The sequence below is a fragment of the Kineosporia babensis genome, from assembly GCF_021129305.1.
GTDB lineage: Bacteria > Actinomycetota > Actinomycetes > Actinomycetales > Kineosporiaceae > Kineosporia > Kineosporia babensis.
In genome coordinates, this window is sequence record NZ_JAJOMB010000021.1 from 1 (window position 1) to 56,903 (window position 56,903).

At 69.0% G+C, this 56,903-nt stretch carries 53 protein-coding genes (1 of these 53 running past the window's edge); 21 read left to right on the forward strand and 32 right to left on the reverse strand.

What is annotated here, in order from left to right:
- Positions 1–1,020 precede the first annotated feature (1,020 nt).
- On the forward strand, positions 1,021–3,372 hold the full coding sequence (locus tag LR394_RS30485) for a VanW family protein (RefSeq protein ID WP_231448044.1): 2,352 nt from the start codon (positions 1,021–1,023) through the stop codon (positions 3,370–3,372).
- Positions 3,373–3,438: 66 nt separating this feature from the next.
- Here the strand turns inward: LR394_RS30485 and LR394_RS30490 are convergent, their stop codons facing one another.
- From LR394_RS30490 to LR394_RS30520, 7 genes are all read right to left on the reverse strand, one after another.
- On the reverse strand, positions 3,439–4,494 hold the full coding sequence (locus tag LR394_RS30490; RefSeq protein WP_269330040.1) for an ABC transporter ATP-binding protein: 1,056 nt from the start codon (positions 4,492–4,494) through the stop codon (positions 3,439–3,441).
- Positions 4,481–5,530: an ABC transporter ATP-binding protein gene (locus LR394_RS30495; protein WP_231448045.1), complete on the reverse strand. Its 1,050-nt coding sequence runs from the start codon at positions 5,528–5,530 to the stop codon at positions 4,481–4,483. The genes LR394_RS30490 and LR394_RS30495 overlap by 14 nt, the downstream gene beginning before the upstream one ends.
- A 2-nt stretch (positions 5,531–5,532) precedes the next feature.
- A complete protein-coding gene (locus LR394_RS30500) occupies positions 5,533–6,480 on the reverse strand; it encodes an ABC transporter permease (protein ID WP_231448046.1) in 948 nt (315 codons plus the stop codon).
- On the reverse strand, positions 6,473–7,399 hold the full coding sequence (locus LR394_RS30505) for an ABC transporter permease (protein ID WP_269330041.1): 927 nt from the start codon (positions 7,397–7,399) through the stop codon (positions 6,473–6,475). Before LR394_RS30505 ends, LR394_RS30500 begins: the two co-directional genes overlap by 8 nt.
- 179 nt (positions 7,400–7,578) lie before the next feature.
- Entirely contained in the window at positions 7,579–9,228 is a 1,650-nt protein-coding gene (locus tag LR394_RS30510) for a peptide ABC transporter substrate-binding protein (RefSeq protein WP_231448047.1), read from the reverse strand.
- Between the two features lie 579 nt (positions 9,229–9,807).
- Positions 9,808–11,697, reverse strand: coding sequence for a translational GTPase TypA (typA, locus tag LR394_RS30515; RefSeq protein WP_231448048.1), 1,890 nt, complete (start codon positions 11,695–11,697; stop codon positions 9,808–9,810).
- Between the two features lie 84 nt (positions 11,698–11,781).
- The gene (locus LR394_RS30520) at positions 11,782–12,222 is read right to left on the reverse strand and encodes a (deoxy)nucleoside triphosphate pyrophosphohydrolase (protein ID WP_231448049.1); all 441 of its coding nucleotides are present in this window, start codon (positions 12,220–12,222) and stop codon (positions 11,782–11,784) included.
- Positions 12,223–12,321: 99 nt separating this feature from the next.
- On the opposite strand from LR394_RS30520, the gene LR394_RS30525 reads away from it, so the two are divergent.
- Positions 12,322–12,972 (forward strand): 4a-hydroxytetrahydrobiopterin dehydratase, encoded by a 651-nt coding sequence (locus tag LR394_RS30525; RefSeq protein ID WP_231448050.1) that lies wholly within the window; start codon positions 12,322–12,324, stop codon positions 12,970–12,972.
- A 152-nt stretch (positions 12,973–13,124) separates the two neighbouring features.
- On the opposite strand, the gene LR394_RS30530 is transcribed toward LR394_RS30525, so the two are convergent.
- A complete protein-coding gene (locus LR394_RS30530; RefSeq protein ID WP_231448051.1) occupies positions 13,125–14,897 on the reverse strand; it encodes an ABC transporter family substrate-binding protein in 1,773 nt (590 codons plus the stop codon).
- Positions 14,898–15,154: 257 nt separating this feature from the next.
- Here LR394_RS30530 and LR394_RS30535 point away from each other — a divergent pair, with 257 nt between their 5' ends.
- The gene (locus LR394_RS30535; protein ID WP_231448052.1) at positions 15,155–15,385 is read left to right on the forward strand and encodes a hypothetical protein; all 231 of its coding nucleotides are present in this window, start codon (positions 15,155–15,157) and stop codon (positions 15,383–15,385) included.
- Positions 15,386–15,392: 7 nt separating this feature from the next.
- On the forward strand, positions 15,393–16,598 hold the full coding sequence (locus LR394_RS30540; protein ID WP_231448053.1) for a cysteine desulfurase-like protein: 1,206 nt from the start codon (positions 15,393–15,395) through the stop codon (positions 16,596–16,598).
- A gap of 27 nt (positions 16,599–16,625) precedes the next feature.
- On the opposite strand, the gene LR394_RS30545 is transcribed toward LR394_RS30540, so the two are convergent.
- Positions 16,626–16,985, reverse strand: a complete 360-nt coding sequence (locus LR394_RS30545) for a hypothetical protein (protein ID WP_231448054.1) — start codon at positions 16,983–16,985, stop codon at positions 16,626–16,628.
- Positions 16,986–17,183: 198 nt separating this feature from the next.
- Positions 17,184–17,852, reverse strand: a complete 669-nt coding sequence (locus tag LR394_RS30550; RefSeq protein WP_231448055.1) for a TetR/AcrR family transcriptional regulator — start codon at positions 17,850–17,852, stop codon at positions 17,184–17,186.
- Between the two features lie 199 nt (positions 17,853–18,051).
- Here LR394_RS30550 and LR394_RS30555 point away from each other — a divergent pair, with 199 nt between their 5' ends.
- Positions 18,052–19,560 (forward strand): MFS transporter, encoded by a 1,509-nt coding sequence (locus LR394_RS30555; RefSeq protein WP_231448056.1) that lies wholly within the window; start codon positions 18,052–18,054, stop codon positions 19,558–19,560.
- A gap of 206 nt (positions 19,561–19,766) precedes the next feature.
- Here LR394_RS30555 and LR394_RS30560 read toward each other — a convergent pair whose 3' ends face one another.
- Positions 19,767–20,624 carry an alpha/beta fold hydrolase gene (locus LR394_RS30560; protein ID WP_231448057.1) on the reverse strand — a complete coding sequence of 286 codons (858 nt, stop codon included), beginning with the start codon at positions 20,622–20,624 and terminating at the stop codon, positions 19,767–19,769.
- A gap of 96 nt (positions 20,625–20,720) precedes the next feature.
- Between LR394_RS30560 and LR394_RS30565 the strand changes: the two genes are divergently transcribed.
- Positions 20,721–21,305 (forward strand): DinB family protein, encoded by a 585-nt coding sequence (locus tag LR394_RS30565; RefSeq protein ID WP_231448058.1) that lies wholly within the window; start codon positions 20,721–20,723, stop codon positions 21,303–21,305.
- 88 nt (positions 21,306–21,393) lie between these two features.
- Here LR394_RS30565 and LR394_RS30570 read toward each other — a convergent pair whose 3' ends face one another.
- Positions 21,394–21,987, reverse strand: coding sequence for a TetR/AcrR family transcriptional regulator (locus tag LR394_RS30570; RefSeq protein ID WP_231448059.1), 594 nt, complete (start codon positions 21,985–21,987; stop codon positions 21,394–21,396).
- A gap of 127 nt (positions 21,988–22,114) precedes the next feature.
- Here LR394_RS30570 and LR394_RS30575 point away from each other — a divergent pair, with 127 nt between their 5' ends.
- Together LR394_RS30575 and LR394_RS30580 are read left to right on the forward strand one after the other, a co-directional pair.
- The gene (locus LR394_RS30575; RefSeq protein ID WP_231448060.1) at positions 22,115–22,870 is read left to right on the forward strand and encodes an SDR family NAD(P)-dependent oxidoreductase; all 756 of its coding nucleotides are present in this window, start codon (positions 22,115–22,117) and stop codon (positions 22,868–22,870) included.
- Positions 22,871–23,037: 167 nt separating this feature from the next.
- A complete protein-coding gene (locus LR394_RS30580) occupies positions 23,038–24,138 on the forward strand; it encodes a glycoside hydrolase family protein (protein ID WP_231448061.1) in 1,101 nt (366 codons plus the stop codon).
- 70 nt (positions 24,139–24,208) lie between these two features.
- On the opposite strand, the gene LR394_RS30585 is transcribed toward LR394_RS30580, so the two are convergent.
- The 3 genes from LR394_RS30585 to LR394_RS30595 all read right to left on the reverse strand — a co-directional run bounded on the left by LR394_RS30585 (position 24,209) and on the right by LR394_RS30595 (position 26,128).
- Positions 24,209–24,835, reverse strand: a complete 627-nt coding sequence (locus LR394_RS30585; protein ID WP_231448062.1) for a histidine phosphatase family protein — start codon at positions 24,833–24,835, stop codon at positions 24,209–24,211.
- Between the two features lie 30 nt (positions 24,836–24,865).
- Entirely contained in the window at positions 24,866–25,615 is a 750-nt protein-coding gene (locus tag LR394_RS30590; RefSeq protein WP_231448063.1) for a nucleotidyltransferase domain-containing protein, read from the reverse strand.
- A 99-nt stretch (positions 25,616–25,714) separates the two neighbouring features.
- The gene (locus LR394_RS30595; RefSeq protein ID WP_231448064.1) at positions 25,715–26,128 is read right to left on the reverse strand and encodes a VOC family protein; all 414 of its coding nucleotides are present in this window, start codon (positions 26,126–26,128) and stop codon (positions 25,715–25,717) included.
- 202 nt (positions 26,129–26,330) lie between these two features.
- Here LR394_RS30595 and LR394_RS30600 point away from each other — a divergent pair, with 202 nt between their 5' ends.
- Together LR394_RS30600 and LR394_RS30605 are read left to right on the forward strand one after the other, a co-directional pair.
- On the forward strand, positions 26,331–26,600 hold the full coding sequence (locus tag LR394_RS30600) for a type II toxin-antitoxin system Phd/YefM family antitoxin (protein WP_231448065.1): 270 nt from the start codon (positions 26,331–26,333) through the stop codon (positions 26,598–26,600).
- Positions 26,590–26,868: a type II toxin-antitoxin system RelE family toxin gene (locus tag LR394_RS30605; protein WP_231448066.1), complete on the forward strand. Its 279-nt coding sequence runs from the start codon at positions 26,590–26,592 to the stop codon at positions 26,866–26,868. The genes LR394_RS30600 and LR394_RS30605 overlap by 11 nt, the downstream gene beginning before the upstream one ends.
- 35 nt (positions 26,869–26,903) lie before the next feature.
- Here the strand turns inward: LR394_RS30605 and LR394_RS30610 are convergent, their stop codons facing one another.
- The 3 genes from LR394_RS30610 to ychF form a co-directional block, all read right to left on the reverse strand.
- Complete coding sequence (locus tag LR394_RS30610; RefSeq protein WP_231448067.1) at positions 26,904–27,353, reverse strand: hypothetical protein; 450 nt, start codon at positions 27,351–27,353, stop codon at positions 26,904–26,906.
- A 398-nt stretch (positions 27,354–27,751) separates the two neighbouring features.
- Entirely contained in the window at positions 27,752–27,934 is a 183-nt protein-coding gene (locus LR394_RS30615; RefSeq protein WP_231448068.1) for a hypothetical protein, read from the reverse strand.
- Positions 27,935–28,261: 327 nt separating this feature from the next.
- Positions 28,262–29,347 carry a redox-regulated ATPase YchF gene (gene ychF / locus LR394_RS30620; RefSeq protein WP_231448069.1) on the reverse strand — a complete coding sequence of 362 codons (1,086 nt, stop codon included), beginning with the start codon at positions 29,345–29,347 and terminating at the stop codon, positions 28,262–28,264.
- Between the two features lie 209 nt (positions 29,348–29,556).
- On the opposite strand from ychF, the gene LR394_RS30625 reads away from it, so the two are divergent.
- Complete coding sequence (locus LR394_RS30625; protein WP_231448070.1) at positions 29,557–30,843, forward strand: DNA recombination protein RmuC; 1,287 nt, start codon at positions 29,557–29,559, stop codon at positions 30,841–30,843.
- A 427-nt stretch (positions 30,844–31,270) separates the two neighbouring features.
- A complete protein-coding gene (locus LR394_RS30630; protein WP_231448071.1) occupies positions 31,271–31,732 on the forward strand; it encodes an SRPBCC family protein in 462 nt (153 codons plus the stop codon).
- A 185-nt stretch (positions 31,733–31,917) separates the two neighbouring features.
- Here LR394_RS30630 and fdhA read toward each other — a convergent pair whose 3' ends face one another.
- Entirely contained in the window at positions 31,918–33,135 is a 1,218-nt protein-coding gene (fdhA, locus tag LR394_RS30635) for a formaldehyde dehydrogenase, glutathione-independent (RefSeq protein WP_231448072.1), read from the reverse strand.
- 130 nt (positions 33,136–33,265) lie between these two features.
- Positions 33,266–34,315 carry a 4-hydroxy-3-methylbut-2-enyl diphosphate reductase gene (locus tag LR394_RS30640; protein WP_269330043.1) on the reverse strand — a complete coding sequence of 350 codons (1,050 nt, stop codon included), beginning with the start codon at positions 34,313–34,315 and terminating at the stop codon, positions 33,266–33,268.
- A gap of 33 nt (positions 34,316–34,348) precedes the next feature.
- Here LR394_RS30640 and xseA point away from each other — a divergent pair, with 33 nt between their 5' ends.
- Positions 34,349–35,599, forward strand: coding sequence for an exodeoxyribonuclease VII large subunit (xseA, locus tag LR394_RS30645; protein WP_231448074.1), 1,251 nt, complete (start codon positions 34,349–34,351; stop codon positions 35,597–35,599).
- Between the two features lie 128 nt (positions 35,600–35,727).
- Positions 35,728–35,934 (forward strand): exodeoxyribonuclease VII small subunit, encoded by a 207-nt coding sequence (locus LR394_RS30650; RefSeq protein WP_407937158.1) that lies wholly within the window; start codon positions 35,728–35,730, stop codon positions 35,932–35,934.
- Positions 35,935–35,940: 6 nt separating this feature from the next.
- Here the strand turns inward: LR394_RS30650 and LR394_RS30655 are convergent, their stop codons facing one another.
- A complete protein-coding gene (locus LR394_RS30655) occupies positions 35,941–36,861 on the reverse strand; it encodes a carbohydrate kinase family protein (protein WP_231448076.1) in 921 nt (306 codons plus the stop codon).
- Positions 36,862–36,977: 116 nt separating this feature from the next.
- Here LR394_RS30655 and LR394_RS30660 point away from each other — a divergent pair, with 116 nt between their 5' ends.
- The 3 genes from LR394_RS30660 (at position 36,978) to LR394_RS30670 (ending at position 38,916) form a co-directional block, all read left to right on the forward strand.
- Entirely contained in the window at positions 36,978–37,586 is a 609-nt protein-coding gene (locus LR394_RS30660) for a DUF4245 domain-containing protein (RefSeq protein WP_231448077.1), read from the forward strand.
- A 95-nt stretch (positions 37,587–37,681) separates the two neighbouring features.
- Positions 37,682–38,335, forward strand: a complete 654-nt coding sequence (locus LR394_RS30665; RefSeq protein ID WP_231448078.1) for a lysophospholipid acyltransferase family protein — start codon at positions 37,682–37,684, stop codon at positions 38,333–38,335.
- A complete protein-coding gene (locus LR394_RS30670; RefSeq protein WP_231448079.1) occupies positions 38,332–38,916 on the forward strand; it encodes a TetR/AcrR family transcriptional regulator in 585 nt (194 codons plus the stop codon). The genes LR394_RS30665 and LR394_RS30670 overlap by 4 nt, the downstream gene beginning before the upstream one ends.
- On the opposite strand, the gene LR394_RS30675 is transcribed toward LR394_RS30670, so the two are convergent.
- Both LR394_RS30675 and LR394_RS30680 read right to left on the reverse strand, forming a co-directional pair.
- Entirely contained in the window at positions 38,889–40,583 is a 1,695-nt protein-coding gene (locus LR394_RS30675; protein ID WP_231448080.1) for a fumarate hydratase, read from the reverse strand. The two genes, LR394_RS30670 and LR394_RS30675, sit on opposite strands and share 28 nt — an antisense overlap.
- Positions 40,584–40,685: 102 nt before the next feature.
- Entirely contained in the window at positions 40,686–41,792 is a 1,107-nt protein-coding gene (locus LR394_RS30680; protein ID WP_231448081.1) for a hypothetical protein, read from the reverse strand.
- Between the two features lie 450 nt (positions 41,793–42,242).
- Here LR394_RS30680 and LR394_RS30685 point away from each other — a divergent pair, with 450 nt between their 5' ends.
- Both LR394_RS30685 and LR394_RS30690 read left to right on the forward strand, forming a co-directional pair.
- Positions 42,243–42,890, forward strand: coding sequence for a carbonic anhydrase (locus LR394_RS30685; RefSeq protein WP_231448082.1), 648 nt, complete (start codon positions 42,243–42,245; stop codon positions 42,888–42,890).
- A 74-nt stretch (positions 42,891–42,964) separates the two neighbouring features.
- The gene (locus LR394_RS30690) at positions 42,965–44,347 is read left to right on the forward strand and encodes a class II fumarate hydratase (protein WP_231448083.1); all 1,383 of its coding nucleotides are present in this window, start codon (positions 42,965–42,967) and stop codon (positions 44,345–44,347) included.
- Between the two features lie 51 nt (positions 44,348–44,398).
- Here LR394_RS30690 and LR394_RS30695 read toward each other — a convergent pair whose 3' ends face one another.
- The 4 genes from LR394_RS30695 to LR394_RS30710 all read right to left on the reverse strand — a co-directional run bounded on the left by LR394_RS30695 (position 44,399) and on the right by LR394_RS30710 (position 49,815).
- Positions 44,399–45,661 carry an aggregation-promoting factor C-terminal-like domain-containing protein gene (locus LR394_RS30695; RefSeq protein ID WP_231448084.1) on the reverse strand — a complete coding sequence of 421 codons (1,263 nt, stop codon included), beginning with the start codon at positions 45,659–45,661 and terminating at the stop codon, positions 44,399–44,401.
- A gap of 248 nt (positions 45,662–45,909) precedes the next feature.
- Complete coding sequence (locus LR394_RS30700; protein ID WP_231448085.1) at positions 45,910–46,731, reverse strand: aggregation-promoting factor C-terminal-like domain-containing protein; 822 nt, start codon at positions 46,729–46,731, stop codon at positions 45,910–45,912.
- 490 nt (positions 46,732–47,221) lie between these two features.
- Positions 47,222–48,565: a PhoH family protein gene (locus LR394_RS30705; protein ID WP_231448086.1), complete on the reverse strand. Its 1,344-nt coding sequence runs from the start codon at positions 48,563–48,565 to the stop codon at positions 47,222–47,224.
- A gap of 482 nt (positions 48,566–49,047) precedes the next feature.
- The gene (locus LR394_RS30710) at positions 49,048–49,815 is read right to left on the reverse strand and encodes an isoprenyl transferase (RefSeq protein ID WP_231448087.1); all 768 of its coding nucleotides are present in this window, start codon (positions 49,813–49,815) and stop codon (positions 49,048–49,050) included.
- 200 nt (positions 49,816–50,015) lie between these two features.
- Here LR394_RS30710 and trhA point away from each other — a divergent pair, with 200 nt between their 5' ends.
- Positions 50,016–50,792: a PAQR family membrane homeostasis protein TrhA gene (trhA, locus tag LR394_RS30715; protein ID WP_231448088.1), complete on the forward strand. Its 777-nt coding sequence runs from the start codon at positions 50,016–50,018 to the stop codon at positions 50,790–50,792.
- A 3-nt stretch (positions 50,793–50,795) separates the two neighbouring features.
- On the opposite strand, the gene LR394_RS30720 is transcribed toward trhA, so the two are convergent.
- Positions 50,796–51,341 (reverse strand): hypothetical protein, encoded by a 546-nt coding sequence (locus LR394_RS30720; protein WP_231448089.1) that lies wholly within the window; start codon positions 51,339–51,341, stop codon positions 50,796–50,798.
- 157 nt (positions 51,342–51,498) lie between these two features.
- On the opposite strand from LR394_RS30720, the gene LR394_RS30725 reads away from it, so the two are divergent.
- Positions 51,499–51,744, forward strand: a complete 246-nt coding sequence (locus LR394_RS30725) for a DUF397 domain-containing protein (RefSeq protein ID WP_231448090.1) — start codon at positions 51,499–51,501, stop codon at positions 51,742–51,744.
- Here the strand turns inward: LR394_RS30725 and LR394_RS30730 are convergent, their stop codons facing one another.
- From LR394_RS30730 to LR394_RS30745, 4 genes are all read right to left on the reverse strand, one after another.
- Positions 51,745–53,841, reverse strand: a complete 2,097-nt coding sequence (locus LR394_RS30730; protein ID WP_231448091.1) for a thioredoxin domain-containing protein — start codon at positions 53,839–53,841, stop codon at positions 51,745–51,747.
- A gap of 447 nt (positions 53,842–54,288) precedes the next feature.
- A complete protein-coding gene (locus LR394_RS30735; protein WP_231448092.1) occupies positions 54,289–55,191 on the reverse strand; it encodes a glycosyltransferase family 2 protein in 903 nt (300 codons plus the stop codon).
- A gap of 5 nt (positions 55,192–55,196) precedes the next feature.
- Positions 55,197–56,048 (reverse strand): CDP-alcohol phosphatidyltransferase family protein, encoded by an 852-nt coding sequence (locus tag LR394_RS30740; protein ID WP_231448093.1) that lies wholly within the window; start codon positions 56,046–56,048, stop codon positions 55,197–55,199.
- Positions 56,027–56,903: the 3' portion of a CDP-alcohol phosphatidyltransferase family protein gene (locus tag LR394_RS30745; RefSeq protein ID WP_231448094.1), read on the reverse strand. 932 nt of this gene lie beyond the right edge of the window; 877 of the gene's 1,809 nt are visible here — the last part of the coding sequence; its start codon lies off the right edge, out of view — the gene reads right to left on this strand; its stop codon occupies positions 56,027–56,029. Before LR394_RS30745 ends, LR394_RS30740 begins: the two co-directional genes overlap by 22 nt.

The following is a 56,903-nucleotide window of genomic DNA, read 5'->3' on the forward strand; positions in this document are numbered from 1 at the left end:
GGCGAGCAGGCCCGTGGCGAGCAGGCCCGTGGCGAGCAGGCCCGTGGCGAGCAGAGCCGGGGTGAGCAGAGCCGGGGTGAGCGTTCCAGCGGCGAGCGCGCCGGGGGCCAGCCGACCGTCCGGCCCGCGGAGATGCCGGCCCCCATGCCCTCCCCCACCTTCTCGGCGCGACAGGGCGCGGGCGCCAACTACGGCCCGCCCGGTGGTCCCGAACTGCCCCCGCGCCGGGGTACAGACGGCTCCAGTTCCGAACGCGGGGCTGGCGGTGAGGGTGGTCGTTCGGGCCAGGACGGCAACGCTGACGGCTACCGCGGCAATGGCGGTCCGGGCAGCCTCGGGCCGAACAACTTTGACTTGAGGCCGGCTGCGCTCGGTAGCCGGGCCGACGATGGCGCTGAACAGCGTCCGGGCGGGTTGGTCCGGCAGGAGTTCGCGCCGCAGGCCGGACAGAATCCGGGAGCGTCCGGTCTTCGGCCGGCTGGTTTCGGTGGCCGCGGCGGCAACGGACCGGGATCACCGGACAGCGATTCCCGCAGCCCCGAAGCACGCGGCCCCGAAGCACGCGGCTCAGAAGCACGCGGTGCAGGCCCCCACGGCGCCGACTCACGCGACTCAAGCTCGCGTGGTGTAGAGCCCCGCGGCGAGGGTTCACGATGGTCAACCCTTCAAAGCGGCTCCCCCCGCAGCGCAGACTCCCGGGGCGCCGGCCCCCGCGACGCAAACTCTCGCGGCGCTGGCCCACACAGCCCCAACCCACGTGAAGCTGACTCGGGCGGCACCCACCCGCGCGGTGCTGACCCCCGCAGCCCCCAACCACGCGAGGCTGGCCAACGGGACGCCCACCCGCGTAGCGCTGACCCCCGAAACCCCAACCCACGCGAGGCTGACCCCCGCGACGTCAACTCACAGGAAGCTGGCTCTCGCGGCGCTGGACCACGCGGTATTGACCCTCGCGGGGTTGATCCCCGCAGCGCCAATGCGCGCGGCCCGCTGCCGTTCGGTCCTCAGCCGCGGGGCGCGTTGCCTCGTGCGGCCGGGACGGCTGGGTCGGCCGGAGCCGGGCCCCGGGAGAACGGCGATTCGCCGGCGCAGGGCTTTGCGCCGCGGCCGGGGCAGAACCGTGCCCTGCCCAGCGGTAGGTCCGAAGGCGAGGTCGGCCCGGGCCGCAACAACCCGGACCACGGCAACAGCGGAGAACGCGGCAGCGACTCGGACCGGGGTAGGGACAATGGCAACGCTGCGGCTTTGGGCGCGGCGGGGTTTGCGCCGGCCCCCGGAGGCAACCAGAGGTCTGGTGCCGGGGACCGCGGTGGTGACCAGGCACGTCCCCAGTTCGATCAGCGGGCCGACAACAACGGCGACGGTTCCGGCCCGGAAGAACTGAGCTGGGACAACCCCGACCGCAACAACTCAAACCGCAATGGCTCCGACTACGACCCCTCGGACTACGACGACCCGGAGCAGGATCGCTCCAGGGGAGCCGCGGCACCCGACTCGGATTCCCGCGGCTTCGCGGACACCGACTGGGAAGCCACCGAAGTCCGCCCGCTCAGCAGCCCCAACAGCCGCGTCTCCCATTCGGGCTCGGACCCCTACGGCAGCAACGACAGCGGGGGCAACGACCGAAGCGGCGGCTCCGGGGGCACCGTCGTCCCGGCAAGCCGCATCCCCGGTGGCCGTAAGAGCCTCATCATCGGCGCGGCGGTGGCGGGCAGCGCGCTGGCCGCCTACCTGGGCTTCGCCTGGCTGGAGTCGGACCGGGTCGCCGAAGGCACCAGCGTGGCCGGCGTGGACATCGGCGGGCTGAACAAGAGCGAAGCGGTCAACACGCTGAACCAGGCGTTCGCGGACCTGGACGGCAAGATCGTGCTCACCGCCTCCGAGGGCAAGGACGAAAAGGCCACCCCGATCGAAGATCTGGGCCTGACCCTGAACTCCGAAGCGGTGGCCGACCGGCTCACCGGCTTCACCGTCAACCCGGTCGCGCTCTGGAAGAAGATGGCCGGCGGGGGCGCCGAAGAGGCCGACCCGTCGCTCTCCGACGAGAGCATCGAAAAGGGCCTGGACGCATTCCGCAAGAACTCCGGCGAGGAGCCGAAGAACGCGAAGGTTTCGTTCGACGGCACCACCCCCAAGGTCGAGAGCTCCACCGACGGCTACGAGATCGCCAGCGGCGCAGCCGGTGTGGTGCGCTCGGGCTGGCTCACCGGCGAGGTGGACGTGCCGGTTCAGCCGAAGACCCCCGAGATCAGCACCGCCGACGCCGAGAAGGTGGTCAGCGAGCAGGCCGAGCCCGCGGTCTCCGCGCCGCTGACCGTCAAGGTCGGCAAGACCGAGGTCGAACTCAGCCCCGAGCAGATCGTGCCGGCCCTCTCGTTCAAGGCCAAGGACGGCGAGCTGGCGCTGAACGTCAACGGCAAGAAGCTGCGCGAGACGGTGCTCGCCGAGGGCAAGGGCATCTCCAAGAAGCCGGTCGACGCCCAGATCGTGGTGGAGAACGGCAAGCCCAAGGTGATCCCGGGCAAGGACGGCGTCACCGTGGCCGCGGCCGCGCTGGCCGAGCAGGTGCGCGGACCGCTGGTGGCCACGGCCGCCGACCAGCGGGTGGCCGAGGTACCGACCTCCGCGCAGAAGCCGAAGCTGACCACCGAAAAGGCCGAGGGCCTGGGCGTGAAGGAGCGGATCTCGACCTTCTCCACCAACCTCACCGCCGACGCCGGCCGCACCGAGAACCTGCGGATCGCGGCCCGCGAGGTGGACGGCACCCTGGTGCTGCCGGGCGAGACCTTCAGCCTGAACGAGGTTCTCGGCGAGCGCACCGCGGCCAAGGGCTACAACCCGGCCCCGGCCATCCAGAACGGCCGTCTGGTGCAGGATTACGGCGGCGGCGTCTCGCAGATGGCCACCACGATCTTCAACAACGTCTTCTTCGCCGGCCTGGAAGACGTCTACCACAAGCCGCATTCGTTCTACATCTCGCGCTACCCGGAAGGCCGCGAGGCCACGGTGAACTGGCCCACGGTCGACCTGAAGTGGAAGAACGACACCGACACGGCCGTCCTGATCAAGGCCTCGGCCAGCTCGCAGGTGACGGTGAGCTTCTACGGCACGAAGTACTGGGACATCACCGCGGGCAAGAGCGAGCGCAGCAACCTGCGCACCCCCGAGACGCACTACGACGACTCGGACGGCTGCGTGGCGCAGAGCGCGAACAGCGGTTTCGACGTCTCGATCTCCCGGACGTTCCGCAAGCCGGGTTCGGACAAGGTGGAGAAGACCGAGACCTTCCACGCCGTGTACAACGCCGAGGACACGGTGATCTGCGGTCCGGAGCCGGGTAGCGGCGGGAAAAAGAAGAAGAACGACGACTGAACCACAAACCAAAGGACGCCGGCGAGACCTGGTCTCGCCGGCGTCCTTTGGTTTGTACGGGACTTTCTAGGCCGCAACCTCCGGCTGCGAAGGCGTGTCACCCGGGAAGTGGCACGCGGCGCGCGCCCCGGACGAGGTCAGCTCCAGGCCCGGGTCGACCTCGGCGCACTTGGCCTGGGCCTTCCAGCAACGGGTCCGGAACCGGCAGCCCGAGGGCGGGTTCGCCGGGCTCGGCGGGTCACCCTCCAGCACGATCTGGTTGCCCTTGCCGCGCATCGCCGGGTCGGGGTTGGGCACCGCCGACAGCAGCGCCTTGGTGTAGGGGTGCTGCGGGTTGTTGTAAACCTGCTCCTTGTCGCCCAGTTCGACGATCCGGCCCAGGTACATCACCGCCACCCGGTGCGAGATGTGCCGGACCACGGACAGGTCGTGGGCGATGAAGATCAGCGAGATGCCCAGCCGGTTCTGCAGGTCCTGCAGCAGGTTGATCACCTGGGCCTGCACCGAGACGTCGAGCGCGGAGACCGGCTCGTCGCAGATCAGCAGCTTCGGGTTCAGGGCCAGGCCCCGGGCGATCCCGATCCGCTGGCGCTGCCCGCCGGAGAACTGGTGGGCGTAGCGGTCGATGTGCTCGGGCGAGAGACCGACCAGCGACATCAGTTCCCGCACCCGCTCGGTGCGCTGGGCCTTGGGCACCGCGTCCGGGTGGATCTCCAGCGGCTCGGCGATGATGTCGCCGACCGTCATCCTCGGGTTCAGCGAGGTGTACGGGTCCTGGAAGATCATCTGGACGTCGCGGCGCATCGCCTTGAGCTTGCCGCCCGAGGCCCCGACCATCTCCCGGCCGGTCAGCGAGATCGAGCCCGCGGTCGGGGTCTCCAGACCGATCAGCAGCTTGGCCAGGGTGGACTTGCCGCAGCCGGACTCGCCGACCACGCCGATCGTCTCCCCGGGCCGGACCTGCAGGTCGACCCCGTCGACCGCCTGTACGGCGCCGACCTGGCGCTTGATCACGACGCCGCTGCGCAGCGGGAAGTGCTTGACCAGGCCCTTGACGTTCATGATCGGATCCGCCGCAGCGGTGTCCGGGGCCGGTGCGGCCGGAGTCTCAGCGGACGCCATGAGCGACGACCTCCTCGGCGAAGTGACATGCGGAGAAACGGGTTCCGTCGATCTCGACGGCCGGCGGCGGGGGGTCCTGCCGGCAGATGTCCTCGGCCCGCGGGCAGCGGGCCGCGAACGGGCAGCCGGACGGCAGGTTGAGCAGGCTCGGCGGCAGGCCGGGGATGGCGTAGAGCCGGTCCCCCGCCCCGGTCAGGCGCGGCATCGACTCCAGCAGGCCCAGCGTGTACGGGTGGGCCGGGTTGGCGAAGACCTTGGTGGCCGGGCCGTGCTCGACCGTCCGGCCGGCGTACATCACGCTGATCATGTCCGCGGTCTCGGCCACCACGCCGAGGTCGTGGGTGATCAGGATCAGGCCGCTGCCGGTCTCCCGGCGCATCTCGGCGAGCAGTTCCATCACCTGGGCCTGGACCGTGACGTCCAGGGCGGTGGTGGGCTCGTCGGCGATGATGATGTCCGGGTCCAGCGCGATCGCCATCGCGATCATGATGCGCTGGCGCATACCGCCGGAGAACTGGTGCGGGTAGTCGGTCACCCGGGCGGCCGCGCCCGGGATCCGCACCTTGTCCATCAGCTCGATGGACTTCTTCTTCGCGTCCTTGCGGGACATCCCGCGGTGCACGGTGAAGAGCTCACCGATCTGCTCACCGACCGTGTAGACCGGGTTCAGCGCCGACAGCGCGTCCTGGAAGACCATCGAGATGCGCTGGCCGCGGTACAGCCGGCGCTCCTTCTCGGGCATGGTCAGCAGGTCCTTGCCGCGGAACTTGATGGTCCCGGAGGTGATCTCGGCCGGCGGCATGTCGAGGATGCCCATGATCGCCTGCGCGGTCACCGACTTGCCCGAGCCGGACTCACCCAGGATGGCCAGGGTCTGGCCGCGGGCCAGGTCGAGGTCGACCTTGTTGACCGCCTGGGCCGAGCCCTCGCGGGTGCGGAACACCACGCTCAGGTCGCGCACCTGCAGCAGCGGCTGGTTCTCGTCGACCTCGGGCTTGCCCTCTTCGACGGGCGAGGTGGTCTTCTGACTGAACATGGTCACATCGCCTTCGGGTCGAGCGCCTCGCGGACGACGTCGCCGAGCGCGATGAAGGCCAGCACGGTCAGGGACAGGAAGATCGCCGGGAAGAACAGCATGTGCGGGGTGTTGCGGATGTAGGCCGCGGCGTCGTTGATCGCGATACCCCAGGACACCACCGGCGGCTGCAGGCCGATACCCAGGAACGACAGGGTCGCCTCGGCGCCGATGTACCCACCCAGGCTGATCGTGGTGATGACGATCACCGGGGCGGCCGCGTTCGGCAGGATGTGCTTGCGGATCATCCAGCCGCGGCTGGCACCCAGCGCCCGCGAGGCGGCCACGAAGTCGGCCTGCTTCACCTGGATCACCGCCGAGCGGGCGACCCGCGCGGTGGAGGGCCAGGCCAGCACGGCGATCGCCAGCGAGACCTTCAGGACGTTGAGGAAGTCGCTGTCCGGCGGGGTCGGGATCGAGCTCAGGATGATGATGCTGCCGAGCAGGATCGGGATACCGATGAAGATGTCGGTGACCCGGGACAGCAGGATGTCGATCCAGCCGCCGTAGAAGCCGGCGTAGATGCCCATCCCGGCGCCCAGGAGGAGCGCCATCAAGGTGGACAGGCCGCCGACCATCATCGAGGCGCGGGCGCCGTACATGGTGCGGGCGTAGACGTCGCAGCCCTGCACGTCGTAGCCGAACCAGGCGGCGCCGCTGGGCTCCTGCCGGGACCGGGCCGCGTCGCAGGCCCGCGGGTCGACGCTGGTGAACAGGCCCGGCCAGATCGCCATCACGACCAGGACGCCGATCAGGATCAGCGAACCCCAGAACACCCAGGACCCGCGCAGGGTCTCCCAGGCGTCACCGCCGAGGGTGCGGGACCGGCCGACCTCGGGCACCGCCGAGCTCGGGGTGCCCGGCGCCCCTTCGACCTTCTCAAGCGCAGCGACGTTGTCGGGTTCACTCATAACGGATCCTCGGGTCGAGCCTGGCGTACAGCAGGTCCACGAGCAGGTTCACCAGCAGGATGACCAGCACCACCAGAGTGGTCACACTGACCACGGTGGCGTTCTCGCGGATGCTCAGGGCGTGGAAGAGCATTCCGCCGATGCCCTGGATGTTGAACACGCCCTCGGTGACGATCGCACCGCCGAGCAGGATGCCGACGTCGGCACCGATGTAGGTGATCACCGGGATCAGCGAGTTACGCACCACGTGCTTGCGCAGCACCATGCCGCGGGGCAGGCCCTTGGCGATCGCGGTACGCACGTGGTCGGCCTTCAGCGTCTCCAGCAGGGTGGCCCGGGTCAGCCGGAGCACGTAGGCCAGCGACAGCGAGGCCAGCACGAAGCCCGGGAGTATCAGGTCCTCCCAGGGTGCCCCGCGCCCCACCGTCACGCTGAACAGCCCGAGCTTCACGCCCAGGAAGTACTGCAGCACGTAGCCGATGACGAAGGCCGGAAAAGAAATAGCCACGAGGCTGACGAACAGGAAGAATCCGTCCAGATAGCCACCTCGCCGCAGAGCCGCGGCGATACCGACGCCGATGCCCAGGACGATCTCGAAGGCGATGGCCACGACGGTCAGCTTGACGGTGACCGGGAAGGCCCGGGAGGCCGCCTCGAGCACGGACTCGCCGTTCGAGGTCTGGCCGAAGTCGCCCTGCGCCATGTTCAGCATGAAGTAGCCGTACTGAATCGGCAGCGGGTCGTCCAGGTGCAGACGCTCGGTCTCGGCCTGGACGAAGCTCTCCGGGCACGGACGCTGACCGCAGCGGCTGGCGAACGGGTCACCGGGCAGGGCCCAGGCCATCGAATAGATCAGGAACGTGGTTCCGATCAGCACCGGAATCATCAGAAGCAGGCGTCTGACTACGTAACGCCCCATGGCTTTCGCCTACCCTTCATGGGTTTTGCCCGCCGATCGGCCGGTCCCGCGCGGTGCTGGTGCGGGACCGGCCGTCGAAAGTGTCGCGGTATTGCTTTGTCCTGCGACCGGCGCCTCATCTGTGCTGGATGAGACGCCGGCCGGGTGGTGCTGCCGGCCGGTGAGGGCCGACGCTGCGATCAGTCCGTGGCGGTCACGCTGGAGAGGTCCAGCGTGCTGCGCGGGGTGACCTTGACGTTGCTCAGACGCTCGGACCAGACCGACTGCTGAGCCTGGTACCACAGCGGGATGACCGTCATGTTCTCGGCGAGAACGGCTTCGGCCTCCTGGTAGAGGGTCAGCGCCTCGTCGCCCTCGGCGGCGTTGGCTTCCTTGATCAGCGCGTCGAACTTCGGGCTGCTGAACTCGCCGTCGTTCGAGCCGGCGCCGGTCAGGTACAGCGGCTCCAGGAAGTTCTGGATGTGCGGGTAGTCCATCTGCCAGCCGCTGCGGTGCATGTTGTCCATCTTGCGGCCCACGACGTCGGCGCGCAGGGTGGCGAAGTCGACGTACGGCTTGGCGTTGCACTCCACGCCCAGGGCGTTCTTGATGCTGTTGCAGACCGCCTCGGCCGTCTCCTTGTTACCCGGCGAGTCGCCGTTGTAGGAGAACGAGAACGGGCCCTTGAAGTCCTGCTTGTCGAAGTACTCCTTCGCCTTGGCGGCGTCGAAGGTGCAGAACTCGCCGCAGGCGCCGGCCTTGTAGCCGTCGACGATCGGGGAGACCCAGCCGGTGGCCGGCGTACGGGCGCTGTTGAACACGTTCTTGGTGATCGTGTCCCGGTCGATCGCCAGCGACAGGGCCTTACCCAGGTCCGGGTTGTCCTTGAAGCCGTCGGCGTACTGCGGCAGGGTCACCGTCTGGATGATCCCGACGGCCTTGTCCACGAAGTGGCCGTCGCTCTCCTCCTGGTACTGGTTGTCCACCAGCGCCGACGGCGGGACCTGCTCCAGGAAGTCGAGGTTGCCGGCCAGCACGTCGGAGTAGGCGGCGGAGTCCGAGGTGTAGGTCTTGAAGATCGCCTGGGCGATCTTCGGCTTGTCCTCACCCTTGTAACCGGACCAGACGTCCAGGGTGAAGCCGGTGTCGCCGTTGCCCTCGGTGACCTGGAACGGGCCGTTGCCGATCGGCTTCTTGCCGAACGCCTCCGGGTCGTCGAAGAAGGCCTGCGGCAGCGGGTAGAACGCCGTGTAGCCGACCATGGTCGGGAAGAACGACTGGGCGCTGGCCAGCTTGACCGTGAACTCGGTGTCGCTGACCTTCTTCAGGCCGGACAGCGTCTCGGTCTTGGGCTTGGGCGCTTCCTTCGGGCCGTCCTCGTCCGGGTCGGCCGGGTTGAGCGCCTCGAAGCCGTCGAACGACGAGAAGAAGTAGCTGTTCAGCGCCGCGTTCGGACCGTAGGCGGTCCAGTTCCAGGCGTTGATGAAGCTGTCGGCGTCGACCGGGGTGCCGTCCTGGAAGGTCTGGCCTTCCTTCAGCTTGACGGTCCAGGTGATGTTGTCGTCCGACTCGATGGACTCGGCCATCGACATCTCCGGGGCGGCGTTGTCCGGGTTGTAGTCGACCAGCCCACGGAAGGTGTTGTCGAGGATGACACCGCCCGCCACCTCGTTGGTGTTACCGGGAACCAGGGGGTTCTGCGGCTTCACGTTGTAGATGGTGATCGAGGCATCGGGGTTCGTGGCCCCGCCGCCGTCGCCTTCGTCGTCACTGCCGCCACCGCACGCGGTCAGGGCAAGGGCCCCCGCCGCGAACAGAGCGCTGGCAGCAAGAAGCCTGCGCTGCTTCACTTGTCGTTCTCCTTAGGTTTCCGACATCTCGGCCAGTGCCGGGCGCTGGTCACACCCGACCCACGCTGTCCGTCTCGTGGACAGGTCACGGCGCCTGCACTCTTGGTACCGGATTCGGGACACGATAGGCGTTCGCAGCTGATTACGATCCGGACAAGGATGCTCCGCTAACAGCTGCTGAACACGATGAAACCACGTTCGAAAACCCTTCCCGACCGGAGGATCTTCGGCGACGGTCGCACTCGGTCACTCGGCCGACTACCCACCGGCACGAACGGACAAGGGTCGGCCACGGGTCGATCTCGAAACCGACACGATTTCCGGACATTCGTCCGAATCGCCGAACGGACCCGCTGCCCCATTCGCTCGGAAAGGCGCGAAACGGACACCGAAATTTTATAACGTGAGCTTGGCCACATCGAAACATGCAGGCGCTGATAATTTACCTGCCGGACACAAATCTTGCGAACTGAGAAGCCCCGCCCTCCCAGATCTGCTGGGAGAGACGGGGCTTCGCAGGAAAATCTGTCACCGGGTGCCGAAGGTCCCGGGACCGGCCGGGCGATGTACCCGAACGGGTCAGCCCTTCTTGGCCCGCGCGGTGCTACGAGCCCGCTCGGTGGCGTCCAGGACGACCTTGCGGATCCGCACCGCCTCGGGGGTGACCTCGACGCACTCGTCGTCGCGGCAGAACTCCAGGCTCTGCTCCAGGGAGAGCTTGCGCGGCGGCACCAGGCGCTCGAAGTTGTCCGCGGTGGACGAGCGCATGTTGGTGAGCTTCTTCTCCTTGGTGATGTTCACGTCCATGTCGTCGGCGCGGGAGTTCTCGCCGACGATCATGCCCTCGTACACCGCCGTGGTCGGCTCGACGAACAGCGTGCCGCGCTCCTGCAGGTTGGTGATCGCGAAGGCGGTCACCGCGCCGGCCCGGTCGGCCACCAGCGAGCCGGAGGGACGGGTGCGCAGCTCGCCGACCCAGGGCTCGTAGCCCTCGAAGGTGGCGTGCGCGATGCCGGTGCCCCGGGTGTCGGTCAGGAACTCGGTCCGGAAGCCGATCAGGCCGCGCGAGGGGACCAGCCACTCCATCCGGATCCAGCCGGTGCCGTGGTTGGACATCTGCTCCATCCGGCCCGCGCGCACCGCCAGGAGCTGGGTGATCGCGCCCATGTACTCCTCGGGGGAGTCGATGGTCAGGCGCTCGAACGGCTCGTGCACCTTGCCGTCGACCACCTTGGTGACCACCTGCGGCTTGCCCACGGTGAGCTCGAACATCTCCCGGCGCATGGTCTCGACCAGGATGGCCAGCGCCAGCTCACCGCGGCCCTGCACCTCCCAGGTGTCGGGCCGCTCGGTGTTCAGCACCCGCATCGAGACGTTACCGACCAGCTCCCGGTCCAGCCGGTCCTTGATCAGCCGGGCGGTGACCTTGGTGCCCTTGACCGTGCGGCCGGCCAGCGGCGAGGAGTTGGCGCCGATGGTCATCGAGATGGCCGGCTCGTCCACCGAGATCAGCGGCAGCGGCTGCGGGTCCTCCGGGTCGGCCAGGGTCTCGCCGATGGTGATCTCCGGGATACCGGCGATGGCGACGATGTCGCCCGGGCCGGCCTCCTCGGCGGGCTCGCGGGTGAGCGCCTTGGTGATCATCAGCTCGGTGATCTTCACCCGGCTGACCGTGCCGTCCTGCTTGCACCAGGCCACCTGCTGGCCCTTGCGCATGGTGCCGTTGTGGATCCGGCACAGCGCCAGACGGCCCAGGAACGGCGAGGCGTCCAGGTTGGTGACGTGCGCCTGCAGCGGCATCTTGTCGTCGTAGGACGGCGCCGGGACGGCGTCCAGCAGCACCTGGAACAGCGGCTCCAGGTTCTCGGAGTCCGGCAGCTGGCCGTTCTCCGGGCGGGTCAGCGAGGCCCGGCCGGCCCGGCCCGAGGCGTAGACGATCGGGAAGTCCAGGGCCACGTCCGGGTCCAGGCCGGTGCCGTCGAGCAGGTCCATGAACAGCTCGTAGGTCTCGTCCACGACCTCGGAGATCCGGGCGTCGGGACGGTCGGTCTTGTTCACCACGAGGATCACCGGCATGTGCGCCGCGAGCGCCTTGCGCAGCACGAACCGGGTCTGCGGGAGCGGGCCCTCGGAGGCGTCGACCAGCAGGGCGATCGCGTCCACCATGCTCAGCCCGCGCTCGACCTCGCCGCCGAAGTCGGCGTGGCCGGGGGTGTCGATGATGTTGAAGGTGACCCCACCCTCGGGTGCACCCGGACCGGAGTACCGCACGGCGGTGTTCTTGGCGAGAATGGTGATGCCCTTCTCGCGCTCCAGGTCGTTGGAGTCCATCGCCCGGTCGTCCACGTGCGCGTGGTCACCGAAGGAGCCGGTCTGCCAGAGCATGGCATCGACGAGCGTGGTCTTTCCGTGGTCGACGTGGGCGACAATGGCGACATTGCGCAGGTCGTCACGGGTCTGCGTAGGCATGCTGATAAGGCCGATCCGGTCGTTGGGTGGGCCCCCAGGTGGGCGAGGGCTTCAGAAATAGGTCCTGCTCATGTTACCCGCGGCTCAGCGGGCCTGACGTTCCTCCGCCAGAGCGGTCAGGGCGGTGACGATCGGGACATCTGCGGGCAGCCAGCCCACCTCGGCCCAGCGCCCCAGCGGCAGGTGCTGCAGCGCGTCGTGCACCTCGATCGGCGCCGGTTCCCCCTCGATCACCCGGACCAGCCAGACCCGCATCCGGTGCGCGGGCGGAAGGTCCCAGCCCAGGCCGTTGGGGGCGAGGAGTTCGTCGCCCACCTCGACCTTCACCCCGAGCTCCTCGAACAGCTCGCGGTGCAGCGCCTGCAGTGGCTCCTCCCCCGGGTCCACCTTCCCGCCGGGCAGCTCCCACCCACCGGCCAGGTGCGGCGGCTCGGTGCGGCGCGCGGCCAGCAGCACGGTGGGGCGGTCCAGGTCGTCGACCACGGCGCCGCCGACGACGAGGGTGGGGACGATTGCGTCAGTCACGTCCGCAGCATCCCAACTCTGCGTGACCGGCGCACGAAGGATGCCCGAGCGGGTCATGAATCCGGGCAGGATTGTGATCCACGTCCTAGGCTGGTCGGCATGCCTGAACTGCTGACCATGCAGGAACTGGACACCGCGCTGGTGGGTCTGCCCGCGGTGCACAAATCCGGCACGTCTCTGCTGCGGGTCCGGGTGAAGGCGCCCGGTTTCCCCCAGGCGGTCGAGCTGATCTCCCGGGTCGCGCTGAGCGCCGAGGAGATGAACCACCATCCCGACGTCGACCTGCGCTTCGACAAGGTCACCTTCACCCTGAGCACACACTCCTCGGGCGGGGTCACCGCGCTGGACGTGGAGCTGGCGCAGCGGATCATGGTGCACGTGGACTCGGTCGGCGCCGAGGTGCTGGCCCCGGCGGCCCGGGTGGAGCTGGCCATCGACACCCGCGACGCCGACGCGATCCGGCCGTTCTGGCGGGCCGGGCTGGGGTACGTGGAGCGGCGCGGCGACGAGGGCATCGAGCTGCACAACCCGGACGAGGTCGGCCCGGTGGTCTGGTTCCAGCCCACCGAGGACTCCCGGGAGCAGCGCAACCGGATCCACTTCGACGTCTACGTGCCCTTCGACGAGGCTCCCAAGCGGGTGGCCGACGCGGTCGAGGCCGGTGGCCGGCTGGTCACCGACGAGTTCGCCCCCGACTGGTGGGTGCTCGCCGACGCCGACGGCAACGAGCTGTGCGTCTGCACCCAGTGATGAAGGACGCGCGTCCCGGCCACAGCGCTCGGGTCACCTTCTTCAGAAACTAGGGACGCTCGTCCCCAGTTGCCGCGCTCGGGGCACCTTCCTCAGGAACTGGGGACGCTCGTCCCCAGTTCGATCAGCCCGTTCCCTGGTCGGCGGGGAGACTAGGGCTGGGCGGTCTCGGTCCAGACGTTCGCGTTCCAGGTCGGCCCGGACCAGCTGGGGTTGTACTGCACCTTCTCGACCTGCGGGGCGCTGGCCACCAGGCCCGGGAAGACGAACAACGGCAGCGTGGCGACGTCCTCCCACAGCGCGGTGTCCAGCTGTTCCAGCAGGCTCAGCTGCCGCTCCGGGTCGAGCTCCGAGTACAGCCGCTTCAGCAGCAGATCCACGTTCTTGTCGCTGTAACCGATGAAGTTCTGTGTGCCCTTGCTGACGTAGATCGGGTAGGTCTGGCTGAGCATCGCCGAACTGGTCCAGGCGTACAGCGCCGCGTCGAAGTCGCCGCGCTCGAGCTCGGAGGAGAAGAAGGTGTAGCTGCCCGCGTCCTCGATCTTGAAACCGGCCTTCTCACAGGACTTCTTGATCAGCTTCACCTCCTGCTCGCGGCGCAGGTCGGGAGCCAGGTAGGCGATCCGGACCTTGGTGCCGGTCTTCTTCAGGTCCTTGAGGATCTTGCGCGAACCCTCGAGATCGACCGCCGCGTAGGCCTGCCCGCCGGTGGCCGACGTCTGCTCGTAGCCCTCCTGGAACGGCAGCCGGAAACGCGACTGCAGCACCTGGGCCTGCGGATTGGCGGGTTTGATCAGCTCGTCCAGGATCTGCTGGCGGGGAACGCACTTGGCGAACGCCTGGCGCAGCGCCCGGGACTTGAACTGACCGTCGAAATTGAAGTCCAGGTGTTCCCAGACGAACGAGTCGTGGCTGGAGACCTGCACCGCGTCCCCGGCCGCGGCCAGCGTCTTCAGCATCGCCTCGGTCGGCGTCGGGTCGATCACCTGCACCGTGCCGTCGATCAGGGCCTGCGCCTGCTCGTCCTCCGGGATCATCCGGATCACCACGTTCTGCACGGCCGGCGGCGTGCCCCACCACTTGGGGTTGGGCTCCAGGGTCAGCGCCTCGCCGGCCTTCCAGGAGGCCACCTGGTACGGGCCGGCGCTGGGCGCGATGTCCTGGTCGTAGCTGCCCGGCTTGAACACCCAGATCGTGTTGTAGGTCTTACCGATCTTCTCCATCGTCGCCTGCTTGCCGTCCTCGACGGCGGCGATCAGATCCTTCACCCCGGAACGCTTCTCGACCACGTGCGCGGGCAGGATCGTGCCCGGGCCGAACAGCGAGGTCCAGTCGGCGAAGACCCGGTCGAAGGTGACAGTGAAACTGCGCTCGCCGTCGGCGCACTTGGGCATCGAGACGTCGGCCCAGGCGGCCGGATTGATCGCGGAGAAGGCGGTGAGCTTGTCGCCGGTGTACTGGTCCCGTTCACCGGTGGGCCAGCGGCCCACGTTCGCGGCCCACGCCAGCACCGCGTCGTCGCAGTCCAGGGGCTCGCCGTCGGACCAGGTGGCGCCCTCGGCGAAGGTGTACTCGACGGTCTGGGGATTGCTGCTGAGCTGCTTGAACGAGCCGAAGTCGGGGTCGGGCACCCGCTCGCCGTCCGGGCCGAAGTACCAGAAGCCGCGCAGCACGTGGTTCAGCACCACCGCGTTGGCCGGGTTGGCCTGCTCGGCGATGTTGTTGTTGTACGAGGAGAACTCCCGCGAGCTGGCGTAGCTGATCGAGATCGGCGCGGTGGTCGGGGTGGGGGCCGCGCTGTTCTGCTTGCCGTCCGGCGTCTGCTGGTTCTCGTCCGGGTCGTCTCCCCCGGAACAGGCGGCGAGGGTCAGCGCGGCGGCCACGAGTACCGCGATCCACGGCTTGCCCGGCATCGAACGGCTCAAGCGAAGGTCCTTTCCTGAGCAGTGCTAGGGCGCGGGCCGCACCGTCCGATCCCGGCCGGAGCGGCAAGGCCGCCAGCCTCGACCATCCTGTCCAATAAATCCGCAAGCGCCTGAATCCGCAAGGCCGACGACCGACCGTTACTGACCCGTAACGCTGCGATGTACCCCAACGGTACCGATCTGCCCGCTGAGGCGAAGCCCCCTCCCGGCCGGTACCGTTGCGGTGATGATCGATCAGGGCAGCTAGGAGAACGGACATGGGCCGCAAGCGGTGGCACGCCGTGCATCATGCCCCGGACCGCTGCCCGGTCCACAGCAAGAACATCTATCCCAGCTCGGCCGTCGCCGGTATCAAGGCGCGGGCCGTCGAGGTCAAGGAAGGCCTGGAGTCCGGCGCGATGGACACGTTCTACTGCGAGGACTCCAAGGGCTGGCACATCGGTCACCGCTCGATCCGCGACCGGATCGAACGCAAATGGTCGTTCTAGGAGTCCCGTGCTCGAGGTAGCGCAGATCCGGTCCCACTTCCCGGCGCTGGCCGAAGGGGCCGCGCACTTCGACGGGGCCGGCGGCACCCAGACCGCTGATGTGGTCGCGGATGCCGTGCGCGAGACCATGCTGTCGGCGATCTCCAACCGTTCCACCTTCACCCGGGCGGAGCAGCGCGCCGAAGAGGTGGTCAGGCGCTCCCGCGCGGCTCTGGCCGACCTGCTCGACGCCGATCCCGGGGGCGTGGTCTTCGGCCGCAGCATGACGTCGCTGACCTTCGAGTTCTCCCGCACCCTGGCCAAGACCTGGCAGCCCGGCGACGAGATCGTGCTCAGCCGGCTGGACCACGACGCGAACGTGCGCCCTTGGGTCCTGGCGGCCCAGAGTGTGGGGGCCACGGTGCGCTGGATCGACTTCGATCCGGAGACCGGCGAGCTTGAGGACGTGGGTGCGCACCTGAGTGAGCGCACTCGCCTGGTTGCGGTCACGGGTGCCTCGAACCTGATCGGCACCAAGCCCGCGCTGCGCCCGATCGCCGACGCAGTGCACGCCGCCGGAGCCCTGTTCTTCGTCGACGCCGTGCATCTGAGCGCCCACGCCCCGGTCTCGCTGGCCGATTTCGGTGCCGACTTCCTGGCCTGCTCGCCCTACAAGTTCTTCGGCCCGCACTGCGGCGTGGTCGCGGCCGCCCCGGAGCTCCTGGCCGAGCTGCAGCCGGACAAGCTCGCGCCCTCGTCCAACTCCGTGCCGGAGCGCTTCGAACTGGGCACCTTGCCGTACGAGCTGATGGCCGGCGTGACCGCGGCCATCGACTTCATCGCGGCGATCTCACCGGGCGAGGGCACCACCCGCCGCGAGCGCCTGGTCAGTTCGCTGGGGGCGATCGAGACCCACGAAGAGGCCCTGCGCTCAAAGATCGAGACCGGCCTGAGCGAGCTGAGCGCCCTGAGCCCGATCACCGTCTGGTCCCGGGCCGCGCAGCGAACCCCCACGCTGCTGCTGACTTTCGCCGAGCACGCGGCCGCGGACGCCTACCCGTTCCTGGCCGAGCGCGGCATCAACGCCCCGGCCGGTTCCTTCTACGCCTACGAGACCGCGCGGCGGCTGGGGCTGGGACCCGCCGGAGGCCTGCGCTTCGGGCTGGCTCCGTACAACAACGACGAAGACGTGGACCGCCTCCTGAGCGGACTGCGCGAGTTCCTCACCCGCTGAACCGGGCTCAACCCAGCCGGAAGCGAGTCAGGGCTTGGGGCGCAGGTACCACTGCAGCCCGCCCATCACGGCGTCGAGCGCTGCTGTGCCGACGACCAGCACGCGCCCCTCATTGGTCTGCTGTTTCCGAAAAGCCGCAGCACAGGCCAGGACCCAGAGCGCGTTGACCGCGGCCGAGCGACCCAGCGCCGCTCGGGTCGGGCGGTTCGCGGCCAGGGCCAGCAGGCTCGAAGAGGCCAGCAGCGCGGCCGCCACGAAAGGCCTGCTCCGGCCGGACGAATCGACCAGCTGGTACACCGACGGCGAGGTGACCACCGCAGCACCGGCGGCCAGACAGCCGAGTGCATCGATGTCGAGAACCAGTACGCCCAGATCCGCGCGATCCATGACCACCCCCGGCCCTCATGATAGGGAGTGTTTTGAAGTTCGCTGCCGTAGCGAGGAGGTGCCCGGGGCGTCGGCTGGGCGCGGCCGGTGGGGCCCCTCGTAGCGGTGTTCTACGTGGGGCCACGCCGGACGCGGTCAGACGGCGTCCCGGGTGCCCCGCAGTAGGCATGGAACTTCAAAACACGACCTAGGCGAGGGTCAGCGCCGTCCGGGTGAAGTCTGGGCCTGGCGCAGGAGCTCGACGAACTCGTCGGGCTCCAGGTCGGGCACCGGCAGGCGCTCCTTCTCCGGGCAGGCGCGCAGGCCCTCGATCACGATGTCGAGCGAGCGCCGCCACAGCTCGGGGCGGACCGCCCGGCAGCCGTCCATCACCGGGCCCACCATCAGCGGGATCAGGCCCAGGTCATAGGCGGTGACGCCGGGCCGGATCACTCCGGCCGCCTGAGCCCGGGCCACGATCTGCTCGATCACCGGCAGGAGGCGGGCCCGGCAGGTGGTCATGGTGTCGCTGGTGACGTTGAACATCAGGAACTCCTTGAGCCCCCGATTGCCGGCCTGGACCTCCAGCGACCTGGTGATGAAGCCGACCATCGCCTCCCACGGGTCAGCAACCTCGAGGGAGTGCTGGGCCAGGCAGACGATCTGGTCGACGTCCTCGGTGAAGAGGGCCTCCAGCAGCGAGTCCTTGTCCGGAAAACGCCGGTAGACGGTGCCGACGGCGACGTCGGCGGCCTCGGCCAGCTGGTCGTGGCTGACGCCCAGACCCTGCTCGGCCAGCAGGGCACGAGCCGCTGTGAGGATTCGCTGGCGGTTGCGCTCAGCGTCTTTCCGCAGCGGCCGGCAGGTCTGCTCCCGGTCGTCGCTCATCGGCCAAGTGTACCCATCTCCGCACCTTCGTGCCGAGAAAGTTGAGAGCCGTCGGCAAAGTTGACAGCGCTCTCCACTTTCGGGTTATGGTCGTCCCCGTTCTCGAAGTTGAGAACGTCCTCCACTTTCCCGCGCGGCTGAGCGACCCGGTTTCGGGAGCCGCACGGACTCCGCACTTGTCTTGAGAGACGGATCAGCCATGGCATCAACCGAAAGTCAGGCGACGGCCGCACCCGCGGCCGAACTGCCGGCTGCGGCCGACCCCCGCCGGTGGTGGGCCCTCGTGGTCATCGCCATCGCCCAGCTGATGGTCGTGCTCGACGCGTCCATCGTGAACATCGCCCTGCCCTCGGCCCAGACCGACCTCGGCATCAGCGACGCCAACCGGCAATGGGTGGTCACCGCGTACGCCCTGGCCTTCGGCGGTCTGCTGCTGCTCGGCGGGCGGATCGCCGACTTCACCGGCCGTAAGCGCATTTTCATCATCGGCCTGCTCGGCTTCGCCGGGGCCTCGGCGCTCGGCGGCGCCGCGGTGAACGAGGCCATGCTGTTCGGCGCCCGCGCCCTGCAGGGGCTGTTCGCCGCGCTGCTGGCCCCCGCCGCCCTCTCCCTGCTGCAGGTCAGCTTCACCGATGCGAAGGAACGGGCCCGGGCCTTCGGGGTCTACGGCGCGATCTCCGGCGGCGGTGCGGCGATCGGCCTGATCCTCGGCGGTGTGCTCACCGAGTACGTCAGCTGGCGCTGGTGCCTGTACGTCAACGTGCCGATCGCGATCCTGGCCGCAGTGGCTGCTATCGGCACGATCCGGGAAAGCCGGGCCCATGGTGACACCCGCTACGACATCCCCGGCGCGGTGATGGTCAGCGGTGGTCTCGCCGCCCTGGTCTACGGCTTCACCCAGGCCGCCGAGGCCGAGGACGGCTGGCGCTCCACCAGCACCGTCACCTGGCTGGTGGCAGCGGCCGTGCTGCTGATCGGTTTCGTGATCTGGGAGCAGCGCACCCACCATCCGCTGCTGCCGCTGCGCGTGGTGCTCGACCGCAACCGGGGCGCCGCCTACGCCTCCTCGCTGCTGATCGGGGCCGGGCTGTTCGCCATGTTCCTGTTCCTCGCCTACTACTTCCAGCAGAACCTGGGGTACAGCGCGGTCAAGTCCGGTTTCGCCTTCCTGCCGTTCAGCGCGGGCATCATCGTTGCCGCCACAGTGGCCAGCAGCCTGATGCCCCGGATCGACCCGAGGGTCCTGCTCGTCGTCGGCGGAGTGCTGGCCACCGCAGGCCTGGCGCTGCTCACCCGGATCGAGACCGACAGCAGCTGGCTCACCCTGATCCTGCCCGCCGAGGTTCTGATCAGCCTGGGCATGGGCCTGTTCTTCGTGGTCTCCTCCAGCCTGGCGCTGACCCGGGTGGAAGAGCACGACGCGGGTGTGGCCAGCGCCATGCTGAACACCAGCCAGCAGATCGGCGGCGCCCTCGGCACGGCCCTGCTGAACACCTTCTTCGCCAGCGCGGTCACCAGCTGGCTGGCCGACAACGCCACCGCGGGCGCATCACCCCAGGCCCTGGCCGGCGAGGCCGCTGTCCACGGCTACCACGTGGCGTTCTGGGCGGGCTCCGGTTTCATCGCCCTGGCCACCCTGCTGGTCCTGTTCATGGTCAACGCCCGCAGCAAGGACCTGAGCTCAGAAGGAATGGTCCACGCCGGCTGATCAGCCCGGCGAACCGAAGGCCGAAGGCCAGCCGAAAAGCAGCCAGACGCCAACCAGCCAGGAGGCCGGAGAGTCCAGCGGAGGGACCTGGACCCTCCGGTCTCCTCAGCACCATCGGCCTCTACGCGACCGAACCGCCCACGTCCCCCGCCGACCAGCCACGCACCTGGCCTCAGCGTGCCAAGGCAACCCAGCCACTTCCGTCCCTAGTTCGGCCGCCTGTCGATTTCTGCAGTAAAGGCCAGCACCGCATCGGCCAAGGGCGCAACCGCGGCCGCCGGGATCGCGTGCCCCAGACCGGGAACCGTTACCAAACGGGAGCTTCCGATGCTGTCGGCGATGTACTGGGCGTGCGGCGGCGGGTTGATCGGGTCTTCCGGTGCTTCCACCACCAGCGTCGGCACCTGGACCCCCGCCAGCTCCGGGCCGCGCTCCAGCCCTTCCTGCGCAGCCCGGGCGTGGGCCGTCGACGAACGATCGTGACCGGTGTGCTCGATCACCCGCTGCTCCAGCCGCTCGAACTCGGCCGGATCGAAAGGAATTTGCCTGCCGTTCAGCAGGCGCCAATGCTCCACCCGGAAGGCCAGCTCTTCCTGCGGGCTCCGCTCGTCGCCCAGGTGCTCCCAGAGCTTGAGCAGTTCCGGATCCGGGCCCGGCAGTCCGGCACTCTCGTCCATCCAGGCCCCGAGCGCCGCCGTCGCGAAAATGGTTGCGCTCAAGAGCCTCTGAGGATTCTCGAGCAGCAGCACCTGCACCAGGGTGCCGCCGAGCGACATGCCCACCACATGCGCCCGGTCAATTCCCAGGCCGTCCATCAGGGCCACCACGTCGGCCGCGAGATCGGTCAGCGGATAGGGGCGCTCGTCGAAAGCCCAGGTGGAAAGCCCGGTGTCGCGATGGTCGTAGCGGATCACCCGATGCCGGGCCGCCAGCCGGTCGACCAGGTCTTCCGGCCAGGTCACCCCGCTGGCGTTCGCACCCATCACCAGGATCAAGGGTGTTCCCGAACCTCGCTCCTCGGCCCAGAGTTGGTAATCGGGGCTCACCTGCACGCGATGCTCCATGACCGATCACGGTAACAACGGCCGCGCCGATCGGCCCGCACCCACGCCTGGCTTAATCCGGTGCCTGCGAGCACCCCGGGCTGCCACGATGGCGAGATGGCAGAAGACGAGTTCAAGGCCGGGCTTCAGCACTACCTGCAGCAGGCGCGCGACGCGCTGCTGTGGAAGCTCGAAGGCTTGTCCGAGTACGACCTCCGGCGCCCCCTGGTCCCGACCGGAACGAACCTGCTCGGCCTGGTGAAGCACCTGGCCACCACCGAAGCCGGCTACTTCGGCCAGGTCTTCGGCCGGCCCTGCCCGGACGAGCAGTTCCCCTGGCCGTGGCCCGACGACCTGGAGGACAACGTCGACATGTACGCCACTGCGGACGAGTCGTCGGCAGAGATCATCGCCATGTATCGGCGGGTCAACGCACACTCCGACCAGACCATCGAGGCCCTGCCCCTGGACGCGACCGGCACCGTGCCATGGTGGCGGGAGGAACATCAGACCGTGACGCTGCACCGGATCCTGATTCACATGATCGCGGAACTGAACCGGCATGTGGGGCACGCCGACTTGGCGCGCGAAATGATCGACGGCGCCGCGGGGCATCGCCAGGAGAACTCGAACATGCCGCCTGAGCACGACCAGGCCGCCTATCGCGCCAGATTGGAGACGATCGCGCTGGGTTTCCGGTGAACGCCCGGCCCCTGATCGGTAGGTGACCACCAACGGACGTTCTGCTCGCCGCGGGCGGTGAGCAGAACGTCCGTCGTTGGTGGGCTTTTCAGCTCTTGGCGGCCGTGTTGAGCGGCCACCAAGCCGGGAGCATCTGCACATAGACGCTCAGGAAGTCCTCGACCGACAACTCCGGGTGCTCCAGCCAGCCCGCGATCGCGCCCACCGTGCCGTCGGCGATCAGCCGCGCGGCGATGTCGGCCGCCGCGTCGTCGGGCACCCCGGCCACCGGCATCTCGATCCGCACCCGGGCCAGCTCGAGCAGGATCCGGCTGGACTCCAGGAAGTGCGCGCCGAGCATCGAGCGCAGGCCGACCTCGGAGCTGTAGGCCAGGTCGCGGCGATAGATCGCGATCCGGCTCTCGATGTGCCGCATCACCCCCTGCGTCACCTCGCTGGCCACCGTGGCCAGGTCCGCGCCGGTGTCGGCCAGCAGCGGCTGGCGCAGCGCGTCCAGGTCCACCAGCAACGCCTGACGCAGCAGATCGTCGGGGGAATTGGCATGCTCGTAGAAGGTCGAGCGATGCACCCCCGCCTCCCTGGCCAGCTCGGACACGCTGACCTGAGTGACCGGCCGTTCCTCGGCCAGCCGGAGCACGGCCTGGTGCAACCGCTCGCGGCTCCGGCGCTGCCGTGCGTCCATTAGAGACCCTCCCGGATTAGAACCCGACACCTGTCGGTTATCTTGATGTCAACACAACTCTTGCTAGGGGCGAACGATCTCCCGACCGTGAGCCGGACGTCCCTGCTGCTCAGGACGGAGAACCATCATGGCCACCTACGACGTAGCGGATCGTTCGGCGATCGTCACCGGCGCGGGGGCGGGCATCGGCCGCGCCGTTGCCCTGCTGCTGGGTGCGAACGGCGCGAGCGTCATCGTCTCGGACATCAACGCCGAGGACGCCGACCGGACCGTGAAGGAGATCGAGGCCGCCGGGGGCGTCGCCAAGGCGGTCGTCGGTGACATCGGCGACCGAGACGTGAACATCGCCCTGGTCGAGGCCGCGCAGGCGCTGGCCCCGCTGAAGATCTCGGTGAACAACGCCGGCATCGGCGGCCCGGCCACCCCGGTCGCCGAGTACCCGCTGGACGCCTGGAAGCGGGTTCTCGACATCAACCTGAACGGGGTGTTCCACGCGCTGCAGGCGCAGATCCCGGCGATGGCGGCGAACGGTGGCGGCTCGGTCGTCAACATGGCCTCGGTGCTCGGCTCGGTCGGGATCCCCGGCAGCTCGGCCTACGTGACCAGCAAGCACGCCCTGCTGGGCCTGACCAAGAACGCCGCGCTGGAGTACTCGCCGCAGAGCGTGCGGGTGAACGCGGTGGGCCCTGGCTTCATCCGCACTCCGCTGCTCGAGGCCAAGATGGAGGTCTCGGTCCAGGAGCACCTGGCCGGCGAGCACGCCCTGCGCCGCCTGGGCCGGCCGGAAGAGGTGGCCGCGCTGGTCGCCTTCCTGGCCTCGGACGCAGCCAGCTTCATCACGGGCAGCTATCACCTGGTCGACGGCGGATACTCGGCGCACTGAGCACATTTTGCACGATCGGGTAATTCCGGCCGAACCGACGGGCCGGAATTACCCGATCCGCTTGCCGAGCACGGTTCGGCGGGCCCAGACAGTCGCACCTGCTTTAGCGCAGCGTTAGGCCTTTCGGCTCATCGGGCTTAGCGCGGGCGCTCCTAGGCTCGGCAACCGTGACCCGCCGGAACAAACGCCTCGTCGGACTGCTGGCCGCCCTCGCCCTGATCGGCGGTGGGCTCGGCTACCTCGGACTACGCAGCCAGAGCCCCTCGGCCGGGGCTGCCGGTGCCAATCTGATCAGCGCACAGATACCGCAGGCCACTGCGAGCGCCCAGCCTTCGCAACCTTCCGCTTCTCAGCCTCTGGCTTCTTCGGCACGAGCCACGGCCGAGGCCAAAAAACTGGCCGAACGGGTGGCCCGGGCCAAGAAGAAGCTCACCGCTCAGGCCAAGAAGGCGCGCACCACCACGCCGAAGCAGAAGCCGGCCACGCCCTCTGCCCAGCCCGCTGGGCCGGACGCGTTCGGCTCGGTCGGCTCGGTCAAGAAGGGCGCCGCCACCTGGAACCAGGACGGCATGACCGCCTCGCTCAAGGACTCCGGGGTGAGCTGGTTCTACAACTGGGCGCCCGACCCGCAAGACGTCAAGGCCCCGGCCGGCGTGGACTTCGTGCCGATGATCTGGGGTGCGGACGCGGTCAACGCCAGCACCCTGGCCACCGCCAAGAAGCACGGCAATACCCTGCTCGGCTTCAACGAGCCCGACCTGGCCGAGCAGTCCAACCTGAGCGTCGAGCGGGCGCTGGAGCTGTGGCCCCAGCTCGAGGGCACCGGTCTGCGGCTGGGCAGCCCGGCCGTGGCCTGGGGCGCCGACCAGGACGGGCAGTGGCTGGAGAAGTTCATGCAGGGCGCCGAGGACAAGAACTACCGCGTCGACTTCATCACGCTGCACTGGTACGGCTCGGACTTCAACCCGAAGAACGCCACCCAGCACCTGAAGACGTATGTCGAGGCCACCCACGCCAAGTACGGCAAGCCGATCTGGCTGACCGAGTACTCGCTGATGAACTTCGGCGGCGGGCCCAAGTTCGCCTCCCCCGCCGACCAGGCCGAGTTCGTGCGGCTGTCCACCAAGATGCTCGAGGAGCTGGACTACGTCGAGCGCTACTCCTGGTTCGCCTTCCCGACCTCCAAGAACGGCCAGGACGAGACCGGCCTGTACCGCCCCGGGGGTGCCCTCACCGAGCCGGGCAAGGCCTATCGCGCAGCGGGCTGAGCTGCGGTTCTCCAGCCGCCGGTCCGGCCGGGCTTCCCCTGAAGTTGCCTGGCCGGGCCGGTTTCCGCTCTCACTCGCCGCTGACCAGCTCCGGCGGGAAGTGCCGCACGTCGCCCAGCCGGATCAGGAACGAGTGGCGCGGCGCCTCTTTCGGGCCGCGCCCGCGCGGCCAGTGGTGCACTTCGGTGATGGACGCGTGACAGGCGGAGGTCTCGGTGGTCCAGTCGGCATCCGGCCCGAGCCCGTACACCCAGCGCAACGCCGCGTCGATCACCCCGGCGTGGACCACCACGATCAGCCGGCCTCGCGGCGGCTGATCCATCAGACCGTTCAAAGCCCGTTGAACGCGTTCCTGAAACTCTCCCAGCGACTCGCCCCCAGGCGTCCGGTGCTCGGGTCGCCACAGCAGCAGATCCTCGCGCTCGTCGGCATCGGCCCAGGTCCAGCTCTCGCCGAAGCGAATCTCGTCCAGATCCGCCACCTGCTCCGGCTCACGCCCGAACGCCCGGGCCGTAGCCACCGCCCGCTGCCGGGTGCTCGACACCAGCCGGTCTGCCTCGGTCAGCGCGAGCGCTCTCCCGGTGGCAGCGGCCTGCTCCTGACCCAACGGGGTGAGCGGTCCGTCCTGACCTTCACGAACCTGCTGACCATGACGAACAAGATGCAGACGGACGGGTGGAGTGGCCTCGGCCGGCACGGCTGTCCTTTCGTAGTTGCTGGGTTCTTCTCAGTTCCACAGGCCCACCGCGGACCGGAAGTCCCGCACGATCGGCGACACGACATCGTCCATCATCGTCTGGATCTCGAGCCCGGAACAGTCGATCGGCTGCTCGCTCCAGAGGCTCAGTTCCTCCAGCCCGGCAGCCAGTTCCGGCCGCACCTTGCTCCAGCGCGCCGCCGCGGTCCGGCGATCGGTGGTCCAGATCTCGTCGTGCACACTGACCAGCCCAGACAACGCCAGCAAGGTCTTCCGCGCGATCCTCCGAGCCAGGCCTTGGGTTTCACCGGCCTGAAGGGCTCCACGCCACACTTCAACATGCTGGGCAATATCCCCGTTGAAGCCCCGGGCCGCCCTGACGTCAGCCGGAAACGCCTGGCCCGCAGCCATATCCGGACCTACCAAGAGCACGCAGTAATGCCGCAAGAAGACCCGGTTGCCGTACGACTCGTCGCTGTCCCCCACCAGATCCTGCGCCGTCAACGCACTGATCTCCACGCCACGGACGAGCCCCGCGAACTGCCGCGACAACTCTGGCCCAGCAGTCCGGCCCGAAGCTCCGACAGACAACAGATCCAGGTCTGAAACTCCTTGCCGGGCATGCCCGGTGGCCACGGAGCCGTACAGGTACAGCGAGCGTCCATTGGCCTGCTGGACCGCCGCCTGCAGGACCGGCTCAAACGCCGACGGCACGCGCGAACGAGCTACCCCGGTCACGATCGTGCCGTCGGCCGCCTTGCCTTCATCCGGGTCGAACAAGGGCCAACTCCTCCGGGCCGGTCGGCCGCCAGAGAGTCACGGTCGGGTTCATCCCCCGGACGCTACTGCCCGCCTCAGCGACCGGCCAGCGAAATAACGTCAGAGAACGGACGCCCCGATCTCACCCGGGTTGTAGGCGACCTCCCAGCGGAAACCGTCCGGGTCGGCGAAATACCCGCTGTAGCCGCCCCATTCCCGCGAGGCCGGCTCCACGACCACAGTGCCCCCAGCTGCCTTGGCCTCGGCAATCACCTGATCCACCTCGGCCGGCGAGGCCACGTTGTGCGCCAACGTGAACGGCAGTGCCCCCTCACCTCGCGCGATCGGCCCGATCTCCTGCACGGCGGCGCTCTCCTGCCACAACGACAGCACCAGCTTCTCGCCGACCCGGATCATCACCACCTCGTCCGGCACCTCCAGCTCGACCGGCCAGCCCAGCTGCTCGACGTAGAACGCCCGGCTCTTGACGACGTCCCGGACTATCAGCGACAGAAAGCTCAACCGGGGATCCATCACCCAGACAGTAGTTGCTCCCCCACCCCAGCACTCCTGTGCCCCGCCGCTCGCCCCAACCCGTTGTCGGGCCCCTTAACCGGCACGGCACCCAACCGGCACCAAGACGCCAGACCTGCGCCCGACGTCCCCCAAGACTCTTCCCAGCGGGCAAAGAAGGTTCCGCAACGTGTACACATGGGTCGCTTGGTACCTTTTGTACATGATTGATGTGCCCCGCATCTCCGTCCGCGAAGCCCGCGCGCACCTGGCCGACGTGGTCGACAAGGCCGAGCGCGACCAGCCGACCGTGATCCTGCGCCGCAACAAGCCGGTGGCCGCGGTGGTCCCGCTCGACGTGCTGAAGCACTACCTCGAACTCGAGGAGCGCGAGATCAGCCGCATCGTCGACGAGCGCACCAAGGCCCAGTCGTCCGACCGCGCCGTTCCGCTCGAGGACGTACTCAGCGAAACAGCCTCCCGTGCCCGATGACTACCGCACGCTGATCGCACCCGCAGCCCGCGACGAGATCAGCGCCGCCCCCCGCCCAGTCGCCCTGCGAATCCTGAAAACGCTGCTCGCCCTGGAACGCGACCCGCGCGGCCTCTCCCCCACGCCGCCTGCTCCCCGCCCGATCCCACTGGCGTCAGACCCGGACCGCCACACCTTGCGGATCGGCGACCACCGCGTCATCTACACCGTCGAAGACCTCAAGATAATCGTCTGGGCCGTTCTGCCCACCGGCTCCGTCCGAAACTAACCGGCCAGAGGACGATTCCAGAGTCGTGCGGCCACCTACTTGTACGGCTCGTACTGAGTACGGTGCCCCCAGCGTCGCCAGCCAGGCAGCGGGACAACCGAAGCCAAACCGCCTCCGTATCCCACTTCACACACCACATCACCGCTGGCCAGCGTTACGGCAACAGCCGATCTTCCAGCCGCGAATGTCTCCACCACGCGGCCGGCCACCATGGCTGCCACGACGTCACCAAGAAACTGAAGATCCGCAGCGGTCGGTTCCAACTCCCAGCGCCCACCCTCTCGGCCGGCTTCGAACACAACCACATCCGTCCAGATCCAGGAGAAGGCCAGGCTGCGGGGATTGGCCGGTACGGCGGAGACCATGTGCCCATCAGCCGGACCGAACGGCCGATGGGTCACCGTGACAAGGCTTCCCAGGTCTGACAGACGATCTTCAATGACCTGGAGATGCGCTCTCACCTGCGCACTCTTCAACTTGTTCATGCGCGGCACGAGGACTCACCGTCAGACGTTGAACCGGAACTCGACCGGAGTCCGGCATCGATCAGCCATCTGAGCCGTTGCCCCAGAAGCTCAGGACGAGCGGTGCGAAGCCGAGTTCGAACGCCTGCTCCGCTTTCCGTACCGCTGACGAGCAGCCTCACCCGAAGTGCCCAGCAGGTCACCGATGGAACGCCATGAGTGCCCCGAAGAATGCGCCTGCCACACAAGTTCAGCAAGAGCACGCTCAGCGTCCGACCTCGCCAGAACCGCCTGGCGCAACGCCTCCAGTTGCGGTTCGCCTTTGCCCGCGTTCGACTCAGCCGGCTCGAAAGCTTCGAAGCGAGCGGCCAGCTCGTCGGCATGGTCAAGGATCTCTTGTACGGTCCGTGGCATCTGCATCACCTCAAGAACTTCGGCCGAGCGGGCATCGCATGCACGATCACCGGGGCAATATCTCCCTCGACCACCCCGACCTCCAGCAGTCGCGCCGATCGATCAGGGCCGATGAACATCCGCAGCCCCTCATCCACCTCGTAGATTCGGATCGGGTTGGCAAACGCGTGCTGCATGTCCTCATCCACAATCCCGTGCTTCCGAGCGCTCACAGCAACGATCGGCATCACCAAGGTAGCCCCCGCCAACCTCGACAGCAAGTTAACTTGTCGTCGAGCCTACCCCAGCAAGCCGCCCTTCATCGGACGCCGGATCCCACTTCGGGCATGGGCCGCAGAGCTACCTGCGATCCCTACACATCGAACTGGACGCCCCCACGCTCGCCTACGCGCCGACCGTCATCCATCGCGACAAGTTGCGGGTCACGACACCGTTCCGGATCCAGCTGGACCTCAACGAACTGGTGCCCGGCCGCAAGTAGCGAACCAGGCACCAGGTGACGAACCGGAACTCAGCTACACATTGAACCGGAACTCGACCACGTCGCCGTCCTGCATGACGTAGTCCTTACCTTCCATCCGGACCCGGCCCTTGGCCTTGGCCTCGGCCATCGAGCCGGCCTCGAGCAGGTCGGCGAAGCTGACGATCTCGGCCTTGATGAAGCCGCGCTGGAAGTCGGTGTGGATCACGCCGGCGGCCTGCGGGGCGGTCCAGCCCTGGTGGATCGTCCAGGCGCGGGACTCCTTCGGGCCGGCTGTGAGGTAGGTCTGCAGGCCGAGGGTGTGGAAGCCGACCTTGGCCAGCTGGTCCATGCCGGACTCGGTCTGCCCGACGCTGGCCAGCAGCTCGGCGGCCTCCTCGGCGTCCAGCTCGATCAGCTCGGACTCCAGCTTGGCGTTGAGGAAGATCGCGTCGGCGGGGGCGACCAGGTCGCGCATCTTGGCCTGCAGCGTCTCGTCGGACAGGCCGTCCTCGTCCACGTTGAACACGTAGATGAAGGGCTTGCTGGTCATCAGGCTGAGCTCGCGCAGGTGCTCCATCTCGATGCCGGCCTTCGCGGCGCCCTTGGCCAGCGTGGTGCCGTCCTCCAGCAGCTTCTGGGCGGCGACCGCGGCGTCGAGCACGGCCTTGTCGGCCTTCTTGCCCTTGACCTCTTTCTCCAGCCGCGGGATGGCCTTCTCCAGGGTCTGGAGGTCGGCCAGCATCAGCTCGGTGTGGATCACCTCGATGTCGTCGGCCGGGTCGACCCGGCCGGCGACGTGAATCACGTCGTCGTCCACGAAGGCGCGGACCACCTGGCAGATCGCGTCGGCCTCACGGATGTTGGCGAGGAACTTGTTGCCCAGGCCCTCACCCTCGCTGGCGCCCTTGACGATGCCCGCGATGTCGACGAAGGAGACCGTCGCCGGGATCTGCTTCTCGCTGCCGAACACCCCGGCCAGCTGGCCGAGCCGCTCGTCGGGCAGCGGAACCACCCCGACGTTGGGCTCGATCGTGGCGAACGGGTAGTTCGCCGCGAGCACCTCCGCCTTGGTGAGGGCGTTGAAGAGCGTCGACTTGCCGACGTTCGGGAGACCGACGATGCCGATGGTGAGTGCCACGCGTCCAGGTTACTGGCCAGCGCCGACAGTTCTGAATTGCGGACGTCCGGGTCGCCTCGGGCGCCCGGCCGGCGGTTCCGGGATCAAGAGCAACTGCATAAGGACGAAACGTTTGTGGGCACCGCGGCAGGAAGCGTCCACGAGGCGCCGGCCGGGTTGTCGGACGGTCCGGGGACAAGACTGTCGGTGCGGCCTGGCATCGTGGCCGCATGACGACATCGGTGGGCTTCCTGCTCGGCCTGATCATGGGTCTGGCACTGGCTGCGGCGGCGGCCTACGCCGCGTTCCCGCCGCTGCTGCGGGCCCGGCAGGCCGCGCTGGAGACCGAGCGCGACCTGCTGCGTGAGCGGATCACCGATCTGGAGGCGGCCGCCGGGCAGGATCACGAACTGGTCGCCACCTTGTCCCCGCTGGCGACCACCCTGCAGCGGGTGGAGAAACAGGTCCAGACCCTGGAGCGGGACCGGGTCGAGCAGTTCTCCCGGCTCGACGAGCACCTCAGCGCCGTGCACGCCTCCGGCGAATCGCTGCGCGCCCAGACCGCGGCCCTGGCCAGTGCCCTGCGTTCACCCACCTCGCGCGGTGCCTGGGGCGAGGTCCAGCTGCGCCGGGTGGTCGAGCACGCCGGCATGCTGCCCCGGGTCGACTTCTTCACCCAGGCCTCCGGCACCACCCCCGACGGCAACAACGTGCGGCCCGACCTGGTGGTCCACCTTCCCGGCGGCAAGTACGTCGTGGTCGACGCGAAGGCCCCGCTCGCTGCCTTCCTCGAAGCCAGCGAAAAGGGTGAGGCCGCACTGTCGGCCGCCGCAGGGGCGCACGCCAAGGCCCTGCGGGCGCACGTGGACACCCTGGCCGCCAAGGAGTACTGGACCGCCTTCCAGCCCACCCCGCAACTGGTGATCTGCTTCGTGCCGGGCGAGGCCTTCCTGGCCGCCGCCTGCACCGCCGACCCCAGCCTGCTCGAGCACGCGATGGCCCGCCGGGTCGTCCTGGCCACCCCCACCACCCTGCTCGCCCTGCTCCGCACCGTGGCCCTCACCTGGCAGTCCGAGGCAGTCAGCGGCAACGCCCGGCACCTGCTCGAGATCGGGACCGAGCTCTACCGCCGCCTGTCCGGCCTCGGCGAGCACGCCGGCAAACTCGGCCGCGACCTGCACCGCGTCGTCGAGGACTACAACGCGCTGGTCGGCACCCTGGAACGCCGGGTCCTGGTCACCGCCCGCAAGATGCAGGACCTCGACCTGGTCGACACCGACCTGCCCAGCCTCACCCCGCTCGAATCCAGCCCACGCCCGCTCACCGCCGACGAGCTCATCGCCGGCCCGCCGCACCCCGCCCCGGCACACCTGAGCCTGGACCTGGAGAACCACCAGCCCAGCCGAGAACCAGGCACCGACCACACCGAGCACGAACCGGTCGGCCGAGCACCCGAGGGCCTGAACAACCCCGGCCGATCAGAGCGCTCTGACCCCGGCCATTGGTCCGGCCGTTGAACCACCCGGCCAGAGCGTTTGAGGAAGGGGCGGCCCTGCCAGTGCACCGGCCAGCAGACGGCGACTCGCTTCAGCCCGGAAGACGGTATAGACCAAGCCTTCCCGCTCCACGCGGCACTCTGACTCGACAGCCGTCCCGGTAACCGAACTGGAAGCACCCGAACCACCGGCAACCCGGCAACCCGGCAACCCATCACGCCGACGGCCGCCTGAGCAGCACCGGCCGAGACTCCCGAAGGAAGGCACGACTCAAAGACGACCCAAGACCCACCACCGCAGGACCCGGAACGGAGGAGTCAGCAACCCGCCCCGACCTGAACCGGCCTCGACCGGCCTCGACCGGCCTGACTCAGTCCGTCACGGCCCGTCCGTTTCCGTCCCCGGCCGATCCCATCCGACCGGCCCGACCGAGAGCTGGTGAACCGCCATGATCCGCAACCGCATCGTCTCCTTCCGGCTGGAGACCCACATCGCCGCGCCCGTCGAAGCCTGCTTCCGTCTCAGCCTTTCCGTGGACGCTCACACCTCGTCCATGCAGGGCTCGGGCGAGAAGATCGTCGGAGGGGTCAGGTCCGGCGAGATGAAGCTCGGTGAAACGGTCACCTGGCAGGCACGGCACTTCGGCATCCCGTTCCGGATGACGTCGAAGATCACCGCTCACGAGGAGCCCCGCCGGTTCGTCGACGAGCAGGTGCGCGGGCCGTTCGCGCTCTGGCGCCATGAGCACCGGTTCGAAGCGAGCGGCGCCGGAACCCGCATGGTGGACGTGGTCGACTTCGCCTCGCCGGCCGGTCCGATCGGGGCGTTGGTCGACCGGCTGTTCCTGCGGCGCTACATGACGAAACTACTGGAGGAACGCAACCGCTGGCTGGCCACCGAACTCGGCTGACCGGCAGGCGAAATCCAGTCCGAACGCCAGGTTCGATCGGTCCCGACCCAAACCCAACTGCACCCGATCTGCAACCCAGCCGGAACCCAAGGTGGGCCGAGAACCTCACGCGCCCACAAACGTTCAAACAAAAGACGCCCGGGGTGACCACCTCAACCAAAGGTGACCACCCCGGGAGCCATGCATCAGGCCGCGACCATGCCGTGCGGGTCGATCACGAACTTCTTCGCCGCACCCTGGTCGAAGTCCGCATACCCCTGCGGAGCCTCGTCGAGCGAGATCACCGTGGCGTTCACGGCCTTGGCGATCTGCACCTTGTCGTTCAGGATCGCCTGCATCAGGCCGTAGTTGTACTTCATCACCGGGCACTGGCCGGTGACGAACGAAAGCGACTTCGCCCAGCCGGTTCCCAGCGACAGTGACAGCGATCCGACTTTCGCGGCCTCGTCGATACCACCCGGGTCACCGGTGACGTAGAGCCCGGGGATACCCAGCGCGCCACCCGCGGCAGTGATCTCCATCAGCGAGTTCAGCACCGTGGCGGGAGCTTCCTGAGCTGCGCCTTCACCGTGGCCCCGGGCCTCGAAGCCGACCGCGTCCACCCCGCAGTCCACCTCGGGCACGCCGAGGATCTGCAGGATCTGGTCCTTCGGGTCGCCCTTGGACACGTCCACCGTCTCGCAGCCGAAACTCCGGGCCTGCGCGAGCCTTTCCGGCACCAGGTCGGCCACGATGACCACCGCGGCGCCGAGCAGCTGGGCCCCGGCGGCAGCCGCCAGCCCGACCGGACCGGCACCTGCGATGTAGACCGTGGAGCCCGGTTTCACGCCCGCGGAGACCGCGCCGTGATAGCCGGTGGGGAAGATGTCCGAGAGCATGGTCAGGTCCGTGAGCTTGCTCAGGGCCTTGTCCTTGTCGGGGAATCGCAGCAGGTTGAAATCGGCGTAGGGCACCATCACGTACTCGGCCTGGCCGCCGACCCAGCCGCCCATGTCCACGTACCCGTAGGCCGCGCCCGGACGGGCCGGGTTCACCGTCAGGCAGATCCCGGTCTTGCCCTCTTTGCAGTTGCGGCAGCGCCCGCAGGCGATGTTGAACGGCACCGAGCACAGGTCACCGACCTTGATGAACTCCACGTCGGAGCCCACCTCGACGACCTCACCGAGGATCTCGTGACCGAGCACGAGGTGCTGCGGGGCGGTGGTGCGGCCGCGGACCATGTGCTGGTCGCTGCCGCAGATGTTGGTGGTGGCGACCTTGAGAATGACGCCGTGGTTGCATTTTCGGCCGATGTTGTCCGGGTGGACCCCCGGGCCGTCCTGCAGTTCCAGTTTCGGGTAGTCGGTTTCCTGGACCTCGACCTTGCCGGGACCCATGTAAGCAACGCCTCTGTTGCCTGCCATCTGCGATCAACCTCTTCGTCGAACGACGCCGGGCGGGACCTGCCCATCAGAACACGCCCGGGCGAAGAGGGCCAGAACAGGATCGGCCCGCTCCTTCCGGAGCGGGCCGACGCGTCTGGAAGGAGCGGACTCAGTCCTGCTGGGCGGCCTTCTTGGCCTCGGCCGCCTTCATGTCCCGGCGGATCTCCTTCGGCAGCGAGAACAGCAGGTCCTCCTTGGCCGTGACCACCTCTTCGGTGTCGCCGTAGCCGCGCTCGGCCAGCCAGGCCAGGACGTCCTGCACCAGGATCTCCGGCACCGAGGCACCCGAGGTGACGCCGACCGTGGTGACGCCCTCCAGCCAGGCCTCGTCGATCTCGGCCGCGAAGTCGATCCGGTGCGAGGCCTTGGCGCCGTACTCCAGGGCGACCTCGACCAGGCGCACCGAGTTCGAGGAGTTCTGCGAGCCGACCACGATCACCAGGTCCGCCTGTGGGGCGATCTTCTTGACCGCGACCTGCCGGTTCTGGGTGGCGTAGCAGATGTCGTCGCTCGGCGGGTTCTGCAGCGTGGGGAACTTCTCCCGCAGCCGGCGCACCGTCTCCATCGTCTCGTCCACCGACAGCGTGGTCTGCGAGATCCAGACCACCTTGTCCGGGTCGCGGACCACGACGTTCTCGACGTCGTCGGGGCTGTTGACGATCTGGATGTGCTCGGGCGCCTCACCCGCGGTGCCCTCGACCTCCTCGTGACCGGTGTGACCGATCAGCAGGATGTCGTAGTCACTGCTGGCGAAGCGCACCGCTTCCTTGTGCACCTTGGTGACCAGCGGGCAGGTGGCGTCGATGGTCTTCAACTGACGGCGGTCGGCCGCGGCGACGACGGCCGGCGACACGCCGTGCGCGGAGAAGACCACGATGGCGCCCTCGGGCACGTCGTCCGTCTCGTTCACGAAGATCGCGCCGCGGGCCTCGAGCGAGGTGACGACGTGCCGGTTGTGCACGATCTCCTTGCGCACGTAGACCGGGGCGCCGTGCACCTCCAGCGCCTTCTCCACCGCAAGCACCGCGCGGTCCACCCCGGCGCAGTACCCGCGCGGGGAGGCCAGCAGCACCCGCTTCGTGCCTTCGCTGCTGACGGAGGAGGTGGGGGCCGTGGAGGCAATGCTCGATGCGGTCACGACTCCATGGTAAGTGCGCATTCTGCGGGCATTGCGGTCGGCTAGCGTGACGTGGTGAGCAATACGCCCCGGAAGATCCCGGCCACGGCGAGTGAGACCACTGCGGAACAGCCCTGGCCGGTGCGCCTGCTGTCGGCCAAGCTCACCGACTACATCGCCAGGTCACCGGGGGTGTGGGTGGAGGGTCAGGTGGTGCAGCTCACGCGCAGACCGGGACAGACCACCTGCTATCTCACGCTGCGTGATCCGGATGTGGACCTGTCGTTCAACGTGAGCACGCACGTGCGGGTGCTGGACGCGCTGCCTACCCCGCTGCAGGACGGCTCCCGGGTGGTCATGCACGCCCGCGCCCAGCTCTTCCCGCGCCGGGGATCGCTGAGCCTTTTCGCCGACCAGATCCGCCCGGTCGGGGTAGGCGAGCTGCTCGCCCAGCTGGAACATCTGCGCCGGTTGCTGACCGCCGAGGGCCTGTTCGCGGCCGAGCGCAAGCGTCCCCTGCCGTTCCTGCCTCAGGTGGTGGGGCTGGTCTGCGGGCGGGCCTCGGCGGCGGAGCGGGATGTGGTGGAGAACGCGCGGCGACGCTGGCCCGCCGTCCGCTTCGACATCCGCCCGGTGGCGGTGCAAGGGCCCAAGGCGGTTGAGGACGTGGTGGGTGCGTTGCGCTCGCTGGACGCCGACGAACAGGTGGACGTCATCGTCGTCGCCCGGGGCGGAGGCTCGGTCGAAGACCTGCTGCCGTTCAGCAACGAGGGACTGCTCCGGGTGGTCTCGGCCTGCCGCACGCCGATCGTGAGCGCGATCGGGCACGAGGTGGACAAGCCGTTGCTGGACCTGGTGGCGGACTGGGCGGCGTCCACCCCGACCGACGCAGGGAAGCGGATCGTGCCGGACATGGCTGCGGAGCTGGAGGGGGTCGCTCAGCAGCGGCGGCGGGCACTTCAGGCATTGAGGACGCGGGTGGCACGGGAAGCCGAGTCGATCGCGGCTTTGCGCTCCCGGCCGGTTCTGGCTGACCCGCACCGCCTGCTGACCGCCCAGTCCGATCTGGTGTCGGTGCAGCGGGAACGAGCTGCCCGGGCGCTGAGCAATCGCCTGTCGCACGCCCGGCAGGACGTAGGGCATCTGCGGCAACGGGTGCGGGCGTTGTCTCCCCTGGCGACGATGGAGCGGGGGTACGCGGTGGTGCAGCGGGCGGACGGGCGCGTGGTGCGCGCTGCCAGCGAGGTTTCGGGCGGAGAAGCGCTGCGGGTGCGGGTACACGAGGGCGAGATCGCTGCGCAGGTCACGAGCGTTCAGGGCGAATAACGACAGACGAGGTGGCTGGCTCGGGTAGGCCGTAGGCTCGCGAGGTGACTGCGCCCCGCCAGAAGAAGACCGAGCCGACGAAGACCGGGGACGACCCGGTCGAGGCCGCGTCCGCCGACGCTGCCGCGCTGGATGCCGAGCTGGCCAAGCTGTCCTACGAAGAGGCCCGCGACGAACTGGTCAGCGTGGTGCGGCGGCTGGAGAGCGGCGCCGAGACGCTGGAGGAGTCCCTGGCGTTGTGGGAGCGCGGTGAGGCGCTGGCCCGGCGCTGCGAGACCTGGCTGGCCGGCGCCCAGGCCAAGCTGGACGCCCGCCTCGCCGAGCCCACCACCTGAAGCGGATCAGGGCTGCCAGGCGTCGATCTCGGCGCGGGTAGGCGGCTGGGCCCCGGCCTGGGTGCAGGTGTAGGCCGCCACCCGCACGGCGTGGGTCAGCATCGGGGCCAGGTCGGCCGGCGACTTGTCCCGCAACGAGCCGATGGCCGCAGGCGTGAGCAGCCCGGCCTGATCGAGCGCGTGCAGCAGCCCGGCCATCAGCGCATCCCCCGCGCCTACCGTGTCGGCCACCGCGATCTTCGGCGCCGGCACCTCGACCACGCCCGAGGCCAGCACTCCGACCGCGCCCTCACCCCCGCGGGTCAGCACCACCAGCGCCGGGCCACTGGCCCGCCAGGCCTCGATCACCTGCAGCGGATCCACCCCCGGGGTGAGCCAGGCCAGGTCCTCGTCGCTGACCTTGACCACGTCCGAGGCCCGCACGATGCGCTCGATCCGCTCCAGCGCCGTGCTGCGATCCCCCATCAGCGCAGGCCGGGCGTTCGGGTCGTACGAGATCACCACCCGGCCGGCGTTCTCCTCGACCAGGCGCAGCACGTCCTCGCCGCCCGGCGTCAGAGTGGCCGCGATCGACCCGGTGTGCACCGCTCGCGCCGAAATGACACCGATGTCATCGGGGAGCGACCACTCCAGGGCGAAGTCATATGTGGCCACGCCGGCGTCATCCAGGTGCGCCGTGGCCGTGGACGTGGCCGCCGCGGTGATCGATCCCTCGGCCAGTTCCACTCCGGAGCCGCGCAGGTGCCCGACGATCGAGGCGCCCCGCTCGTCGTCACCGATCCTGGTCAGCAGGCGGGTACCCACTCCCAGCCGGGAAAGGCCGAGCGCCACGTTGGCCGGGCTGCCGCCCGGATGCTCCACGGGCACCCGCCCGGGCGCCGAGACGATGTCGACCAGGGCCTCACCGATGACCAGTACCTCGTCCACGCCGCCTCCTCGCGATGCCTGTCCAGAGCGTGATCAAGCGTAGCCATCCACCGGCGGCGCCGGGCCGCAGGCCACCCGGTTACGCATTTACCCACCCCAGGCGCAACCATAGGGAGGTGACCGAGACGCCCAGCACCCCCGCCGGACCAGCCGCACAGGTCGTCGGCTCGGCCGCGGACCGCAGCGCGGAGCACCGCCGCAAGTCGCTCAGCACCCGCCCGAAGGACATGCTGATCTCGATGGCGGTGATCGTCGGCATCGTGCTCGTCCTGCTGCTGCTGGTCCCGCGGCCGAACGAGATCCCGGCCCGGGCGATCAACCCGAACGCGGCCGCCACCGGCGCCAGCGACGAGCTCGGCTTCACCCCGGTGGTGCCGGTGCTCACCCCGGAATGGACCACCCGCGCCGCCGGTCTGCAGCTCAAGACCACCGACGGGATCACCGCCTGGCAGCTCACCTACACCACGCCGAGCGGCACCTACGTCGGCGTGCAGCAGGCCGAGAACCCGACCAAGGCCTGGGAGTCGCGGCAGGTCACCGACGGCAAGGAAGACGGCACCGAGAACATCGGCGGCCTGGAGTGGATCGACCGCAGCCGCACCGACCGGGGCACCACCAGCTGGGTGCACCGCGGCGAGGACGGCATCACCACGATCGTCACCGGTACCGCCGACGAGGCCCAGATGAACCTGTTCGCCACCGCCGTGGCCGCCAAGCTCGGCTGAGACGCCCACCCAGACACACCGTCCTCAGTCAGGTCTTGCCCTTCCCGCCGACTCGAGTAGACACTGTCTACCTCAAGCCGCCGGGAGGCCTCCAGATGTTCAGACTGCTCAAGCTCGCCCTGTCGCCGGCGGTGTGGCTGTTCGGCCGCCCGGTGGTCCGCGGCACCGAGCACGTACCCTCCAGCGGCCCGGTGATCCTGGCCGGCAACCATCTTTCGTTCTGCGACTCGCTGTTCGTGATCCTGGTCCTGCGCCGCCGGGTGACCTTCCTGGCCAAGGACGAGTACTTCACCACCAAGGGCCTGCGCGGGCTCCTGATGCGCTGGTTCTTCACCGCCGCGGGTCAGATCCCGGTGGACCGCAAGCACGGCGCCAAGGCGGCCGCATCCCTGCAGCAGGCCATCACAATCCTTGAGCAGGGCAAGATCTGGGGCATCTTCCCGGAGGGCACCCGCTCCCCCGACGGACGTCTTTACCGAGGCAGGACCGGCACGATCCGGGTGGCGCTGGCCACCGGCGCACCCGTCGTCCCGGTCGTTCTGCGGGGCACCGACCGGGTGAACCCGCCGGGCAAGACGCTCTGGCGGCCGGGCAAGGTCCACATCACCTTCTGCCCGCCACTGGATCTCCAGAAGTACCAGGGCCGCGAGCAGAACCTGAAACTGGTAAGGGAAATCACCGACGAACTGATGGCGACCCTGGCCCGGCACAGCGGCCAGGAGTACGTCGACACTTACGCCACCAAATGAGCTCCCTGGAACGACGCCTGATCGAGGTGGGCGTGGAACTGCTCGAGACGAAGGGCCCCGAGCACCTGGGCCTACGCGAGATCGCCCGCCAGGCCGGGGTTTCGCACGGAGCGCCGCGGCGTTACTTCCCCACCCATCGGCTACTGCTGGTCGCGATCGCGAAGGCGGGCCTCGTGGATCTCACCGCCGACCTGCAGCGCGCCCTGCCCGAAACCGGTTCGGCCGGAATGCGTCTCGAGCAGGTCGCGCTCGCCTACCTGGAGTTCGCCCAGCGCCGTCCGGAGATGTTCCGGCTGATGTTCCGCCATGACATCCTCGCCGACCCGCAGACCTCGCACAGCGGTCAGCACCTGCGCGAGATCTGGCTACCGCTGCTCGCGCAGATCACTCAGGTGATCGAAACCGACTTCCCCGGAGCGGGTTCCGCGGACGAGCGCGCGCTCCTACTCTGGACGCACGTGCACGGCATCGCCACGCTCGCCACCGGCCTGACCCTGGAACCGGCCGGGTTCCAGGGCCAGGCGCCGCACCTGGTCCAGAAGGCGGTCGAGGCTCAGCTGACCAGCCCGGGCCGCCGCTGAATCGTCATCGCCATCGGCTTGGTCACCTCGGCGAAGAAGTCGTTGCCCTTGTCGTCGACCACGATGAAGGCCGGGAAGTCCTCCACCTCGATCTTCCAGACCGCTTCCATGCCCAGTTCGGCGTACTCCAGCACCTCGACCTTGCGGATGCAGTCCTGGGCCAGCCGGGCCGCCGGGCCACCGATCGAGCCCAGGTAGAAGCCGCCGTGCGCGTTGCAGGCATCGGTCACCGCCTTGGAGCGATTCCCCTTGGCCAGCATGACCATTGAACCCCCGGCGGCCTGGAACTGCTCGACGTAGCTGTCCATCCGCCCGGCCGTGGTCGGCCCGAACGAACCCGAGGCATACCCGTCGGGCGTCTTGGCCGGGCCTGCGTAGTACACCGCGTGGTCCTGCAGATACGAAGGCATCGACTCGCCCGCGTCCAGCCGTTCCTTGATCTTGGCGTGCGCGATGTCCCGGGCCACCACCAGCGGGCCGGTCAGCGAGAGCCGGGTCTTCACCGGGTACTTGGTCAGCTCGGCGCGGATCTCGGCCATCGGCCGGTTCAGGTCGATCCTGACTGCTTCGTCGTCGGCACCGTCGAGGTGCTCGTCGGTGGTCTCCGGAAGGTACTGCGCCGGATCGGTCTCCAGCTGCTCCAGCCAGATGCCCTCGGCGTTGATCTTGCCCAGCACCTGCCGGTCGGCACTGCACGAGACCGCGATGGCCACCGGCAGCGAGGCACCGTGCCGGGGCAGGCGGACCACCCGGACGTCGTGGCAGAAGTACTTGCCGCCGAACTGCGCCCCGATCCCGAACTGCCGGGTCAGCTCCAGCACCTGCAGTTCCAGGTCCAGGTCGCGGAAGGCGTGCCCGGTGGGCGAACCCGAGGTGGGCAGATTGTCCAGGTACTTGGCGCTGGCGTACTTGGCGGTCTTCAGGGCGAATTCGGCGCTGGTCCCGCCGACCACCACGGCCAGGTGGTACGGCGGGCAGGCGGCCGTGCCCAGCGAGCGCAGCTTCTCGTCCAGGAACTTGACCATCCGCTCCGGGTTCAGCACGGCCTTGGTCTCCTGGTACAGGAAGGACTTGTTGGCGCTGCCGCCGCCCTTGGCCATGAACAGGAACTTGTAGCCGGCCTCGTGCCCGGGCTCGGTGTCCGAGTACAGCTCGATCTGCGCGGGAAGGTTGGAGCCGGTGTTCTTCTCGTCCCACATCGTGATCGGCGCCATCTGCGAGTAGCGCAGGTTCAGCCGGGTGTAGGCATCGAAGATGCCCTTGCTCAGGGCCTCCTCGTCGGAGACGGCGCCCGGGGAGGTGAGCACCTGCGTCCCCCGTTTGCCCATCACGATCGCGGTGCCGGTGTCCTGGCACATCGGCAGGATCCCGCCCGCTGCGACGTTCGCGTTGCGGAGCAGGTCGAGGGCGACGAACCGGTCGTTGGGGCTGGCTTCCGGGTCGTCCAGGATGCGGGCGAGCTGGGCCAGGTGGGCCGGGCGCAGGTAGTGCGCGATGTCGTGCATCGCGGTGTCGGCGAGCAGGGCCAGGGCTTCGGGCGACACCTCGAGGAACTGGCGGCCGGCCGCCTCGATCGTGCGGATACCGTCGGTGCTCAGCAGCCGGTAGGGCGTCTGGGTGTCCGGCGCGGTGGGAAGCAGATCGGAGTACGCGAACTCAGGGGCCATACACCGAATAGTAGGCACCTGACCGGACAGGTTGGGTGCCACCTGGCTTCCCAATTACGGACGCGGTGGGCGCCGCCCGTACGAAAGCCGGGTCGCGGGGGTTCAGACCGGGGCGGCAACCACGGTGATCACCCGGTCGATCTCCTCGATGATGGCCCGGGTCGGAGCCCCGGAGGAGGCGATCCGCCGGATTTCCAGAAGCTTGTTCAGGGTTGCCCGATCGGCCTGGGCCAGAACCTCTTCGGCGCGTTTCTCGGCGAGTTCCCGCTCGGTCTGCTCCCGGTTGGCCGATCCGCCGTTGAACAGCGTTTCCAGCGCGGCCATCAGCCGGGCCAGCACGCTGTGCACCGCGTCGGCGGCGAAACCACCCAGCAGGGCGATCGCCGGGCGGGCCAGACCGGAGAGCGCGTCGTCACCGGACCCCAGCGGAAGGAGTTCGGCGATCACCAGGCCGGCCGCCATTCCGAGCAGGATGCGCTGCAGGAAGGTGTGGTCGAACTCCGGGTCGTAACTGCCTCGGGCGACCTCCCGGCCGGCCCGGTACAGCGCGGTCAGGGCCGCGCCCAGTGCGGCCGCGGTCAGCAGGAAGACCTCGCGCAGCAGCAGGGAGCCGAACGCCGGGTCGTCCGCGCCCAGGCCGGTGCCCGCACTCGCTTCCCGCGCCTGAGGCACCGCCGCCAGCAGCACGAAGGCCGCCAGAAAGCCCAGCGTGGCCGTCATCAGCCAGCGCACCAGGGGCACGGTGCTGCCGCCCGGGCTGATCCCGCCGAAGAAGTTGACCTTGGCCAGCAGCCCCTTTCGGCCGTTGGACACCGAGACCGGTGGGCTCTGGCGCGGGATCCGGCCACCGACGACCTTGCCTGGACGGCGGCCCTCCCGGTAGTTGTGCAGGAGCTCCAGCGTGGCCGGCCGGGCCGGGGCGACGATCCGGCTCAGCTCCCGGTGCGCCCGCACCAGCGATTCGGTGGCCAGCATCCGGTCGGCGTCGGTAGGTGCGGCGTTCCAGCCGTCGGCCCCGACTGCAGCCAGGTCCACCACGGTGTTGCGACCCCTGACCGCCTCGAACATCCACGCCTGCGGCGCCGGGGTGAGCCCCAGATCGAGAACGTGGGCGAGCATGACTTCGACCTGCCGGCGCAGGCGTTCGACTTCCTGCCCCTTACCCGCCTCGATGCTGCCCAGGGCGGTGAGCGTTGTCTCCGGAACCACCACGTTCCCCTTTCACAGGCTCCTTATGTGACCGAACGTAAGGGATCGGTAGCGGATTGTTTCGCATCTTTGGGGTGGCAGGAGGAAAGTAGGGTGTTCGGTCCAGACCTGCATCCCCGTGTTCAGCCGCTCCACAAAGGTCCCAGGCTGTCCCAACCGCATCGGGAATCGCCGGACGCCACCTGCGGCCCACCGTGGCCGGGTCGGGGGACGCGACGTGCGTGTCGCAATCCGGCGTGTCGGCGTGTCGCGCACTGAATCGGCACTCTCTGCACGATTGGCCGGGCCGATCGCGGTCCGAATCCCGGAACCGGGTCGAGAATTCCTTCGCGATCAGGGACGATTCGCTGATTCTGCGGTTGCTCGCTGTTGACCGGTCTTCGCTGAGCGGAAGAATCAGACACCATATGCACGCTCGGATTTCCGGAGCGCGAGAGAGGAACGACGAGGGTGAGCACGAACATGGGTAGTGACGCAGTGGAACTGGACGCCGCCGGGAGCCTGGCCGAGCTTCTGGCCGGTAACCGGCGCTTCGTCAACGGTGAGGTGGCCCACCCCAACCAGGACGCGCACCGCCGTTCCGGGCTGGCGAACGGCCAGCGCCCGTTCGCCCTGATCTTCGGCTGCGCCGACTCCCGGGTGGCCGCCGAGATCATCTTCGACCGCGGCCTGGGCGACCTGTTCGTGGTCCGCACGGCCGGTCACGCGGTGGACAACGCCGTGCTCGGCTCGATCGAGTTCGGGGTCGACGTACTGGAGATCCCGCTGGTGATCGTGCTCGGGCACGACAGCTGCGGGGCGGTGAAGGCCACCATGCAGGCGCACGACAGCGGCAAGATGCCCTCGGGGTACCTGCGCACCGTGGTCGAGATGCTCAGCTCCAGCGTGATCGGGGCCCGGCTGCAGGGCCACGGCGAGATCAACGAGATCGTCGCCGACCACTCGGTGCAGGTGGCCCAGGAGCTGCCCGAGCGCTCCAGCGTGATCGGCCGCCGGGTGGCCGACGGCCGGCTGGCGATCGTGGCCATGGAGTACGCCCTCTCGGACGGCGCCGTGCAGGTGCTGAGCAGCACGATCAGCACCCCGAAGGTGGCCTGAGCCGCAGTTGTGGCCAGAGGCCAGGTTGCCCGGCTCGGGTGGCTGAACGGTGATTCGCGGGGCCAGGATCGGGTATGGCCAATGAAGACATGCGCGTCGAGCACGACACGATGGGCGAGGTCCTGGTTCCCGCGAACGCCCTGTGGGGCGCCCAGACCCAGCGTGCCGTGGACAATTTCCCGATCAGCGGGGTGCGGATCGACCCCACGGTGATCTGTGCCCTGGCCCGGATCAAGGCCTCCGCGGCCCGGGTGAACGCCGAGCTGGGGGTGGTGGAGAAAGACGTGGCCGCGGCGGTGGCCGCGGCCGCCACCCGGATCGCCGAGGGTGAGCACGCCGATCAGTTCCCGATCGACGTGTTCCAGACCGGTTCCGGCACCTCGACGAACATGAACGTGAACGAGGTCGTGGCTGCCCTGGCCGGCCGCGACCTCGGGCGTCCGGTGCACCCGAACGACCACGTCAACGCCTCACAGTCGTCCAACGACACGGTGCCCACGGCCGTGCACGTGGCCGCCACCGGCGCGGTGGTGCAGTCCCTGGTGCCGGCCCTGGAGAAGCTGGCCACCTCGTTCGAGAACCTGGCCACGCGCACCCAGCACGTGGTGAAGGCCGGGCGTACCCACCTGATGGATGCCACCCCGGTCACCCTCGGCCAGGAGTTCGGCGGGCACGCGGCGCAGATCCGGCGTTCGATCGAGCGGATCCAGGGCACCCTGCCGCGAGTGGCCGAGGTGCCGCTGGGCGGTACGGCGGTGGGTACCGGGATCAACACTCCGCCCGGTTTCGCCGCCGCGGTGATCGCGGATCTGGCCACCAGCACGGGCCTTCCGATCACCGAGGCACGGGATCATTTCGAGGCGCACGGTTCCCGGGACGGCCTGGTCGAACTGTCCGGTGCGCTGCGCGGTCTGGCCGTCAGCCTGACCAAGATCTGCAACGACCTGCGCTGGATGTCCTCCGGCCCGAACGCCGGCCTGGGCGAGATCCACCTGCCCGACCTGCAGCCCGGTTCCTCGATCATGCCGGGCAAGGTGAACCCGGTGATCCCCGAGGCGGTGCTGCAGATCTGTGCCCAGGTGGTGGGCCACGACGCCACCCTGGCCTGGGCCGGGGCCAGCGGCAACTTCGAGCTGAACGTGATGGTGCCGGTGATCGCCCGCTCGCTGCTGGAGCAGATCCGGCTGCTCACCAACGGCTCGCAGCTGCTGGCCGAGCGGGTGGTGGACGGGATCGAGCCGAACGAGGCGCGGGCCCGGGAACTGGCCGAGTCCTCCCCCTCGATCGTCACCCCGCTGGCCCGGCCGCTGGGCTACGAGGCGGCCGCGAAGATCGCCAAGTACGCGGTGGCCGAACGCATCACGATCAAGGCGGCGGCGCTGGCCCTGGGGACGGGCGACCTCACCGAGACCCAGCTGGACGAACTGCTCGACGTGAGCCGGATGACCCACCCGTAAACGCAGGAACGGCGCCCTCTCTCGAGCGGAGGGCGCCGTTCCTGTCTGTTTCTAGTACCAGTTCACCGACTGGCTGTGACCCCAGGCGGCGCAAGGGGTTCCGTAGCGGTCCTCGATGTAGTCCAGACCCCAGCGGATCTGGGTCACCGGGTTCGTCCGCCAGTCGGAACCCGCCGAGGCCATCTTGCTGCCCGGCAGCGACTGCGGGATGCCGTAGGCGCTGGAGGTGGGATTCTGCGCCTGGTAGTTCCAGTTGCTCTCCTTGGTCCACAGCGAGTCCAGGCAGGAGAACTCGGCGGAGGACCAGCCGCGGTCGGTGACCATCACGCGGGCCGCGGACTTCGGATCGCGCTGCGCGTTGCGCAGGGCCCGCTCGCGGCGTTCCTCGGCGGCCTTGATCCGGTCGGCGGCGGCCTTGGCCTGGGTGTACTGGGAGAGCGCGGCCTTCGCCTTGGCCGGCGAGGAGTCCTTGACCTGGGTGTTGCGCTCCTCGGCCTCGGCCGCGGCTTCCTCGGCGGCCTTGGTGGCGGCAGCCGCCTCGGCCGCCTCCTGCTCCTGGACCTGGATCTCTTCGGCCGTCAGCTCGAACGCGGCGGCGGCCGTGCCGCTGTTGCCCTCGATCGGTGAGGCGTTACCGGCGAGCTGGGTGACCGCCACGCCCTCGGCGCCGACCACCAGGGCCATCACCAGCAGGCGGGCCGCGGTCGACTTGGTCTTGCCACCGAGCAGGCCGGACTTGCCGGACTTACGGGGTTCGGTCGCGGTTTTTCGGCGCCCCGGTGCCACCTCGGGAGTGGCGGGCTCGGTGGTGAGATCCAGGCCCCATTCGGCGGCCTCGACCGCGCTCGCCTCCGGCGCCCGCAGGTCGATCGGCGCGGTCGGCGGCGAGGGGATCAGGTCGGCCTCGGTGAGCCGGCGCTTCGGCTCGGGGGCCGGGATGACGACCGGGATCAGCGGCGGCTGGTTGTCCGGCTGGCGGAACGTGTCGCCGGAGACCGGGCGCGGCACGGGCATGTCGATGCCGGCCGGGCGCCACGGGTCGGTCTGCGGGATCGGCAGGACCGCGGGAGTCGGGGCCACCGCGACCGGGTAGCGCGCCTGCAGCGAGCTGCGGCGGGCGGCCTCGGCGCTGCGCATCGCGCTGGCCGGGGCCGGCGGGCGCTGGCTGCGGCCACCGGCGGGGGCACCCGAGGGGCGGCTACCGCCGGAGGGGCGGCTGCTCGACTGACGCCGGGTTGCCGCACGGGCCTCGGCCCGGCGTAGGTCCGAGCGCTTGGGGTACGTCTTGGTCTCGCCTCGGACCGAGGTGGGCACCCCTCCTGTGCTCAACCACAAGTCCGCGAGGCCTTCATCGTTTTCAGACCCAACGGTTGCCGTCACGGCGACTACCGTGGCGAATCGGAAGGACAAGCACAAGTCTCCTGGTGAGGGTTAGGAAAGGTTTGACCTCAATCAGACGTATCAATCTACGCTCGGTTACACAGATCAACCCACGGTGACCAGAAACGTCCAAAAGCAAACCGGGCCCTCCCCCGAAGGAGAGGACCCGGTTCGCGAGCGGATCAGTACCAGCCGTGCGAGCGCGAGTGCGCCCAGGCACCACAGGGGTTGCCGTAGCGGTCCTTGATGTAGCCCAGGCCCCACTTGATCTGGGTGCTCGGGTTGGAGCGCCAGTCCTTGCCGGCCGAGGACATCTTGCTGCCCGGCAGCGACTGCGGGATGCCGTAGGCGCTGGAGGAGGGGTTCTGCGCGGTGTGGTTCCAGCCGCTCTCCTTGGTCCACAGCTTCTCCAGGCAGCCGAACTGGCCGGACGCCCAGCCCCGCTTGGCCACCATCTCCTTGGCGATCGCCTTGGAGTTGCCCGGGGTCTTGCGGGCCGCCTGCTTGATCGCGGCCTTGCGCGCCTTCTGGGCCTTGGCCTTGGTGGTGTCCGCCGTCTTGGCGACCTTCTTGCGGGCGGCCGCGTCCGCCTTCTGCTTGCGGGCCTGCTTGGCTGCTGCGTCGGCGAGCACCTGGTCGGCCGCGACCTGACCGGCACTGCGCCGCTGCGCGCTCGTGTGCAGGCCCACCAGCGGGCTGGCCGCGTAGGTGGTGCCGATGAGCGAGGGGTTGGCGATCGTGACGCCGGCGCTGAGCGCGCCGTGCGAGCCGCCACCGAACGAGCTGGTGAGCGCGGCCGGAACGGTCCGGCCGGACAGGTCCAGGGTCGAGGCCTGGACGCTGGTGGTGCTGGGGGCTGCAGAGGAGCCGCTGTGCGGGGCCACGGCGATCGCGGTGCCGGTGACGGCGCCGAGGAGCATGAAGGCCGAGATCGAGCGCAGGGTGCTGGGAGCCACGAAGAACCTTTCGACCGTGCGCCCCGGGTCGCGGCGCAGCTGTTCCACTCCGCTCCCGGCCCGCCGGTACCCGACTTCGGTACCGCGTTGACACCCTGGGGGCCCGCGAGATCCGAACGAACCGTGATCGCCAGGTGGCCGGAAGTTCTCCACCGGGTGAAGCAGATGGCTCGTCGTCACTCACTGCAGCGGAGTGCTGACGGATTCACCGTGCAAGGCGATCCGCCGAAGCGCAAACAAATCACATTGATGTAATCGCTCTGCGTAGAGATTCGTGACTGTTCTATTACCCACCGTGGGGATTGTGACGGGCGTCACGCGCGAACGGGTGGCGCTCCCGATCGGTCGACCAACGCCTACTGACACAAGGATTTTTGAGATCTCGGGCAGCTTCGCAGGGGGTTCGGACGGAGCGTCGGGCATCGCCGCCGACGACCGAATTGCGCTCACTTTCGGTAGCCGCGAGCAACCAAAACGCCGGACCCGGCTCGGAGTTCTCCGAGCCGGGTCCGGGTCCGAACGGGTGCCGGGCGGCTACTCAGGGCACGAAGTTCTCCAGCAGCTCGGTGACCAGCGCCGCCACCGGCGAGCGCTCCGAACGGGTGAGGGTGATGTGGGCGAACAACGGGTGCCCCTTCAGCGCCTCGATCACCGCCGCGACGCCGTCGTGCCGGCCGACCCGCAGGTTGTCGCGCTGGGCCACGTCGTGGGTGAGCACCACCCGGGAGTTCTGCCCGATCCGGGAGAGCACCGTGAGCAGCACATTGCGCTCCAGCGACTGCGCCTCGTCGACGATCACGAAGGCGTCGTGCAGCGAACGGCCGCGGATGTGGGTGAGCGGGAGCACCTCGAGCATGCCGCGCGCCATCACCTCCTCGACCACCTCAGGGGCGACCAGCGCCCCCAGGGTGTCGAACACGGCCTGGGCCCAGGGGTTCATCTTCTCGGCCTCGGTGCCCGGCAGGTACCCCAGATCCTGGCCGCCGACCGCGTACAGCGGGCGGAACACCATGATCTTGCGGTGCTGGCCCCGCTCCAGCACCGCTTCCAGGCCGGCGCACAGGGCCAGCGCCGACTTACCGGTACCGGCCCGCCCGCCCATCGACAGGATCCCGATCTCCGGGTCCAGCAGCAGGTCGATCGCGATCCGCTGCTCGGCGCTGCGCCCGTGCACGCCGAACAGCTCGCGGTCGCCGCGCACCAGCTTGACCTTCTTGTCCGGGGTGACCCGGCCCAGCGCGGAGCCGTTCGGCGAGACGATCACCAGCCCGGTGTGGCAGGGCAGGTCCCGGGCCGCATCGAGGTCCAGCGTCTCGCCCGCGTACAGCTGTGCCACCTCGGCGGCGTCCAGCTCCAGCTCGTCCAGGCCGGTCCAGCCCGAGTCGACCGCCAGGCCGGCCTGGTACTCCTCCGCGTCCAGCCCGATCGCCGAGGCCTTGATCCGCATCGGCAGGTCCTTGCTGACCAGCGTGACCTGGAGGCCCTCGGTGGCCAGGCTGCGGGCCACCGCCAGGATCCGGCTGTCGTTGTCGGTGCCCCGGAAACCGTCCGGCAGCACCGCCAGATCGGCGTGGTTCAGCTCGACCCGCAGGGTGCCCCCGTGCTCCCCGATCGGCATCGGCGCATCCAGCCGTCCGTGCCCGATCCGCAGATCGTCGAGCAGACGCAGGGCTTCCCGGGCGAAATAACCGAGTTCGGGGTGATTGCGCTTCCCCTCGAGCTCGGTGATCACGACGACCGGGAGAACTACCTCGTGCTCGGCGAAGCGGTGGATCGCCTTCGGGTCCGACAGCAGGACCGAAGTGTCGAGCACGAACGTCCGGCCCCGGGATCGGGCCGACGCGTCCGAAGAGGCCTGGGTGAAACTCGCGGGCAATGCCACGGTGACTCCCCTCGCTGGAGGATGACGAGCGCCTTGCCAGGCAACGACGTATTACCTGGCGGCAAGCGACGCTACGCGGAGACACCACCGTCGCTATCCACCCCACCTGCCGTCAACCCATTGCACGTAAACGACTTTGCCGCTGGTGGTGACATATCCGACGGTGACATCCGGCGTTCGGCCGGAACCCGGTACGGCAGGCCTGATTTCCGGCCTGAACAGGGCTGACGCTCCGCATTCAGCGATCACAGAGCGATATCTGCCCTATCACGGCCAGGTTACAGACACGCGGACGATCCGGTGAGCGGTTCGCGGATATGACGAGCAGGATAAATACCTGAAGAAGGGGGTGCGCAATTCCCGGGAAAGCGGGACGCTTGCTTCCAGCACAAGAAAGTTACCGCTAGGGCACCGTTGCGACAGGTGCTCTTCTCAAGCTGTCCATTCAGGGAGACGCGCGCACAGCGTCTTCTGTTCTGGATCTACTTGCCGTAGCGCCGTTCCCGTAGGCCGTACTGCCGCAGCGCCCGGAGGAAGTCGACCTTGCGGAAGTCCGGCCACAGCGCCTCGCAGAACGAGAACTCGCTGTGCGCGCTCTGCCAGAGCAGGAAGCCGGACAGCCGCTGCTCGCCCGAGGTGCGGATCACCAGGTCCGGGTCCGGCTGGCCCTTGGTGTAGAGGTGCTCGGCGATGTGGTCCACGTCCAGGATCTCGGCGAGCTCCTCGATGGTGGTGCCGCGCGCGGCGTGGTCGGACAGCAACGAGCGCACCGCATCGGCGATCTCGTGCCGGCCGCCGTAGCCGACCGCCACGTTCACCATCCGCGGGCAGCCCACCTCGCGGGTCTGCTCCTCCAGCTCCTTGAGCCGGTTCGCGGTGGCCGCGGGCAGCAGGTCCAGCGCCCCGACCGGATGCACCTGCCAGCTACCGGTGGCGGCGATCTCACCGGCCACGCCCTCGATGATCTCCAGCAGGGCGGCCAGCTCCTTCGGCGAGCGACCGGTGAGGTTGTCGGTGGACAGCAGCCACAGCGTGACCACCTCCACGCCGACCTGGTCGCACCAGCCCAGGAACTCCAGGATCTTGGCGGCGCCGGCCCGGTGGCCACCACTGGCGTCCAGCCCGGAATTCTTCGCCCAGCGCCGGTTACCGTCCAGGATCACCCCGATGTGCCGGGGTACCGAGGCGGGCGACAGGTTCGCCGCGACCTTTCGCTGATAGGCGCGGTAGACCAGCCGGCGCAGTCCCATGAGCCTCACGTTATCGCTGTCGCGCGGCCGGGATGTAGCGAAGTGCCCGATCTTCAAGCGCTCGGCGCATTCTCGAGACCCGATAGTGACATCACTCAGTGAAAGCATGGCCCCGCCGAACAGTCAAGGGGCATGGCCCCCCGAAATCCTGAGTGGTTCTCCCACCGCGCTTACCCAGGTTGCGCGGTTAGCCTCGTGCAATGACGGAGCCTCGGCACGAACCCCCGAACCCTGGTCCAGGGCGTGAACTGCTCGACTCCGGCAAGGAACGCGTGGAGTCCCGGATCGAGGCCGGGCGTGAGCGGATCGGCCGGATCGAGGACAAGCTCGAGAACAAGCTCGAGGAGCTGAAACCGAGACTGCGCGGCTGGCTGCACTTCGGCACCTTCCCGCTGGCGGTGCTGCTCGGCGCGATCCTGGTGATCCTGGCGCCGGACGAGCGCACCCGGATCTCCACGACGATCTTCGCGGTCACCGCCTCGATGCTGTTCGGGGTGAGTGCGCTGTACCACCGCCGCAACTGGAGCCCCCGGGCCGGCGCGGTACTCAAGCGCCTGGACCACGCCAACATCTTCCTGATCATCGCCGGGACGTACACCCCGTTCAGCGTGCTGCTGCTGCCGGACGGCCCGGCCCGGACCCTCCTGTGGATCGTCTGGACCGGGGCGCTGCTGGGCGTGGCCTTCCGGGTGCTGTGGATCGGGGCGCCGCGCTGGCTGTACGTGCCGGTCTACATCGCGCTCGGCTGGGTGGCCGTGGTCTACGTGCCGGACCTGCTGCGCGGCGGCGGGCTGGCCGTGTTCGCCCTGGTGGTGGCCGGCGGCCTGCTCTACACCATGGGCGGCGTGGTCTACGGCCTGAAGAAGCCGAACCCGAGCCCGCGCTGGTTCGGGTTCCACGAGGTGTTCCACGCCTTCACCGTGCTGGCCTTCCTGGCCCACTACACCGGCATCAGCCTGGCCGCCTACAGCAGCTGAGGCTCAGACCGGGCCCGCCTTACGCACCTTCTCCACTTCGGCCATCGCCGAGCGCAGGTCGGTGAGCCAGGTGGAGGCGTTGTCGCCGACCAGCCGTACGCACCAGGCCAGCGCGTGCGCGCGGGAACGGGCCACCCCGGCGTCCACCAGGGTGTCCAGCACCAGCCGCTCGGACTGCCGCAGCCGGGTCATCACCGGCACGGCCAGGCTGGTGAACACCTCGGTCGTGTCGGCCGAGGTCACCGCCCAGGCCACCTTGCGGCCGAACCGGTGCTCGGCCTCCCGGGCGATCTGGATACGCCGCTCGCGGGTCTCGTCCCGGAACCGGGCGATGTGACCGGCGATCGCCTCGGCCCGGGCCGCCGCCCCGGCGTCGTCGCCCTGCTCCACGGTGTGCTCGGCCGCCGCCGGGGTGCCGATGATCAGCCGCACCGTGATCTCTTCGCGGTCGGTGGTGACCTCGGCCGCGGGTTCGTTCCACTCCGCCGGTAGGCGGGCGCCGAACCAGGCCTTCACTGCGGCGTCCTGCCCTGCTGTCGATTCGCTCATGATCAGATGATTACTTGCTTGCATGGCCGATGCAAGCAAGTAATCACGGCTTCGCGCAGGGCAGATCCGGGCACCGGCAGGCCCTGGCACGGCATCGATGTCGGCCGCTGTTCGCCGAACGGGCAGACTTGCGCAATCAGAGCGCTACCCTGTGCACATGACCACACAGCGCAGCGGCAAGGTCACAGATCTGAGCGTTGCGATCGATCCGGCCACGACCACATGGGTCCCCGGACGTTCTCAGGAGGGCCTCGACGACCGCCTCGAGGTGGCCGTGCTCGAGCCCGGCGACCGGGTGGCCGTTCGCGATGCCGGCAATCCGGCGGGCCCGGCCCTGGTGTTCAGCAGCGCCGAGTGGCAGAGCCTGCTCAGCGGCCGGCCCAGCCTGGTCGACCTGCGCTGATCAGGGCTCGTCCGGGCGGGTGAGCTGGTGCTGCAGCTCCTCCACGCTGGAAGCTGGGAGCTTGCAGACGAAGTCGTGGCAGACGAACGCCCGGGCTTTCCCGAAGGAACTCAGGGTGCGCCCGGCCAGCAGCGGAACGCCGGGTGAGTCCGGCGGGCCCGCGCTGATCACGGCACCGGGAGAGGTACTGGCCAGCGCGGCGCGGTGCAGTTCCTGGCGGTAGGGGTCGTCATCACTGCCCACGATCGCGATCTCCCGGGGGCCTTCGAGTCGGGCCACCGAAACGGCCAGGGCCCAGCCGAACGCCTGCGGCGCGTGCCCACCCACGGCGCCGCTGGCGGCCAGGCAACGGTCGGCTGCTTCACGGGCGCGGTGCGATCCGGTCAGCGCGGCGTAGGTAAGTAGGGCGCCCGCCGCGGAGGAAGCGCCCGAGGGGTAGGCGTTGTCGGTGGGGTCGGCCGGGCGACGGACCTTCAGCAGGGCCTGGTCGGTGGAGTCCTTGGCGGTGTCGTGTACCCCGTCCTCGTCGATGAACTGCTCCATCACCACCTGCAGCAGATTGCCCGCGGTGGCCAGCCAGCGCACTTCCCCGGTGACGCAGTGCAGGGTGAGCAGGCCCTCGGCGAGATCTCCGTAGTCCTCGAGCACCCCGGCCGGAGCACCGTGCGCACCGTGCCGGCTCACCCGGTACAACCTCGGGATCACCCCGGAACCGTGAACGTGCGCCCGCAGCACCAAACCCGCTATCCGCTCGGCCGCCTTCACCAGGTCGGGCCGGTCCAGCAGGGCGCCGGTCTCGGCCAGGGCGGCGATGGCCAGACCGTTCCAGGCCGCCACCACCTTGTCGTCCCGGGCCGGCTGGGGGCGGGCATTGCGTACCAGGCGCAGCTTTTCGCGGATCGCCGTCCAGCGCGCGGCTGCGAACGGGTCCGCCCAGACGTCCTGGGTGAGCTGTGCGGTGGAGGCGCCGCGCTCGAACGTGCCCGGCCGTCCCACCCGCATCAAAGCCGCAGCCCAGGGCCCGTCTTCGGGGCCCAGGTGAGTCAGCAGGTCCTCCGGGGTCCAGACATAGGTACGGCCTTCCTCGCCGTGCACCTCTCCGGTGACCTCGTCCGTTACCTCGGTGTCGGCGTCCAGCGAGGAGGCCAGACCGTGCTCCTCGGTGAGCAGCGCGGCAAGCATCCAGTCGCAGGTCTCCTGGGCGATCCGGGATCCCACCGGCTCTCCGGTCAGCCGCCACCAGTGCAGATACACCCGGGCCAGCTGAGCGTTGTCGTAGAGCATCTTCTCGAAGTGCGGCACCACCCAGGCCGCATCCACGCTGTAGCGGGCGAAGCCCCCGGCGATCTGGTCGTACATGCCGCTGCGAGCCATCGCCCGCAGCGTCCGGCCCGTCAGGTCACGCGCGGCCCGACCGCCGGGGGTCTCCGGCTGGGCGGCGGCGTAGCGGATCAGGAACTCCAGAACCATGGACGGCGGGAACTTGGGCGCACCCCCGAATCCCCCGTGCACCGGGTCTTCCGACGAGACCAGTTTCTGCAGGGCGTTGGTCAGGGTGTCCCAGCTCGGCGGCTCTGCCCCGGCGCTCTTGGGTACGGCCTGGTCGGCCAGTGCGTTCGCAATCCGCTGCCCGGCTTCCTCCACCTCGTCGCGGCGCTGGTTCCAGGTGTTGGCGACCGCGGTGATCAGCTGACGGAACGACGGCATCCCGTTGATCGGCTGGGGTGGGTAGTACGTGCCCGCGTAGAAGGGGGTGCCCTCCGGGGTGAGGAACACGGTCATCGGCCACCCGCCCTGCCCGGTCAGCGCCTGGGTGGCGGCCATGTAGGTGGCGTCCACGTCCGGGCGTTCCTCGCGGTCCACCTTGACGTTGACGAACAGGGTGTTCATCAGGTCGGCGACCTCGGGGTCCTCGAACGACTCGTGCGCCATCACGTGACACCAGTGGCAGGCCGCATAACCGACGCTGAGCAGCACCGGGCAGTCCCGCCGGGCCGCCTCGGCAAAGGCGGCATCGCCCCACTGCCACCACTCGACCGGGTTGTCCTTGTGCTGCAGCAGGTACGGGCTGGTTGCGTACTCCAGACGGTTCGCCACGGCGCCAAGGTCTCACGTCACCGGCAGTAGCGCTTTCGGACGCGCCCGTAACCCCCGCAAGCCGACCCGGACGCGGTATCCCACCCGCGCCCGGCCTCTCGTGCTCCGCACGATCAACGGCATTACGACCTAGCTGTGCCCTACGGCCGAGCAGATCCCTGATCGTCGGCCTATCCCTTCAACCACCCCCGGCCGGCGGCGGTGGAGAGGATGGAGAAACGTGTACACCTGGTACTTGGTGGACGGACCCACCAGCGCCCACACCGGCGTCTGCAAACAGGGCGCCTTGGTGAGCAGACCTAGGGACGCTCGCACAGACGTCCGTACGCAGGTCACCGTGGTGGGCAAACGACGGACGTCCGCGCGGACGTCCGTAAGCAGGTTGCCTTGGGGGCGCTGCAGTGGACGTACGCGCGGACGTTCGTAGGTACGTTCGCGTCAGATCGCTCAGATCACCGGGGGACGGCCGGCCTTGGTCATCCGCCAGACGGCGCGCCAGCCCATCCGCTTACGCGGACCGCACTCCTGGGTCAGGCCCTGCCAGTAACCCCTCAGCATCTCCATCGCGTCTTCCTTGGCGCGCAGACGCAGCGCGGAGATGCTGAACCAGACCAGGACGTAGATCGCGCCGACCGGGAAGGGCAGATTGCGGCGGGCCAGCCAGACCCGGTTACGGGCCGAGAACCGGTGGAACACGCTGTGCCGGGTCGGCTGGATCACCGGGTGGTTGACGAAGATCTCGCCGTCGTAGCGCACCCGGTAGCCGGCGTCCCAGACCCGCCAGGCCAGTTCGATGCCCTCGTGGGCGTAGAAGAACGGCGCCGGCCAGCCCTGCGTGGCAGTGAAGACGTCGCGGCGCAGGGCCACTCCGCCTTCCCAGATGGCGGCCACGTCGCTGCTGCGCATCGGGTCGCCCACCCGCAGGCGGGGCGTCCAGCGGCGGGGAGACGGCAGGCCCTCCGGGTCGGCCACCCGCGGCTGGATCAGGCCCACGCCGGGCTCGTCGGTGAAACGCTGGGCGATCCGGGCCAGCACGTCGGGCGTGGGCAGGAAAGCATCGTCGTCGAGGAAGAACAGGTACTCACCCTCGACGTGGGGTACGCCCGCGTTGCGCCCGGCCGGGATGCCGAGGTTCTCCGGCAGGGCCACCCCGCGCGCCCCCTTGGGCAGGCCGGTGGGCTTCCAGCCGTTGCCGACCACGACCACGTCGGTGACTACCCCGCGCTGGTCCAGCACGGACTGCACGGCCTTGTTCAGCGCCTCGGGCCGGCTGCCCTGGGTGAGCAGAACGACACCGTAGTGCGCGATCGGCAGCGACTTCACGGCCCCTGACATCTCCGGACTGGTCATGGCGCTCACCGCAGCCGCGCCGAGGAAAGGACGGCGGCCAGGTGCCCGGCGACCGTGACCAGGGCCGCCGCGACCATGGCCAGCAGCAGGGCGGCGGTGGCGGTGTGGTTGCCCAGGACCAGGTCGACGACCGCGACCGCCAGGATCAGCAGCGACATCTCGACCGAGTGGAAGATCCGGTGGAACGGGAACAGTTTGGCCACCTTCCGCAGCGTGCGCACCGAACCGGCGGTGGGTACCCGCACCTGCTCGGCATCCTTCATCGCCGTCATGCCGGCCTGCCCTCGCGAGACGTGCACCAGGTCGTTCTCCACCTTGTTGAGGGCCACCAGCAGAGCCAGCAGGGCACCGAGGAACAGCGCCGGATCGGCCAGCGCCTCCAGCACCCCGGCCCCCCAGCCGTCACCGATCTGCACGTTCACGGAACCGAATCCGTCGCCGTTGGCCACCCGGAAACCGAGGGCCAGGGCGATGCCGCACTCGGCGACGTAGTGCCCCACCCGGTCCAGGTAGATCCCGACCGGCGAGGACGTGCCCCGCCAGCGGGCGACCTCGCCGTCGGAGCAGTCCAGCAGCATCTGCATCTGCACCAGGAAGGCGGCCAGCAGCGCGCCGGCGATCCCGATCCAGGCGGTGGAGAGCGCGGCCAGCGCGGCCGCGGTGATCATCAGCCAGGTGACCTGGTTGGCGGACAGACCCAGAGCCACCAGCGGCCGGGTCAGGTAGGGCGAGATCTGCCGGAGGTAGGCGTGCGCCACCCAGTGCTCGGCGGCCGCCCGGGTCCGCACGTGCTCGGGCTGGCCGACCCGGCGGAGCTCGGCGATGCTGGGCCCGCTCATCGCGTGACTCCGATCCATGACTTGAGACTTGCTCCGGCCGAGGTCACGGCGACCACGGCGGTGAGGGCCCACAGGCCCCCGGTGACCCAGTTCTCCACGTCGACCGGCATCAGCAGGCCGGGCAGGACGATCAGCAGGACGAAAGCAGCCAGGCGCAGGTCGGCACCGATCAGCAGGAACTCCTCGCCGGCGCCTTCGCGCACGCCGTAGGCCTGCAGGTAGTGCGCCACCGCGATGACCGCGACGAGCATCACCGCGGCCCCGTGCTGGGCCTGGACCATGGTGGCGAGCAGGTAGACGGCGGCGATCTCGGCGACCGCGACCAGCGGAGCGGCGATCACCGCGGAGCGGCCGCGCAGCCGCAGCAGGCCGGCGCCGAACCAGGGACCGGTGTCGGCGACGATCTTGGGCGTCTGGTCACCGGCCAGCGAACGGCCCCGGGAGGCCAGGGCGGCGAGCAGATAGACGCCGGCGGCCAGACCTCCGGCGCACAGCACGATCAGGGTGACCCGGGGCGTGAGAAGGGCCGCGCCCAGGGAGATCACCAGGAAGCGCTCGGCGATCGGGAAGTGCCCGATCCGTTTGAGCCAGCCGCCCACCCCGTGGGTGTCGGTGGCCGAGACGTACCCCTGCGGGATCCGGACCCGGGTGGCCGAGGCCTGCCACTGCGGGACGGGCACCACCGGCGGGTCCAGCTGCTGGCGGCGCAGCGACCAGGACAGGTCGGCCAGGCTGCGGAAGGTCTGCACCCCGATCGCCAGCGCGGCCAGCGGCCACAGGTCCAGCCCGGCCTGCGCCCCGGCGACGGCCAGGCCGAAGATGACCGCGAACTCCTTGATCCGGTCGGTGCTGGCGTCCAACCAGGCGCCGAAC

Excerpts from the sequence above, each read along its gene's own strand:
- LR394_RS30490 (WP_269330040.1), bottom strand. The coding sequence starts at position 4,494 with ATGGCGTCCGCTGAGACTCCGGCCGCACCGGCCCCGGACACCGCTGCG.
- LR394_RS30495 (WP_231448045.1), bottom strand. The coding sequence starts at position 5,530 with ATGTTCAGTCAGAAGACCACCTCGCCCGTCGAAGAGGGCAAGCCCGAG.
- LR394_RS30500 (WP_231448046.1), bottom strand. The coding sequence starts at position 6,480 with ATGAGTGAACCCGACAACGTCGCTGCGCTTGAGAAGGTCGAAGGGGCG.
- LR394_RS30505 (WP_269330041.1), bottom strand. The coding sequence starts at position 7,399 with ATGGGGCGTTACGTAGTCAGACGCCTGCTTCTGATGATTCCGGTGCTG.
- typA (WP_231448048.1), bottom strand. The coding sequence starts at position 11,697 with ATGCCTACGCAGACCCGTGACGACCTGCGCAATGTCGCCATTGTCGCC.
- LR394_RS30525 (WP_231448050.1), top strand. The coding sequence starts at position 12,322 with ATGCCTGAACTGCTGACCATGCAGGAACTGGACACCGCGCTGGTGGGT.
- LR394_RS30535 (WP_231448052.1), top strand. The coding sequence starts at position 15,155 with ATGGGCCGCAAGCGGTGGCACGCCGTGCATCATGCCCCGGACCGCTGC.
- LR394_RS30545 (WP_231448054.1), bottom strand. The coding sequence starts at position 16,985 with ATGGATCGCGCGGATCTGGGCGTACTGGTTCTCGACATCGATGCACTC.
- LR394_RS30550 (WP_231448055.1), bottom strand. The coding sequence starts at position 17,852 with ATGAGCGACGACCGGGAGCAGACCTGCCGGCCGCTGCGGAAAGACGCT.
- LR394_RS30555 (WP_231448056.1), top strand. The coding sequence starts at position 18,052 with ATGGCATCAACCGAAAGTCAGGCGACGGCCGCACCCGCGGCCGAACTG.
- LR394_RS30560 (WP_231448057.1), bottom strand. The coding sequence starts at position 20,624 with ATGGAGCATCGCGTGCAGGTGAGCCCCGATTACCAACTCTGGGCCGAG.
- LR394_RS30565 (WP_231448058.1), top strand. The coding sequence starts at position 20,721 with ATGGCAGAAGACGAGTTCAAGGCCGGGCTTCAGCACTACCTGCAGCAG.
- LR394_RS30570 (WP_231448059.1), bottom strand. The coding sequence starts at position 21,987 with ATGGACGCACGGCAGCGCCGGAGCCGCGAGCGGTTGCACCAGGCCGTG.
- LR394_RS30575 (WP_231448060.1), top strand. The coding sequence starts at position 22,115 with ATGGCCACCTACGACGTAGCGGATCGTTCGGCGATCGTCACCGGCGCG.
- LR394_RS30595 (WP_231448064.1), bottom strand. The coding sequence starts at position 26,128 with ATGGATCCCCGGTTGAGCTTTCTGTCGCTGATAGTCCGGGACGTCGTC.
- LR394_RS30600 (WP_231448065.1), top strand. The coding sequence starts at position 26,331 with ATGATTGATGTGCCCCGCATCTCCGTCCGCGAAGCCCGCGCGCACCTG.
- LR394_RS30610 (WP_231448067.1), bottom strand. The coding sequence starts at position 27,353 with ATGAACAAGTTGAAGAGTGCGCAGGTGAGAGCGCATCTCCAGGTCATT.
- LR394_RS30625 (WP_231448070.1), top strand. The coding sequence starts at position 29,557 with ATGACGACATCGGTGGGCTTCCTGCTCGGCCTGATCATGGGTCTGGCA.
- LR394_RS30630 (WP_231448071.1), top strand. The coding sequence starts at position 31,271 with ATGATCCGCAACCGCATCGTCTCCTTCCGGCTGGAGACCCACATCGCC.
- fdhA (WP_231448072.1), bottom strand. The coding sequence starts at position 33,135 with ATGGCAGGCAACAGAGGCGTTGCTTACATGGGTCCCGGCAAGGTCGAG.
- LR394_RS30640 (WP_269330043.1), bottom strand. The coding sequence starts at position 34,315 with ATGCGCACTTACCATGGAGTCGTGACCGCATCGAGCATTGCCTCCACG.
- LR394_RS30665 (WP_231448078.1), top strand. The coding sequence starts at position 37,682 with ATGTTCAGACTGCTCAAGCTCGCCCTGTCGCCGGCGGTGTGGCTGTTC.
- LR394_RS30670 (WP_231448079.1), top strand. The coding sequence starts at position 38,332 with ATGAGCTCCCTGGAACGACGCCTGATCGAGGTGGGCGTGGAACTGCTC.
- LR394_RS30675 (WP_231448080.1), bottom strand. The coding sequence starts at position 40,583 with ATGGCCCCTGAGTTCGCGTACTCCGATCTGCTTCCCACCGCGCCGGAC.
- LR394_RS30690 (WP_231448083.1), top strand. The coding sequence starts at position 42,965 with ATGGCCAATGAAGACATGCGCGTCGAGCACGACACGATGGGCGAGGTC.
- LR394_RS30710 (WP_231448087.1), bottom strand. The coding sequence starts at position 49,815 with ATGGGACTGCGCCGGCTGGTCTACCGCGCCTATCAGCGAAAGGTCGCG.
- trhA (WP_231448088.1), top strand. The coding sequence starts at position 50,016 with ATGACGGAGCCTCGGCACGAACCCCCGAACCCTGGTCCAGGGCGTGAA.
- LR394_RS30720 (WP_231448089.1), bottom strand. The coding sequence starts at position 51,341 with ATGAGCGAATCGACAGCAGGGCAGGACGCCGCAGTGAAGGCCTGGTTC.
- LR394_RS30725 (WP_231448090.1), top strand. The coding sequence starts at position 51,499 with ATGACCACACAGCGCAGCGGCAAGGTCACAGATCTGAGCGTTGCGATC.
- LR394_RS30735 (WP_231448092.1), bottom strand. The coding sequence starts at position 55,191 with ATGACCAGTCCGGAGATGTCAGGGGCCGTGAAGTCGCTGCCGATCGCG.
- LR394_RS30740 (WP_231448093.1), bottom strand. The coding sequence starts at position 56,048 with ATGGATCGGAGTCACGCGATGAGCGGGCCCAGCATCGCCGAGCTCCGC.